This is a genomic window from Burkholderia ambifaria AMMD (assembly GCF_000203915.1).
In the GTDB taxonomy this organism is placed as follows: domain Bacteria; phylum Pseudomonadota; class Gammaproteobacteria; order Burkholderiales; family Burkholderiaceae; genus Burkholderia; species Burkholderia ambifaria.
This window is the reverse complement of the sequence record NC_008390.1, coordinates 57,672-115,342: the sequence shown is the minus strand read 5'-3', so window position 1 is coordinate 115,342 and position 57,671 is coordinate 57,672. Positions and strand designations below refer to the sequence as shown.

Annotated in this window: 50 protein-coding genes (2 of these 50 cut by a window edge); 11 read left to right on the top strand and 39 right to left on the bottom strand. The window is 65.7% G+C overall.

Annotated features, from left to right (window positions below; translation table 11 throughout):
• Together BAMB_RS00510 and hemE are read right to left on the bottom strand one after the other, a co-directional pair.
• Nucleotides 1–1,133 carry the 5' portion of a primosomal protein N' gene (locus tag BAMB_RS00510; RefSeq protein WP_011655624.1) on the bottom strand. It extends 1,129 nt beyond the left edge of the window, so the window shows 1,133 of its 2,262 coding nt (coding positions 1–1,133); the start codon lies at nt 1,131–1,133; the stop codon falls past the left edge of the window.
• A 448-nt stretch (nt 1,134–1,581) separates the two neighbouring features.
• Nucleotides 1,582–2,676 (bottom strand): uroporphyrinogen decarboxylase, encoded by a 1,095-nt coding sequence (gene hemE / locus BAMB_RS00505; RefSeq protein WP_041491061.1) that lies wholly within the window; start codon nt 2,674–2,676, stop codon nt 1,582–1,584.
• 149 nt (nt 2,677–2,825) lie between these two features.
• Between hemE and BAMB_RS00500 the strand changes: the two genes are divergently transcribed.
• Complete coding sequence (locus tag BAMB_RS00500; protein ID WP_011655622.1) at nt 2,826–3,638, top strand: transporter substrate-binding domain-containing protein; 813 nt, start codon at nt 2,826–2,828, stop codon at nt 3,636–3,638.
• A gap of 714 nt (nt 3,639–4,352) precedes the next feature.
• On the opposite strand, the gene BAMB_RS00495 is transcribed toward BAMB_RS00500, so the two are convergent.
• The 25 genes from BAMB_RS00495 to BAMB_RS00365 all read right to left on the bottom strand — a co-directional run bounded on the left by BAMB_RS00495 (nt 4,353) and on the right by BAMB_RS00365 (nt 33,567).
• Nucleotides 4,353–6,080 (bottom strand): AMP-binding protein, encoded by a 1,728-nt coding sequence (locus BAMB_RS00495; RefSeq protein WP_011655621.1) that lies wholly within the window; start codon nt 6,078–6,080, stop codon nt 4,353–4,355.
• 257 nt (nt 6,081–6,337) lie between these two features.
• Nucleotides 6,338–6,763 carry a F0F1 ATP synthase subunit epsilon gene (locus BAMB_RS00490; protein ID WP_006477288.1) on the bottom strand — a complete coding sequence of 142 codons (426 nt, stop codon included), beginning with the start codon at nt 6,761–6,763 and terminating at the stop codon, nt 6,338–6,340.
• Between the two features lie 244 nt (nt 6,764–7,007).
• The gene (gene atpD / locus BAMB_RS00485) at nt 7,008–8,402 is read right to left on the bottom strand and encodes a F0F1 ATP synthase subunit beta (protein ID WP_011655620.1); all 1,395 of its coding nucleotides are present in this window, start codon (nt 8,400–8,402) and stop codon (nt 7,008–7,010) included.
• A gap of 66 nt (nt 8,403–8,468) precedes the next feature.
• Complete coding sequence (atpG, locus tag BAMB_RS00480; RefSeq protein ID WP_006751770.1) at nt 8,469–9,344, bottom strand: F0F1 ATP synthase subunit gamma; 876 nt, start codon at nt 9,342–9,344, stop codon at nt 8,469–8,471.
• Between the two features lie 69 nt (nt 9,345–9,413).
• Nucleotides 9,414–10,955 (bottom strand): F0F1 ATP synthase subunit alpha, encoded by a 1,542-nt coding sequence (gene atpA / locus BAMB_RS00475; protein ID WP_011655619.1) that lies wholly within the window; start codon nt 10,953–10,955, stop codon nt 9,414–9,416.
• Nucleotides 10,956–10,999: 44 nt separating this feature from the next.
• Nucleotides 11,000–11,539, bottom strand: coding sequence for a F0F1 ATP synthase subunit delta (locus BAMB_RS00470; RefSeq protein WP_006756468.1), 540 nt, complete (start codon nt 11,537–11,539; stop codon nt 11,000–11,002).
• A gap of 2 nt (nt 11,540–11,541) precedes the next feature.
• Complete coding sequence (locus BAMB_RS00465; protein WP_006751767.1) at nt 11,542–12,012, bottom strand: F0F1 ATP synthase subunit B; 471 nt, start codon at nt 12,010–12,012, stop codon at nt 11,542–11,544.
• A 128-nt stretch (nt 12,013–12,140) separates the two neighbouring features.
• Nucleotides 12,141–12,410, bottom strand: coding sequence for a F0F1 ATP synthase subunit C (gene atpE / locus BAMB_RS00460; RefSeq protein WP_006482730.1), 270 nt, complete (start codon nt 12,408–12,410; stop codon nt 12,141–12,143).
• A 75-nt stretch (nt 12,411–12,485) separates the two neighbouring features.
• Nucleotides 12,486–13,334, bottom strand: a complete 849-nt coding sequence (gene atpB / locus BAMB_RS00455; protein WP_011655618.1) for a F0F1 ATP synthase subunit A — start codon at nt 13,332–13,334, stop codon at nt 12,486–12,488.
• A gap of 110 nt (nt 13,335–13,444) precedes the next feature.
• Nucleotides 13,445–13,972, bottom strand: a complete 528-nt coding sequence (locus tag BAMB_RS00450; protein WP_041491060.1) for an ATP synthase subunit I — start codon at nt 13,970–13,972, stop codon at nt 13,445–13,447.
• A gap of 572 nt (nt 13,973–14,544) precedes the next feature.
• Nucleotides 14,545–15,675, bottom strand: a complete 1,131-nt coding sequence (locus BAMB_RS00445; protein WP_175783438.1) for an SLC13 family permease — start codon at nt 15,673–15,675, stop codon at nt 14,545–14,547.
• Between the two features lie 13 nt (nt 15,676–15,688).
• A complete protein-coding gene (locus BAMB_RS00440; protein WP_006756473.1) occupies nt 15,689–16,582 on the bottom strand; it encodes a ParB/RepB/Spo0J family partition protein in 894 nt (297 codons plus the stop codon).
• A 31-nt stretch (nt 16,583–16,613) separates the two neighbouring features.
• Entirely contained in the window at nt 16,614–17,393 is a 780-nt protein-coding gene (locus BAMB_RS00435; protein ID WP_011655613.1) for a ParA family protein, read from the bottom strand.
• A 51-nt stretch (nt 17,394–17,444) separates the two neighbouring features.
• Complete coding sequence (rsmG, locus tag BAMB_RS00430; protein WP_011655612.1) at nt 17,445–18,131, bottom strand: 16S rRNA (guanine(527)-N(7))-methyltransferase RsmG; 687 nt, start codon at nt 18,129–18,131, stop codon at nt 17,445–17,447.
• Nucleotides 18,128–20,098 (bottom strand): tRNA uridine-5-carboxymethylaminomethyl(34) synthesis enzyme MnmG, encoded by a 1,971-nt coding sequence (mnmG, locus tag BAMB_RS00425; RefSeq protein ID WP_011655611.1) that lies wholly within the window; start codon nt 20,096–20,098, stop codon nt 18,128–18,130. Before mnmG ends, rsmG begins: the two co-directional genes overlap by 4 nt.
• A 505-nt stretch (nt 20,099–20,603) precedes the next feature.
• On the bottom strand, nt 20,604–21,362 hold the full coding sequence (locus BAMB_RS00420) for an ABC transporter ATP-binding protein (RefSeq protein WP_011655610.1): 759 nt from the start codon (nt 21,360–21,362) through the stop codon (nt 20,604–20,606).
• Nucleotides 21,362–23,146 carry a branched-chain amino acid ABC transporter ATP-binding protein/permease gene (locus tag BAMB_RS00415; RefSeq protein ID WP_011655609.1) on the bottom strand — a complete coding sequence of 595 codons (1,785 nt, stop codon included), beginning with the start codon at nt 23,144–23,146 and terminating at the stop codon, nt 21,362–21,364. Before BAMB_RS00415 ends, BAMB_RS00420 begins: the two co-directional genes overlap by 1 nt.
• 4 nt (nt 23,147–23,150) lie before the next feature.
• Entirely contained in the window at nt 23,151–24,206 is a 1,056-nt protein-coding gene (locus tag BAMB_RS00410; RefSeq protein ID WP_011655608.1) for a branched-chain amino acid ABC transporter permease, read from the bottom strand.
• A 201-nt stretch (nt 24,207–24,407) separates the two neighbouring features.
• Nucleotides 24,408–25,565: an ABC transporter substrate-binding protein gene (locus BAMB_RS00400; RefSeq protein ID WP_011655607.1), complete on the bottom strand. Its 1,158-nt coding sequence runs from the start codon at nt 25,563–25,565 to the stop codon at nt 24,408–24,410.
• A gap of 1,107 nt (nt 25,566–26,672) precedes the next feature.
• Nucleotides 26,673–27,647 carry a branched-chain amino acid ABC transporter permease gene (locus BAMB_RS00390; protein ID WP_011655605.1) on the bottom strand — a complete coding sequence of 325 codons (975 nt, stop codon included), beginning with the start codon at nt 27,645–27,647 and terminating at the stop codon, nt 26,673–26,675.
• Nucleotides 27,647–28,531 carry a branched-chain amino acid ABC transporter permease gene (locus BAMB_RS00385; protein ID WP_011655604.1) on the bottom strand — a complete coding sequence of 295 codons (885 nt, stop codon included), beginning with the start codon at nt 28,529–28,531 and terminating at the stop codon, nt 27,647–27,649. The genes BAMB_RS00390 and BAMB_RS00385 overlap by 1 nt, the downstream gene beginning before the upstream one ends.
• Nucleotides 28,532–28,650: 119 nt before the next feature.
• Nucleotides 28,651–29,850, bottom strand: a complete 1,200-nt coding sequence (locus BAMB_RS00380) for an ABC transporter substrate-binding protein (protein WP_011655603.1) — start codon at nt 29,848–29,850, stop codon at nt 28,651–28,653.
• Nucleotides 29,851–29,927: 77 nt separating this feature from the next.
• Entirely contained in the window at nt 29,928–30,683 is a 756-nt protein-coding gene (locus tag BAMB_RS00375) for an ABC transporter ATP-binding protein (RefSeq protein ID WP_011655602.1), read from the bottom strand.
• Nucleotides 30,680–31,459 (bottom strand): ABC transporter ATP-binding protein, encoded by a 780-nt coding sequence (locus BAMB_RS00370; protein ID WP_011655601.1) that lies wholly within the window; start codon nt 31,457–31,459, stop codon nt 30,680–30,682. The genes BAMB_RS00375 and BAMB_RS00370 overlap by 4 nt, the downstream gene beginning before the upstream one ends.
• 422 nt (nt 31,460–31,881) lie before the next feature.
• Nucleotides 31,882–33,567, bottom strand: coding sequence for a GMC family oxidoreductase (locus tag BAMB_RS00365; RefSeq protein ID WP_011655600.1), 1,686 nt, complete (start codon nt 33,565–33,567; stop codon nt 31,882–31,884).
• Nucleotides 33,568–33,741: 174 nt separating this feature from the next.
• Between BAMB_RS00365 and BAMB_RS00360 the strand changes: the two genes are divergently transcribed.
• Complete coding sequence (locus tag BAMB_RS00360) at nt 33,742–34,641, top strand: LysR family transcriptional regulator (protein WP_041491057.1); 900 nt, start codon at nt 33,742–33,744, stop codon at nt 34,639–34,641.
• A 195-nt stretch (nt 34,642–34,836) separates the two neighbouring features.
• Nucleotides 34,837–35,370 carry a class IV adenylate cyclase gene (locus tag BAMB_RS00355; protein WP_006751335.1) on the top strand — a complete coding sequence of 178 codons (534 nt, stop codon included), beginning with the start codon at nt 34,837–34,839 and terminating at the stop codon, nt 35,368–35,370.
• A 54-nt stretch (nt 35,371–35,424) separates the two neighbouring features.
• Here the strand turns inward: BAMB_RS00355 and BAMB_RS00350 are convergent, their stop codons facing one another.
• Nucleotides 35,425–35,910, bottom strand: coding sequence for an Lrp/AsnC family transcriptional regulator (locus BAMB_RS00350; RefSeq protein WP_006408082.1), 486 nt, complete (start codon nt 35,908–35,910; stop codon nt 35,425–35,427).
• A gap of 106 nt (nt 35,911–36,016) precedes the next feature.
• Between BAMB_RS00350 and phhA the strand changes: the two genes are divergently transcribed.
• Both phhA and BAMB_RS00340 read left to right on the top strand, forming a co-directional pair.
• Nucleotides 36,017–36,943 (top strand): phenylalanine 4-monooxygenase, encoded by a 927-nt coding sequence (phhA, locus tag BAMB_RS00345; RefSeq protein ID WP_011655598.1) that lies wholly within the window; start codon nt 36,017–36,019, stop codon nt 36,941–36,943.
• Nucleotides 36,944–37,121: 178 nt separating this feature from the next.
• On the top strand, nt 37,122–37,430 hold the full coding sequence (locus BAMB_RS00340) for a 4a-hydroxytetrahydrobiopterin dehydratase (protein WP_011655597.1): 309 nt from the start codon (nt 37,122–37,124) through the stop codon (nt 37,428–37,430).
• A 90-nt stretch (nt 37,431–37,520) separates the two neighbouring features.
• On the opposite strand, the gene BAMB_RS00335 is transcribed toward BAMB_RS00340, so the two are convergent.
• The gene (locus BAMB_RS00335) at nt 37,521–37,751 is read right to left on the bottom strand and encodes a DUF3717 domain-containing protein (protein ID WP_041491056.1); all 231 of its coding nucleotides are present in this window, start codon (nt 37,749–37,751) and stop codon (nt 37,521–37,523) included.
• A 122-nt stretch (nt 37,752–37,873) separates the two neighbouring features.
• Between BAMB_RS00335 and BAMB_RS00330 the strand changes: the two genes are divergently transcribed.
• The gene (locus tag BAMB_RS00330) at nt 37,874–38,566 is read left to right on the top strand and encodes a response regulator (RefSeq protein ID WP_006401494.1); all 693 of its coding nucleotides are present in this window, start codon (nt 37,874–37,876) and stop codon (nt 38,564–38,566) included.
• 116 nt (nt 38,567–38,682) lie between these two features.
• Complete coding sequence (locus BAMB_RS00325; protein WP_011655595.1) at nt 38,683–40,167, top strand: sensor histidine kinase; 1,485 nt, start codon at nt 38,683–38,685, stop codon at nt 40,165–40,167.
• 90 nt (nt 40,168–40,257) lie between these two features.
• Here BAMB_RS00325 and BAMB_RS00320 read toward each other — a convergent pair whose 3' ends face one another.
• The 7 genes from BAMB_RS00320 to mnmC form a co-directional block, all read right to left on the bottom strand.
• Nucleotides 40,258–40,794: an SET domain-containing protein gene (locus BAMB_RS00320; RefSeq protein ID WP_011655594.1), complete on the bottom strand. Its 537-nt coding sequence runs from the start codon at nt 40,792–40,794 to the stop codon at nt 40,258–40,260.
• A gap of 180 nt (nt 40,795–40,974) precedes the next feature.
• Nucleotides 40,975–42,087 (bottom strand): NADH:flavin oxidoreductase/NADH oxidase, encoded by a 1,113-nt coding sequence (locus BAMB_RS00315; protein ID WP_011655593.1) that lies wholly within the window; start codon nt 42,085–42,087, stop codon nt 40,975–40,977.
• Between the two features lie 213 nt (nt 42,088–42,300).
• Nucleotides 42,301–43,011, bottom strand: a complete 711-nt coding sequence (locus BAMB_RS00310; protein WP_011655592.1) for a glutamine amidotransferase — start codon at nt 43,009–43,011, stop codon at nt 42,301–42,303.
• 28 nt (nt 43,012–43,039) lie between these two features.
• Nucleotides 43,040–43,678 (bottom strand): MarR family winged helix-turn-helix transcriptional regulator, encoded by a 639-nt coding sequence (locus tag BAMB_RS00305; RefSeq protein WP_011655591.1) that lies wholly within the window; start codon nt 43,676–43,678, stop codon nt 43,040–43,042.
• Between the two features lie 505 nt (nt 43,679–44,183).
• Nucleotides 44,184–45,299, bottom strand: a complete 1,116-nt coding sequence (locus BAMB_RS00300) for a YbdK family carboxylate-amine ligase (protein ID WP_006751345.1) — start codon at nt 45,297–45,299, stop codon at nt 44,184–44,186.
• Nucleotides 45,300–45,313: 14 nt separating this feature from the next.
• Complete coding sequence (locus BAMB_RS00295; RefSeq protein WP_011655590.1) at nt 45,314–46,528, bottom strand: cation:proton antiporter; 1,215 nt, start codon at nt 46,526–46,528, stop codon at nt 45,314–45,316.
• 675 nt (nt 46,529–47,203) lie between these two features.
• A complete protein-coding gene (gene mnmC / locus BAMB_RS00290; RefSeq protein WP_011655589.1) occupies nt 47,204–49,162 on the bottom strand; it encodes a bifunctional tRNA (5-methylaminomethyl-2-thiouridine)(34)-methyltransferase MnmC2/FAD-dependent 5-carboxymethylaminomethyl-2-thiouridine(34) oxidoreductase MnmC1 in 1,959 nt (652 codons plus the stop codon).
• 390 nt (nt 49,163–49,552) lie between these two features.
• On the opposite strand from mnmC, the gene BAMB_RS00285 reads away from it, so the two are divergent.
• Complete coding sequence (locus tag BAMB_RS00285) at nt 49,553–49,831, top strand: HU family DNA-binding protein (RefSeq protein WP_006401505.1); 279 nt, start codon at nt 49,553–49,555, stop codon at nt 49,829–49,831.
• Between the two features lie 135 nt (nt 49,832–49,966).
• On the opposite strand, the gene BAMB_RS00280 is transcribed toward BAMB_RS00285, so the two are convergent.
• Nucleotides 49,967–51,277, bottom strand: coding sequence for a GTP-binding protein (locus BAMB_RS00280; RefSeq protein WP_011655588.1), 1,311 nt, complete (start codon nt 51,275–51,277; stop codon nt 49,967–49,969).
• A 199-nt stretch (nt 51,278–51,476) separates the two neighbouring features.
• Complete coding sequence (locus BAMB_RS00275; RefSeq protein ID WP_041491055.1) at nt 51,477–51,926, bottom strand: lytic transglycosylase domain-containing protein; 450 nt, start codon at nt 51,924–51,926, stop codon at nt 51,477–51,479.
• A 369-nt stretch (nt 51,927–52,295) separates the two neighbouring features.
• Between BAMB_RS00275 and gspD the strand changes: the two genes are divergently transcribed.
• From gspD to gspF, 3 genes are read left to right on the top strand one after another with little or no spacing between them, the layout of a single operon-like run.
• Nucleotides 52,296–54,629, top strand: a complete 2,334-nt coding sequence (gene gspD / locus BAMB_RS00270) for a type II secretion system secretin GspD (protein WP_011655586.1) — start codon at nt 52,296–52,298, stop codon at nt 54,627–54,629.
• Nucleotides 54,626–56,125 (top strand): type II secretion system ATPase GspE, encoded by a 1,500-nt coding sequence (gene gspE / locus BAMB_RS00265; RefSeq protein WP_011655585.1) that lies wholly within the window; start codon nt 54,626–54,628, stop codon nt 56,123–56,125. The genes gspD and gspE overlap by 4 nt, the downstream gene beginning before the upstream one ends.
• A 4-nt stretch (nt 56,126–56,129) precedes the next feature.
• Nucleotides 56,130–57,347, top strand: a complete 1,218-nt coding sequence (gene gspF, locus BAMB_RS00260) for a type II secretion system inner membrane protein GspF (RefSeq protein ID WP_011655584.1) — start codon at nt 56,130–56,132, stop codon at nt 57,345–57,347.
• Nucleotides 57,348–57,377: 30 nt separating this feature from the next.
• Here the strand turns inward: gspF and BAMB_RS00255 are convergent, their stop codons facing one another.
• Nucleotides 57,378–57,671: the 3' portion of a hypothetical protein gene (locus BAMB_RS00255; protein WP_006759195.1), read on the bottom strand. It continues 117 nt past the right edge of the window; only the last 294 of its 411 coding nucleotides appear in the window; its start codon lies beyond the right edge, outside the window; it ends in the stop codon at nt 57,378–57,380.

Sequence of the window (57,671 nt, the reverse complement as noted above, 5' to 3'; positions counted from 1 at the left end):
GACGGCGTCGCCGAGCCGAGCACGACCGGAATGCCGAGATGCTTCGCGCGCCACACCGCGAGATCGCGCGCCGAATAGCGCAACCCTTCCTGCTGCTTGTACGCGGGCTCGTGCTCCTCGTCGACGACGATCAGCGCGAGCGTCGGCAGCGACGCGAGCACCGCGAGCCGCGTGCCGAGCACGATCCGCGCGCGGCCCGTGTGCGCGGCGAGCCAGTTGCGCGCACGTTCGCCCTCGGCGAGCCCGCTGTGCAGCGTGACGATCGCGTCGTCCGCGAGCGTGCCCGCGAAGCGCGCGCGAAACGCGGCCTCGAACTGTGGCGTCAGGTTGATTTCGGGCACGAGCACGAGCGCCTGCGCGTCGGGCCGCGCGTCGAGCAGCGCGGCAAGCGCATGCAGATAGACCTCGGTCTTGCCGCTGCCCGTCACGCCGTGCAGCAGGAACGGCGCGAAACCCTGCGCGGCGCGGATCGCGTCGAGCGCCTCGGCCTGCTGGTCGGTGAGCGCCGGCGGCACAGCTCGTCCACTGGTTGTCGACAGGTTATCCACAGCTTTGGGCACAGGCGCATCGGCCCAGCCGATCTCCTCGATCGCGACCCAGCCGCGCGCCGCCCAGTCGTCGAGCGTGGCGGCCGCCTTCGGGTGCAACGCGCGCACGTCGGGCAACGTCAGCGAATCGGTGTCGGCGAGCGCCTGTGCGAGCCGTCGCAGCGCGGCCCCGCGCGCGGGCAGTGCGTCGGGAAGCGCGGCGCGGCCGGCTTCGCTCAGCCGGTAGCGCACCTCCGGCGCCAGCAGCCGCCCCCAGCGCTGCGCATCGCGCAACGCCTGCGGCAACGCCGGCAGCGCGACTTCGCCGCGGCCGCGCTGGTAGTAGTCGGCCGCGAACGATACGAGCGCGAGCCAGTCGGGCGCCAGCGGCGGCAGTTCGGTACAGATGGCGTCGATCCCGCGCAACCGCGACGGCGGCACGTCGGTGTGAGTCGTCACTTCGCAGACGAGCCCGACGACCTGCCGCTTGCCGAACGGCACCTGGACGAGCGTGCCGGGCTCGGGCGCCGGCTGGACGTCGCAGCGGTAGTCGAACAGGGTGGCAAGCGGGTGGTCGAGCGCGACGCGCAGGTAGGTATCGGCCATCAGCGCGCTCCGGCGGCGGTTCGCGGCGCACGAACGGCCGGCGCCCACGTTCGCGTCAAGGTGGCGAACTTAAAGTAAAACTTCAGATTCGGCGCTAAGTTTTGGATTCGCATTAGGAATCGCCGTATACCCTGAACTGCCTGTGGATAACTTTGTTGAGAACTCGCCGTTCAACAGCCGCAAAGCGCGCGGGGCCGTGCTTTCCGCCGATTTGGCCCGCTCGCTGCCGCATCCCGCGAAGCCTTATTCCATAAGGCTGCTATTCAAATTCCCAAACCATAGCGAGACAATTCGACCGATACAGGGCTCTACCGCGCTGCAACGTGGAAAATGTGCATAAGTCAAGTCTTGACAAGCGATGAATCGGCAACCGGTGCGGGCTTGCGCCCTGTTTAGTGCCGACCGCGAAACGCCGTCACGCCGCGGTGCAGCATGACGGCGCTTGCGCTCAGACCGCCGCTCCGCTAAGGATCTTGCGGCTGTGGCTATGCACTTCGTCGACGAGTTCGGCGACGTGATCCGGCGACGTGAACTGCGAAATGCCGTGGCCGAGGTTGAATACGTGGCCCGGATGATTGCCGTAGCTGTCGAGTACCGCGCGCGCCTGCTCGCGCACCGCGGCCGGCGGTGCAAACAGGATCGTCGGGTCGAGGTTGCCCTGCAGCGCGACGCGCCCCGCGACGCGCTCGCGCGCGGCGCCGAGGTTCACCGTCCAGTCGAGCCCGACCGCGTCGACGCCGGTCGCCGCGATTTCCTCGAGCCACAGCCCGCCGCCCTTCGTGAACGTGATCACCGGCACGCGCTCGCCGTCGTGCTCGCGCTTGAGCTGGCCGACCACGCGGCGGATGTAGTCGAGCGAGAAGCGCTGGTACGCGCCGTCCGCCAGCGCGCCGCCCCACGTATCGAAGATCATCACGGCCTGCGCGCCGGCTTCGATCTGCGCGTTCAGGTACGCGGCCACGGCCTGCGCGTTCACGTCGAGGATCCGGTGCATCAGGTCGGGGCGCGAATACGCCATCGACTTCACCGTGCGGAAATCGTCCGACCCGCCGCCTTCGACCATGTAGCACGCGAGCGTCCACGGGCTGCCCGAGAAGCCGATCAGCGGCACGCGCTGGCGGCCCTGGCCGTCGGTCAGCGCGCGGCGGATCTCGCGCACGGCGCCCGTCACGTAGCCGAGCGTCGCTTCGATGTCCGGCACCGCGAGCTTCGCGACGTCGGCCTCGGTGCGCACCGGATGCGCGAACTTCGGCCCTTCGCCGACCTGGAAGTCGAGGCCGAGACCCATTGCGTCGGGAATCGTCAGGATGTCCGAGAACAGGATCGCGGCGTCGAGCGGGAAGCGCTCGAGCGGCTGCAGCGTCACCTCGGTCGCGTAGTCGGGATTCTTCGCGAGGCCGAGGAAGCTGCCGGCGCGTGCGCGCGTCGCGTTGTATTCGGGCAGGTAGCGGCCGGCCTGGCGCATCAGCCAGATCGGCGTGTAGTCGGTCGGCTCGCGCAGAAGCGCACGCAGGAAGGTGTCGTTGAGCAGGTTATGGGCCACGGTAGGAGCGACGATGCGAAGGCAAAGCGGCATTTTACCGGAGCGGGGCCGTGCCGCCGCGTATGCCGATGCGATGGCGGCCATATGACGCGCGCGAGGGCTCCGTTATGATCGGACGCTGATATCAACCCGAACGAAGGAGGAGACCGATGAAGACATTCGCCCCGCTGGCCGCGCTTGCCGCCGCCACCCTGCTTTGCTGCGCCGCCGCGCACGCTCAGACCGCCGCAGCCGCGTCCCCGGTCGCCGGCGCCAACGCCGGCTCGCGACTCGACGACGTGCTCGCCCGCGGCACGCTGCGCGTGTGCACGACAGGCGACTACAAGCCGTATTCGTACTACCGCACGGACGGCCGCTTCGAGGGCATCGACATCGACATGGCCGAATCGCTCGCGAAATCGCTCGGCGTGAAGGCCCAGTTCGTGAAGACGAGCTGGTCGAACCTCACCAACGACTTCGTCGCGAAGTGCGATATCGCGGTGGGCGGCGTATCGACCACGCTCGAGCGCCAGAAGCGCGTGTTCTTCACGCAGCCATACGTGGTCGACGGCAAGACGGCGATCGCGCGCTGCGCGGATGCAGACAAGTACCAGACCGTCGCGCAGATCGACCGGCCCGAGACCCGCGTGATCGTGAACCCGGGCGGCACCAACGAGCGCTTCGCGAAGCAGTTCTTCACGCACGCGAACCTCACCGTCTATCCGGACAACGTGACGATCTTCAAGCAGATCCTCGCGGGTAAGGCGGACGTGATGGTGACGGACGCGTCCGAGACGATGCTGCAGCAAAAGCTGAATCCGGGCCTCTGCTCGGTGCATCCGGACAAGCCGTTCCAGTTCGGCGAAAAGGCGTACATGGTGCCCCGCGGCGACGTCGCGTTCCAGCAGTACGTCGACCAGTGGCTGCACCTCGCGCTGTCGAGCGGCGAGTACCAGTCGATCTCCGACAAGTGGCTGAAATAAGCGCGATCGCGCACGGCAACGGCCGCCGATAACGCGCACCGACCCCGCGTCCCTCTCATCGAATGCGAAGCGCCGTTACATCTCGGCGCGGGACGCGGCGGTCGCAAAATCGTGAAACTGGCCGAATGGCCGACTATCGCGGCCGCCGATCACGTTTCAAAATCTTTCCGACGAATGAATCGTCATACACGGTAGCTGTCATGCGATGCACGTTCGGTCGTGTAAATCGGCAATTCGCTGATGCCGATACGCATGAAAAACGCATTGCGCGCACACGATGAAAACTCTGCGGAAAGGATAAGTAAATATGACCATTTTCAGGATCCCGAAAACAGCAAAAAATCCCGGAAAGCCTTATCTGGCGGGCGTTACAACCTGAAACACTTTGTTACCGCGAGGGGTCATTAATTCGCCCACAATGGGCCTCAACGGTTTCAACACGGATGCGGTCTCGTGTGCCAAGTGTGAGCGGACGCGAAGCGCTGCGAGCCAGTCGGTCACGTACCGAAGCCCTTCCGAGGGGCATCCCTGTTGGAGTCGTTTCCGGCCCCCGCCGGACACGGTTTCATCTTTGGTCTCCTCGCGCTAACCCCGTAGCGTGTGGTTTTTAGCGGGCTAATAAGCCCGCTTTTTTTCGTCCATCGAAAACGCAGCGGCCCGCATCGGGCGGCCCGAAGGCCGCCGCGCTTTTCCGCCTCCGGGCCGCCCGTCGTTTCAAGCGGTCTTCTGCACGTCGAGCTTGAGTTCCTCGATCATCCGTTCGCGCATCACGAACTTCTGCACCTTGCCCGTCACCGTCATCGGCAGCTCGTCGACGAAGCGGATGTAGCGCGGAATCTTGTAGTGCGCGATCTGGCCATTGCAGAACGCGCGCACGTCGTCCTCCGACATCTGCTCGTCCGCACGCAGCACGATCCACGCGCACAGCTCCTCGCCGTACTTCGCATCGGGCACGCCGAACACCTGCGCGCTCTGAATCTTCGGATGCCTGAACAGGAATTCCTCGATCTCGCGCGGGTACACGTTCTCGCCGCCGCGGATCACCATGTCCTTCAGCCGGCCCACGATGTTGCAATAGCCGTCCGCATCGAGCGTCGCGAGATCGCCCGTGTGCATCCAGCCGTCGACCAGCACCTCGCGCGTCTTCGCGTCGTCGTCCCAGTAGCCGAGCATCACCGAATAGCCCTTCGTGCACAGCTCGCCCGTCGCGCCGACCGGCACGATGCGCCCTTCCGGATCGACGATCTTCACTTCCAGATGCGGCTGAATGCGGCCGACCGTCGTCGTGCGCTTCTCGAGCGGATCGTCGGTCGAGCTCTGGAACGACACGGGGCTCGTCTCCGTCATCCCGTACGCGATCGTGATCTCGGACAGATGCATCTGCGACACGACGCGCTTCATCGTCTCGATCGGGCACGGCGAGCCGGCCATGATCCCGGTGCGCAGCGTCGACAGGTCGAATTTCGCGAATTCCGGATGATCGAGTTCCGCGATGAACATCGTCGGCACGCCATGCAGCGCGGTGCAGCGTTCGTCGGCGACGGCCGCGAGCGTCGCGACCGGGTCGAACGCCTCGCCGGGGAATACCATCGCCGCGCCCGTCGATACGCACGCGAGCACGGCCAGCACCATCCCGAAGCAGTGATACAGCGGCACCGGGATGCACAGCGCGTCCTGCTCGCTGAACCGCATCGCCATCGCGATGAAGCGCGCGTTGTTGACGACGTTGCGGTGCGCGAGCGTCGCGCCCTTCGGGCTGCCGGTCGTGCCGCTCGTGAACTGGATGTTGATCGGATCGGTGGCCGCGAGCGTCGCGCCGATCGCATCGAGCCGCGCGACGTCGAGCGTGTCGCGGCCGCGCGCCATCACGTCGGCGAAGCGGAACATGCCGGCCGGCGCGACGTCGCCCATCGACACGACCGTGCGCAGGCTCGGCACGCGCGCCGCCCGCAGGTCGCCCGGCGTCGCGCTCGCGAGCTCCGGCGCGATGGTCTGCAGCATCTCGACGTAGGCCGACGTCTTGAAGCGCTCGGCCGCGATCACGGCCTTGCAGCCGACCTTGTTCAGCGCGTATTCGAGTTCCGCGAGCCGGTAGGCCGGATTGATGTTGACGAGGACCGCGCCGATGCGCGCGGTCGCGAATTGCGTAAGCAGCCATTCGCTGCGGTTCGGCGACCAGATGCCGACGCAATCGCCCTTCACGATCCCGAGCGCGGCCAGGCCGGCCGCGAGCACGTCGACCTCCTGCACGAACTCGCGCCAGGTCCAGCGCACCTGTTGTTCGCGGAACACGACGGCCGGACGATCGGGAAAACGGCCGGCGGTGTCGAGCAGGAACCGGCTGATCGTCGCTTCGGATAGCGGCACGTCGGTCGCGCCGCGCACGTACGACAGTCCGTTTTCGGGCGCGATCAGCGCCCCCACGTCAAGGTCTGCTGCCATCGATGTCTCCGTCCGTTTTTGTCCGATCGGCCCGGCACGCGGCTCACGCGCGCCTGCTCCGCCGCGATCGCGGCGGACCGCCTCTGCACGCATGATGCCGCGCGCCGCTGACGACACTCTGACATCAAATCGCGGCCGACGGATGAAATAGCACGACCGGACGATACGATCCGGCCCGAAAAAAAACAGACGAAAACGACGGACGAAAAAAAAGCAGCCCGAAGGCTGCTTCCTTTCGCGGGATACGCGCGCGCGGCTTAGTGCCGGCTGCGAATCTTCGCGAGGCGCTGGATCGCCTCAAGCTGCGCCATCGCGGTCGCGAGCTCGGATTGCGCCTTTGCGAGGTCGAGGTCCGACTTCGCGTTCTGCAGCGTTTCCTCGGCACGCTTGCGCGCTTCCTCGGCTTTCGCCGCATCGAGGTCCTTGCCGCGGATCGCGGTGTCGGCGAGCACCGTCACGGCGCCCGGCTGCACTTCGAGAATGCCGCCCGCGACGAACACGAATTCGTCGTTGCCGCCCTCGACTTCGATGCGCACCGCACCCGGACGAATCCGCGTGATCAGCGGCGTGTGACCCGGCAGAATGCCCAGCTCACCCGTTTCGCCCGGCAGCGCGACGAATTTCGCCTCACCCGAGAAGATCTGCTCTTCCGCGCTGACGACGTCTACTTTGATGGTTGCCATATCGACTCCTGCCGACGGGAGTTGGCGCTTTAGCGCTTACTCCCGTCCCATGCCGCGCTTGGAAAGAGTTGGCGCTTCAGCGCTTACTCTTTCCTCGCGGCGGTCGATCGGAGCGGACACTTGCGCGCTGACTCCGATCCCATGCACGGCGAGTTGAGCGTGTCGCGTGGGCTCCGATCCGCGAAAAGATACCATCATGGTATCCATCGCGGACGCACGGCGCCCGCCGCGTTACGCCCGCCCCTTACGAGATCTTCTTGGCCTTTTCGAAGGCTTCGTCGATCGTGCCGACCATGTAGAACGCCTGTTCCGGCAGGTGGTCGCACTCGCCGTCGACGATCATCTTGAAGCCACGGATCGTTTCCTTCAGCGGCACGTACTTGCCCGGCGAACCCGTGAACACTTCAGCGACGTGGAACGGCTGCGACAGGAAACGCTGGATCTTACGCGCACGTGCGACCGACAGCTTGTCTTCCGGCGACAGTTCGTCCATGCCCAGAATCGCGATGATGTCGCGCAGTTCCTTGTAGCGCTGCAGCGTCTGCTGAACGCGACGCGTGATCGAGTAGTGCTCTTCACCGATCACGTTCGGGTCGATCTGGCGCGACGTCGAGTCGAGCGGGTCGACCGCCGGGTAGATACCCAGCGAAGCGATGTCACGCGACAGAACGACGGTCGCGTCCAGGTGGCCGAAGGTCGTGGCCGGCGACGGGTCGGTCAAGTCATCCGCAGGGACGTACACGGCCTGAACCGACGTAATCGAGCCCTTCTTGGTCGACGTGATGCGTTCCTGCAGCTTGCCCATTTCTTCAGCCAGCGTCGGCTGATAGCCCACTGCCGACGGCATACGGCCGAGCAGTGCCGACACTTCGGTACCGGCCAGCGTGAAACGGTAGATGTTGTCGACGAAGAACAGCACGTCGAGGCCTTCGTCACGGAAGTGCTCGGCCATCGTCAGGCCGGTCAGCGCGACGCGCAGACGGTTGCCCGGCGGCTCGTTCATCTGGCCGTACACCAGCGCGACCTTGTCGAGAACGTTCGAGTCCTTCATTTCGTGGTAGAAGTCGTTCCCTTCACGGGTACGCTCGCCCACGCCCGCGAACACGGAGTAACCGCCGTGTTCCTTCGCGATGTTGTTGATGAGCTCCATCATGTTGACGGTCTTGCCCACGCCAGCACCGCCGAACAGGCCAACCTTGCCGCCCTTCGCGAACGGGCAGATCAGGTCGATGACCTTGATACCCGTTTCGAGCAGTTCGGTCGACGGCGACAGTTCGTCGAACGCCGGAGCCTTCTGGTGGATCGAACGCGTCACTTCGCTTTCGATCGGGCCAGCTTCGTCGATCGGACGGCCGAGCACGTCCATGATTCGGCCGAGGGTCGGCTTGCCGACCGGCACCGAAATCGGTTTTGCCGTGTTCTTCACGGTCAGGCCGCGGCGCAGGCCGTCGGATGCACCCAGACAAATGGTACGGACCACGCCGTCACCCAGCTGCTGCTGGACTTCGAGCGTCAGTTCCGAGCCATCGAGAATGAGCGCGTCGTAGATCTTCGGCATGCTTTCGCGCGGGAATTCCACGTCGATAACGGCGCCGATGCACTGTACGATCTTGCCTTCTACCAAAGCAGCAGTACTCATCGCTTTTCCTTTAAATACCTGATTCTTTACTCGCGCAAAGGCGCAGTTGTCGTCCCGGGCGCGCGCTTAAACAGCGGCTGCGCCGCCGACGATCTCCGACAGTTCTTTCGTAATCGCGGCCTGGCGGCTCTTGTTGTATACGAGCTGCAGTTCGCTGATCACCGTCTTCGCGTTGTCGGACGCGGCCTTCATCGCGACCATCCGCGCCGATTGCTCGGACGCCATGTTCTCCGCGACAGCCTGGTAAACCAGCGCCTCGACGTAACGCACGAGCAGTTCGTCGACGACTGCCTGCGCGTCCGGCTCGTAGATGTAATCCCACGACGTGGCCGGCGTACCGTCATCGGCCTCGAAGTGCTCCGACGACAGCGGCAGCAACTGCTCGATCACGGCTTCCTGCTTCATCGTGTTGACGAAGCGCGTGTAAGCGATATAAACCGCCGACAGCTTGCCTTCCGAGTACAGGTCGAGCTGCGTCTTCACGGCGCCGATCAGCTTGTCCAGATGCGGGGTGTCGCCGAGGTGCACGACCTGCGACATCACCTTCGCGCCGAAGCGGTTCAGGAACCCGAGGCCCTTGCTACCGATCGCAGTGGCTTCGACCTTCTGGCCCTTCTCTTCCAGCTCCTTGAACTTCTGCACCGTCGCACGCAGCACGTTGGTGTTCAGACCACCGCACAGACCCTTGTCCGTCGTGACAAGGATGATGCCGGCCGTCGTCGCGCCGTCGTTCGCCACCATGAACGGGTGGCGGTACTCCGGGTTCGCACGGCTCATGTGCGCGGCGATGGCTCGGACCTTGTCCGCGTACGGACGAGCGGCGCGCATGCGTTCCTGCGCGCGGCGCATCTTCGATGCGGCCACCATCTCCATCGCCTTCGTGATCTTGCGCGTGTTTTGCACGCTCTTGATCTTGCCGCGAATTTCCTTCATTCCAGCCATAGCTTGCTCCTTGACCGAAGCGGCGCGGGCGCATCAGCACCCGCGCGGCCTCAGTGTGTCACTCGCGGATCAATAGGCACCCGACTTCTTGAAGGACTCGATCGCCGCGCGCAGCGCGCCTTCGTCGTCCTTCGAGAGATCCTTGGTGTCTTCGATGCGCTTGATGAGGTCAGCGTGGCTGGTCTTCAGGTTGTCGCGCAGGCCCTTCTCGAACGGGAGCACTTGCTTCACGTCGAGATCGTCGAGGTAGCCGTTGTTCGCGGCGTACAGCGACACGGCCAGTTCCCACACCTGCAGCGGCTGGTACTGCGGCTGCTTCAGCAGTTCCGTCACGCGGCGGCCGCGCTCGAGCTGCTTGCGGGTCGCTTCGTCGAGGTCCGATGCGAACTGCGCGAATGCGGCCAGTTCACGGTACTGCGCGAGGTCGGTACGGATACCGCCCGACAGCTTCTTCACGACCTTCGTCTGAGCGGCGCCACCGACTCGCGACACCGACACGCCGGCGTTGATTGCCGGGCGGATGCCTGCGTTGAACAGGTCGGTTTCCAGGAAGATCTGGCCGTCGGTGATCGAGATCACGTTCGTCGGAACGAACGCGGTCACGTCGCCAGCCTGCGTTTCGATGACCGGCAGTGCCGTCAGCGAGCCGCTCTTGCCCTTCACTTCGCCGTTCGTGAACTTCTCGACGTACTCTTCCGACACGCGAGCAGCACGCTCGAGCAGACGCGAGTGCAGATAGAACACGTCACCCGGGTAGGCTTCACGGCCCGGCGGGCGGCGCAGCAGCAGCGAGATCTGACGGTATGCCCAGGCTTGCTTGGTCAAGTCGTCATAGATGATCAGCGCGTCTTGACCGCGGTCGCGGAAGTATTCGCCCATCGTGCAGCCGGCGTACGGTGCGAGGTATTGCATCGCGGCCGAATCCGAAGCCGAAGCGGCGACGACGATCGTGTATTCCATCGCGCCCGTTTCTTCGAGCTTGCGCACCACGTTCATGATCGACGAAGCCTTCTGGCCGATCGCGACGTAGATACAGACCAGGTCCTTGCCCTTCTGGTTGATGATCGCGTCGATCGCCACCGCGGTCTTGCCGCACTGACGGTCGCCGATGATCAGCTCACGCTGGCCACGGCCGATCGGCACCATCGCGTCGATCGACTTGATGCCCGTCTGCACCGGCTGCGACACCGACTTACGCCAGATCACGCCCGGAGCGATCTTTTCGATCGCGTCGGTCAGCTTCGCGTTGACCGGGCCCTTGCCGTCGATCGGGTTGCCGAGCGCGTCGACCACGCGGCCGACGAGTTCCGGACCCACCGGAACTTCGAGAATGCGGCCCGTCGTCTTGACGACGTCGCCTTCCGAGATGTGTTCGTATTCGCCGAGAATCACAGCGCCGACCGAGTCGCGCTCGAGGTTCAGCGCGAGGCCGAACGTGTTGCCCGGAAACTCGAGCATTTCGCCCTGCATCACGTCCGACAGGCCGTGGATGCGCACGATACCGTCGGTCACGGAGATCACGGTGCCCTGGTTGCGAACGTCTGCGCTCGCTTCAAGGCCCTGGATCCGGCTCTTGATCAGCTCGCTGATCTCAGAGGGATTGAGTTGCATTATTCGCTCCTGATAGTCAATTCTGTTGCGTGCCGGCGTGGCGCTCAGGCGGTCAAGGCAGCCTGCATCGATGCGAGGCGCGCGCGAACCGAGGTGTCGAGCACTTCGTCGCCGACCGTCACGCGCACGCCGCCGATCAGCGACGAATCGACTTCGACCGTCGGCTTCAGCTTGCGCTTGAACTTGCGTTCGAGGCCAGAGACGAGACTTTCGAGATCCGCGCCGTTCAGCGGGAACGCGCTCACGATCTCGGCGTCGGCTGCACCTTCACGTTCGTTCTTGAGCGCCTCGAACTGCTCGGCAATTTCCGGCAGCAGCGCGATACGATGATTGTCGACCAGCATCTGCACGAAGTTCTTCGCTTCCGCGCCGGCCGCGACCGGCGACTTCACCGCAGCAAGCAGCAGCTCGACCACTTGCGTGCGCGTCACCTTCGGGCTCGACGCGACCGACAGCACTTCCGGCAGACGCGCAACCTGGGCCAGCTCTTGCACGAGCGTGGACCAGGCGGCGATGTCACCTCCCTCGGCCACGCGGAACAGCGCTTCTGCGTAAGGGCGGGCGATGGTTGCAAGTTCGGCCATGATCAGAGCTCGGCTTTCAGTTGATTCAGCAGTTGGGCGTGGGCCGTTTGATCGACTTCGCGCTTCAGGATCTGCTCGGCGCCCTTCACGGCCAGCGAGGCGACTTCGCCACGCAGCGCTTCGCGCGCCTTCACGATTTGCTGTTCTGCTTCCGCTTTCGCCTGGGCGACGATGCGGGCGGCTTCAGCCTGGGCGTTGGCCTTGATTTCCTCGGCGACCGCCTGGGCACGCTTTTCAGCGTCGGCGATGCGCTGCTGGCCGTCGTTGCGGGCCTGCGCGAGTTCCTGGTCCACGCGCTTGTGCGCTGCGTCGAGTTCCGCCTTGCCCTTCTCCGCGGCGGCGAGGCCGTCGGCGATCTTCTTCGAACGTTCGTCGAGGGCGTTGATCAACGGCGGCCACACGAATTTCATCGTGAACCACGCGAGGACCAGGAACACGACCATTTGCGCAAACAGAGTTGCGTTGAGATTCACGGTGTTTCCTTATCTGCTATCCGGAAAAATGAAACGGTAAGGCGCTCATCGAGTTGCATTCGATCAGCGCCCCAAGTCTCCGTTCCGCCCTGCGCCGGCTTACGCCGGGCGCATATTTCCGAGGAACCTTAGCCTGCGAGCTTCGACAGGAGCGGGTTCGCGAACGCGAACAGCATTGCGACACCAACACCGATCAGGAATGCAGCGTCGATCAGGCCGGCCAGCAGGAACATCTTCGTTTGCAGCGGGTTGATGAGTTCCGGCTGACGTGCGCACGCTTCGATGTACTTGCCACCCATCAGCGCGATACCGATACAGGCGCCGATTGCACCCAGGCCGATGATGATGCCGATACCGATGGCGGTCAGACCCTGGATGTTGGCGATGTAAGCTTGCATGATCACTCCTTTGTGAAAAGACTTGGAACTGAGATTTAAAAAACTAAAACGAAGACTCTTTGTTGCACGCCGCGCTTAGTGCTTGTCGTGCGCCTGGCCGAGATACACCAGCGTCAGCATCATGAAAATGAATGCCTGCAACAGAACAATCAGGATGTGGAAGATTGCCCAGACGCTGCCCGCGATCACGTGACCAATGAAGCCGAGGAACGTTGCGTCGCCACCGAAGCTCCACATGCTGCCGAGCAGGGCGATCAACAGGAACAACAGCTCACCCGCGTACATGTTGCCGAACAGCCGCATGCCGAGCGAAACGGTCTTTGCGACGTATTCGACGATGTTGAGCGCGAGGTTGGGGATCCACAGCAGCGGGTGGCCGCCGAACGGGGCCGACAGCAGCTCATGCACAAAGCCGCCCGCGCCCTTGATCTTGATGCTGTAGTAGATCATCAGGACGAACACGCCGAGCGCGATGCCGAGCGTGCCGTTCAGGTCGGCCGTCGGGACGATGCGATGGTGGGAAATCACGTCCGACAGACCGAGCAGGCCGATCACGCGGCCCGGCAGGTCGACCGGGAGGAAGTCGAGCGAGTTCATCAGCGTGACCCACACGAACACCGTGAGGGCGAGCGGCGCGATGAACGTACGATTGCCGTGGACGATGGCCTTCGACTGGTCTTCGACCATTTCGACGAGCATCTCGATCGCGCACTGGAAACGGCCCGGCACGCCCGACGTCGCCTTGCGGGCGGCCAGACGCAGCACGAGGATCGTCACGATGCCGCACACGATCGACCAGAACAGCGTATCGAGATTCCAGACGTGGATATCGAAAATCGACGTCTGATGCGAGGTGGAGAAATTCTGCAAGTGGTGCGCAATGTACTCGGACGGATCCGGACGCGTGCCTTCGCTAGCTGCCATATCGTTAATGCCACCCAAATTGTCGAAAATCGTTTTGCCCCGTTCCGCAATACGCTATTGCGGGAACGGGCCGGTGCGGTTCGTTGTCGAAACCGCACGCTGCTTGTTTCTTACCGCCAGGCCAGTGCGATCCAGTACGTCTTCAGCACGACGAGGTACGTGACCAGGAACGGCACCCAGTGCACGCCGGCCCAGCCGAACGCCACTGCTGCGAACATCCCGATCGTCAGGCCGAGTTTCAGGGCTTCGCCCATCACCCAGCTCATGACGGTGGCCGTGCCACCTGCCTTCAGTCGTGCCACGAACAACGCGCTTGGCACCCAGCCGATCGCCCCGCCCAGAAACGCGGACTGCGCAGCGGCGCCCGGCGACTTTGAAAACAGCCACCACGCCAGCGTTGCAACCAGGGACAAGACCACCTGCGCGGCCACCACCTTGGAGGGGGTCACGCGCGACGGCTTGCTCACGTTCGGACCGAACAGCCTCTCGGCTTCCGTCCGCGTGAGCGGAACGATGTTGTTATCTTGCTGCTCGGCATCCCAGTCGTCGGCATCGGACTCGCGCCGTTCGCCGGCCGCTGAAGCGCTGCGTTGCGCTCGGTGATCATCGTGCCTGTCGTTCGGCGCCTGACCCGCCATCGCAATTTTCCGCAAAATCCTTGAACCCGGCCCCAGACTTTCCGAAAGCTTTCAGGGGTGCCTAGCTAACAAATCCGGGCGATTGTAAGCGATAGTTGCAAGTGATTCAAGGCTTTAGACGCGACAAAAACCTGTGCAAAACGACGCCTCATCATATGAAAAACGCGCGAATCGACGACGTACGATGACAGTTGTAAGGTCGCCTTCCCGCACCGGTATTTCTTGCCCGAAAAAGTACGGCGACGAGGAAATGAAGCGGCATCGATGCCTGGCACGGGCGTCATCGACGCGACGCGATCGCAGCAGGAATGCTGCTGTGACGCGACCGTGGAAAACGACCGGGCGCAACGATGTGGAACAAAGGAACTAGTGTGATCACCGCGGTGGGCGCGACACGCGAAATGCGCTCGGCCGCGAGCGGGCCGAGGCTCGCAATCAGTTGTTGTGCCGCCACAGAATATCGACTGTGAATCGCCGCACTTATCAACAGCCCGGGTTCGCCACGGCCGGGAACGCCGTGCGCCCTCTCCGTCACGCTTGCAGCACGTCTGCACCGCAGGCGGCCGCGCCGCTCAACCGTGAACGAGCAACCACGCGCCCAGTGCCGCGCTCACGATCGCGAACGGAATCGACACCAGGTGAAACGGCAGCCACATGCGCGGCTCCTTCGCGAGACGCACCGCGATCAGGTTCGCGAGCGAACTGATCGCGAAGCCGAAGCCGCCGACCGATACGCCGAACGCGAGCGCGCGCCAGTCGTGCGTGAATTCCGACAGCAGGATGGCCGCCGGCACGTTGCTGATTCCCTGTGACAGCACCACACCTGCCCCGAACACACGCAGTGGCGAATCGAGATGGGTCCGCGCGATCGCGTCGTGCACGACGGGCAGCGCAGCCGCGCTGCGCAGCACGACGAACATCAGCACGAAGATCAGCAGCAGCAGCCAGTCGATCTTCAGGACTGCGTCACGTTTTGCGACCAGCAGCGCGATCACGACGGCGAGCAGCGCCGGCACCGGATGATGCGCGTCGGCCAGCAGCACGAACGCACCGAACAGCACCGCCGCGAGCAGCGCGTGCATGCGCTGCACCGGAACGGCCTCGACGTCCCCCGACAGGTCGAGCGGTTTCGCGCGAAACGCGCACGCCGTCAGCACGAGCAGCAGCGCCATCAGCACCAGCGCGAGCGGCCCGAGCGTGACGACGAAACGGCCGAACGACATGCCGCTCAATTGCCACAGGAACAAGTTCTGGGGATTGCCGAGCGGCGTCGCGACCGACCCCGCGTTGACGGCCAGCGCGACCACGATCACGAGCCGCCGGAACGGCAGCGGCGTCAGCGCGCGCAGCGACACCATCAACGGCACGACGACGAACAGCGCGACGTCGTTGGTGAGCCACATCGCGAGTGCCGCCGCGAACACGACAAGCAGTATCGCGAGCCCGCGCTCCGAATGCACGTGATGGACGATGCGATGCGCGAGCCACATCAGGCATCCGGACAACTCGAGCGCCTTGGTCAGCATCAGCAGGCCCGCGAGCGTCGCGACGGTCTGCCAGTCGACGCGCCCGGCCAGCGTGGCGATTGGTTGCGGATGCAACCATTGCAGAATGATCAGTGCAAGCGCCAGTACCGACAGCACCGGCTCCTTCAACAGCCAGGCAAGCCAACGGCGTGGCGCCGCCGCGCCCGTGTTCTCTATCAATCGCGCCTCGTTATTCTTCGGTCGCGACGTTGCCGCGCAAGCGCACGAGGATGCCCTCGAGCGCATCGAGGTTGCCGAAATCGATCATCACCTGCCCTCGCCCGCGGCGGCCGAGCTTGATCTTCACCGTCGACGCGAGCAGGTCGGACAACTCCTCTTCGAGACGGCGCGTGTCGCGGCCGCCGTCATCCTTCGCGCGCGCCTTCACCGCAGGCGCTTCCTTCGTCGTGTGCGCGACCAGCTTCTCGGTCTCGCGCACCGACATGCGCTTGTTGACGACCTGGTGCGCGAGCGTGATCTGCGTCGCCGCGTCGACCGCGAGCAGCGCACGCGCGTGGCCCATGTCGAGATCGCCGGCCAGCAGCATCGTCTGCACCGGCGCAGCGAGGTTCAGCAGGCGCAGCAGGTTCGACACCGCGCTGCGCGAACGGCCGACCGATTCGGCCGCCTGTTCGTGCGTGAACCCGAACTCGTCGAGCAGGCGCTGGATACCGTGCGCCTCTTCCAGCGGGTTCAGGTCCTCGCGCTGGATGTTCTCGATCAGCGCCATCGCGGCAGCCGCCTGATCGGACACGTCCTTCACGAGCACCGGCACTTCGTCGAGACCGGCCAGGCGTGCCGCGCGGAAACGTCGCTCGCCGGCGATGATCTCGTATTTGTCAGACGAAATGGGCCGCACCAGGATCGGCTGCATCACGCCTTGCGCGCGGATGCTCGCCGCCAGTTCCTGCAGGCTGCCTTCGTCCATCCGGGTCCGCGGCTGGTACTTGCCCGCCTGCAGCTTGCCGAGCGCGAGCGTGTTCGGCGCCCCTTCGATCTTCACCGCTTCGGTGATGTCCGCACTGCCGCCGAGCAGCGCTTCGAGGCCACGTCCCAAGCCCTTCTTCTTTGGTACCGCGTTCATGTCTTTCTTCCTCGCTTCGCTCATGTCCGGATCACGACACCTCGAACGCGCGCACGCGGTCGATCATCTCGGCACCGAATTGGATATACGCCTGCGCACCGCGCGAGTTGCGGTCGAACACGACGCCCGGCAACCCGTAACTCGGCGCTTCCGCCAGGCGCACGTTGCGCGGGATCACCGCGTCGAACACCTTGTCGCCGAAGTGCGCTTTCAGTTGATCGGAGACTTGCTGCTGCAGCGTGATGCGCGGATCGAACATCACGCGCAGCAAGCCGATGATCTTCAGGTCGCGATTCATGTTCGCGTGAACCTGCTTGATCGTGTTGACGAGATCCGACAGCCCTTCCAGCGCGAAATACTCGCACTGCATCGGGATCACGACGCCATGTGCCGCGCACAGTCCGTTCAGCGTCAGCAGCGACAGCGTCGGCGGGCAATCGATCAGCACGAAGTCGTAGTCGTCGGCCACGTGCTCGAGCGCGGCCTTCAGCCGACGCTCGCGGTTGTCGATGCCGATCAGCTCGATCTCGGCACCCGACAGCTCGCGGTTGGCCGGCAGCACGTCGTACGTGACGCCCTCCGGACGCACGCGTGCGTCCATCACCGATACGCCGTCGATCAGCACTTCGTACACGGTCGACTCGCAGGCGGCCTTGTCGATCCCGCTGCCCATCGTCGCGTTGCCCTGCGGGTCGAGATCGATCAGCAGGACTCGTTGCTCCTGCGCTGCAAGGCTTGCGGCGAGATTGACCGATGTCGTCGTCTTGCCGACGCCCCCCTTCTGGTTCGCAACGCAGAAGATCTTTGCCATCGTTGGTGTGTTCCCTTTACCTTCAAACAAACGGCGCGCTAACGCGCGCCTTCAATTCGCCTCGTCGACGATCACCTCGATCAGGTGCCGTTCGGCATCGAGCATCGGTACTGCAAGCCGCATCGTCTGCTTTACGCGGCTGCCTTCCGGCAGTCGTGCAATTTCGTCGTCCGGGTGAACACCCTTCATTGCCCAGATCGATCCGCCGGGTGCGACGAGATGACGAGCAAGTTTAACGAAGTCGGATAGATCCGCGAAGGCGCGGGACACGATCATGTCGAATTTTTCCGGCACGTCGACACCCGGCTGCAGCAATTCGACCCGCCCCGTGACGACCGACAGGTTCGCGAGCTTCAGCTCCGCGCGCATTTGCGTCTGGAATGCAGACTTTTTCTGCACGATATCGTTCAACGTCACCTGCCAGTCCGGCCGGACGATCGCCAGCACGATGCCGGGCAGGCCGCCGCCCGAACCCACGTCGAGCACGCGCGCCGATGCACGGTCGCGCAGATGCGGAACGATGGAGAGCGAATCGAGAATGTGCTGGATCAGCATCTGCTTCGGGTCGCGGATCGCAGTCAGGTTGTAGACCGCGTTCCACTTGCCGAGCAGCGCGACATAGTCGAGCAGCTGGTTGCGTTGTGCATCCGTCAATGCGATGTCGAGCGCGGCCGTGCCGTCGACGAGCATCTGTTCAAGTACGTCCCGATTAACCGCCGGCGCGCGACGCGCCGTCATTGTTGCGTCGGGACGGTGCCATCCCCCTGCTCCGTCGCCTCTGCGGCGGTGCCGTTACGACGGCCAAGGCCACGGCGTTTCAGATGCACCATCAGCAATGAGATCGCAGCCGGCGTGACGCCCGAGATCCGCGAGGCCTGGCCGATCGTTTCCGGCCGGAACTCGTTGAGCTTCTGGCTCACTTCGAACGACAGGCCGCGAACCTCGCGGTAGTCGATGCCATCCGGCAAGCGCGTGTTCTCGTTCGCATCGTTGCGCTCGATCTCGCTCGCCTGCCGCTCGATATAGCCCTGATACTTGATGCCAATCTCGACCTGCTCCTTGATCTGCTCGAGCAGCACCGGATCGTCGGCCAGCGGTTCGGTAGGCGCGCATTCGCCACCCTTCAGGCTGCACACGCCGTCGTAGCTGATGCCCGGGCGGCGCAGCAGCTCGGCGAGGCTATATTCGTGATCGATCGCCTTCCCGAGCAAAGCCGTCGCCTCTTCCGGCGGCAGCGTCTTCGGCGTGACCCACGTCGACTTCAGGCGTTCGGTTTCACGTGAAACAGCGTCGCGCTTCCGGCTGAATGCATCCCAGCGTGCGTCGTCGACGAGCCCCAGTTCGCGGCCGATCTCGGTCAAACGCATGTCCGCGTTGTCTTCACGCAGGCTCAAGCGGTATTCCGCACGGCTCGTGAACATCCGGTACGGCTCGGCCACGCCGCGCGTAACGAGGTCGTCGACCAGCACGCCCAGGTACGCCTGATCGCGACGCGGGCACCATGCGTCCTTCTCCTGCACGTAGCGGCCTGCGTTCAAGCCGGCCAGCAGGCCTTGTGCGGCCGCTTCTTCGTAGCCGGTCGTGCCGTTGATCTGGCCCGCAAAGAACAGCCCGTTGATCGCCTTCGTTTCGAGCGACGCCTTCAGCGCGCGCGGGTCGAAGTAGTCGTACTCGATCGCGTAGCCGGGCCGCAGGATGTGCGCGTTCTCGAGGCCGCGCATCGAGTGCACGAGCTCGAGCTGCACATCGAACGGCAGGCTCGTCGAAATTCCGTTCGGGTAGAACTCGTTGGTCGTCAGCCCTTCCGGCTCCAGGAAGATCTGGTGCGATTCCTTCGACGCGAACCGGTGAATCTTGTCCTCGATCGACGGGCAGTAGCGCGGGCCGACGCCTTCGATCACGCCTGTATACATAGGCGAACGGTCGAGGCCGCCGCGAATGATGTCGTGCGTGCGCTCGTTCGTATGCGTGACCCAGCACGGCAGCTGCTGCGGATGCTGTTCCGCGCGGCCCAGGAACGAGAACACGGGAATCGGATCAAGGTCGCCCGGCTGCTCGTCCAGCTTCGAAAAGTCGATCGAGCGGCCATCGATACGCGGCGGCGTACCGGTCTTCAGGCGGCCCTGCGGCAGCTTCAGCTCCTTCAGGCGCGCCGACAACGACACGGCCGCCGGATCGCCCGCGCGACCGCCCGTATAGTTGTTCAGACCGACGTGGATCTTGCCGTCGAGGAACGTACCTGCTGTCAGCACTACCGCCCGCGCGCGGAAGCGGATGCCGATCTGCGTGACGGCGCCGACCACGCGGTCGCCTTCCACCATCAGATCGTCCACGGCCTGCTGGAACAGCCACAGGTTCGGCTGATTCTCGAGCCGATGGCGGATCGCAGCCTTGTACAGGATACGGTCGGCCTGTGCGCGCGTCGCCCGCACGGCCGGGCCCTTCGACGAATTGAGGATCCGAAACTGAATACCGCTCTCGTCCGTCGCGGCAGCCATCGCGCCGCCGAGCGCATCGACTTCCTTGACCAGATGGCCCTTGCCAATGCCGCCGATCGACGGATTGCAGCTCATCTGCCCGAGCGTTTCGATGTTATGGGTCAGCAGCAGCGTCTTCGCGCCCATACGGGCCGAGGCCAACGCGGCTTCCGTGCCGGCGTGCCCGCCACCGACAACGATGACGTCAAATTCTGTGGGAAAAAGCATGGTGGATTCCGCACACAGGACTGTGCACGAACCTATCTGAGAAATGTATGGGGCGAATTATAGCGGGTTCGCTTTTCACCCGAAGGCCATCCGAATGGTAGGGCCGGTTCATTTCGGCGTTTTTTTGGCCGATCGGCCGAGCTGTGCCGGCCCAGCCTGCTACGGCAATGTGCGCCCGCGGCCTCGACGCACATCGCCAAGCTGTGCAAAACAGGCGTCGACATCCCTCCGAGGTCACAGTATTTCCGATCGATCGCCCGGTACTTATCCCCTGTGCCGTTCGTCTCGCGGCAATAGCGGGCTGTCGTGCACACAAGCACACAATGCTCGTTATCCTGTGCAGCCCGGCACGATAGGCACCCCGCCCCCATCACAGCGCTTCGGCTGGATGCTCCGGCACTTATCCCCAAACCCGATTCGTCGGAGCATGGCCCTGCTCCCAAAAACAAAAACGGCGTGTTTCACGTGAAACACGCCGCCCGTTTCCCGCCACCCGCCCTAACCATCAAGCCATCTTCTTCGCCAGCCCGAGGTACGTTTCGATCACGCGCGGATTCTGTGCCAGTTCGGCCGCCGGCCCCTCCAGCGCCAGCTCCCCCGTCTCCAGTACATAACCGTAGTCCGAGATCTGCAGCGCCGCCCGCGCGTTCTGCTCGATCAGCAGCGTCGCGACACCTGTGCCGCGCAACGCGCTGATGATATGAAAAATCTCCTTCACGATCAGCGGCGCCAGCCCGAGGCTCGGCTCATCGAGCATCAGCAGGTCGGGTTTGCCCATCAGCGCGCGGCCCACCGCAAGCATCTGCCGCTCACCGCCCGACAGCGTACCGGCCGCCTGCTTGCGCCGCTCCTTGAGCCGCGGAAACAGCGCAAACACATGATCGAGCTGGTCGAGGAAGTTCGACTCGCCCGCGAGCTTGCGGCGATACGCGCCCAGCACGAGGTTGTCCTCGACCGTCATCGTACTGAACAGCTCGCGCTTTTCCGGCACGAGGCACATCCCGCGCGCGACGCGCTGCTCGACCGGCAGCGCGCCCACGTCGTGGCCGCGGTACATGACCGCGCCCGACGCATGCCCGGTCACGGGCAACGCGCCCATGATCGCGTTCAGCATCGTCGACTTGCCGGCACCGTTCGGGCCGATCACGCTGACGATCTGCCCGGCGCCCACCTTGATCGCCGCACCGTGCAGCGCCTCGACTTTCCCGTACCGGACCGCCAGTCCGCGCACCTCGAGAATCGGCATCGTCGTGTCCGCCGTCATCACTCCACCCCGCCCAGATACGCTTCGAGCACCGCCGGATCCTGCTGCACGTCCTGCGGCAGCCCTTCCGCGATCCGCGTGCCGAATTCCATCACCACCAGCCGGTCGGTGAGATTCATCACGAAATCCATGTCATGTTCCACGAGCAACACGCTCATCCCTTCGGCCTTCAGCCGCCGCAACAGATCGGCGAGTTGCTGCTTCTCCTGGTAGCGCAGCCCGGCGGCCGGCTCGTCGAGCAGCAGCAGCATCGGGTCGCAGCACAGCGCGCGGGCGATTTCGAGAATCCGCTGCTGGCCGAGCGCGAGGCTGCCGGCTTCGTCGTACATGTGCTTTTCGAGGCCGACGCGGCGGATCTGCCGTGCCGCTTCAGCCAGCAGTTGCGCCTCCTCGTGCGCGTTGAGCCGCGCGATGCTGCGCCATACGCCCGTATGGCCGCGCAGATGCGCGCCGATCGCGACATTCTCGAGCACCGTCATCGTCGGCAGCAGCTTCACGTGCTGGAACGTACGGCCGATTCCGCGCCGGACGATCTGCCGCGACGTGAGCCCGTCGATCCGCTCACCACGGAACGTGATCGTGCCGCCGGTCGGCTGCAGCACGCCGGTCACGAGGTTGAACGTGGTCGACTTGCCGGCACCATTCGGGCCGATCAGGCCGATGATCTGCCCCGCCTTCACGTCGAAACTCACGTCGTTGACGGCCACCAGCCCGCCGAACTGCTTGCGCGCGTTGTCGACGACGAGCAGCGGCTCGCCGGCCACAGGTTTCGCGCGCTGCGGCAGCGGATCGGCCTGGTCGGGCACATGGGCGCGCGGCCCGCGCGGAAACAGCTTCGCGACGAACGGCCACACGCCCTGGCGCGCGTACTGCAGCAGCAGCACCATCAGCACGCCGAACACGATGATCTCGAAGTTGCCTTCCGAGCCGAGCAGCTTCGGCAGCAGCGTCTGCAGGTAGTCCTGCAGCACGGTGAGGATCGCCGCACCGAGCACCGCGCCCCACACGTGCGACACGCCGCCGACCACGGCCATGAACAGGAATTCGATCCCGTGGTTCAGCCCGAACGGGGTCGGGTTCACCGCGCGCTGCAGGTGCGCGTACAGGAAGCCCGATACCGCGGCGAGCACGGCCGCGTAGACGAAGATCACGACGCGCATCCATGCGGTGTTCACGCCCATCGCCTCGGCCATCACACCGCCGCCGCGCAGCGCGCGGATCGCGCGGCCGGGGCGGCTGTTGAGCAGGTTCTGCACCGACACGATCGCCGCCAGCACGACGGCCCAGATCAGGAAGTACAGGCTGCGGCCGCTGCCGAGCTCGATGCCGAACAGGTTCAGCGCCGGAATCCCGTTGATCCCGTCGTACTTGCCGAGCAGCTCGAGGTTGCCGAACAGATAGAAGAGCGCGAGGCCCCATGCGATCGTGCCGAGCGGCAGAAAGTGCCCGGACAGCCGCATCGTGACCGCACCCAGCACCAGCGCGACGAGCGCCGTCAGCACGACGCCGACGATCAGCGCGAGCCACGGCGACACGCCGTATCGCGTCGTCAGGAACGCCGTCGCATACGCGCCGATGCCGACGAACGCGGCCTGCCCGAAACTCGTCATCCCGCCGACACCCGTCAGCAGCACGAGCCCGATCGCGACGATCGCGTAGAGGCCGATGTAGTTCAGCAGCGTGATCCAGTATTCGGGCACCTGCAGCGCGCCGGGCAGCACCGGCAGCGCGAACAGCACCACGAGAAACACCCAGAAGGTCTTGTTGCGTACCATCGTCTTCATCGCGTCACTCCTCTTCCTCTTCCGCATGCGGCGTCGCGAAACTGCGCCACAGCAGCACCGGGATGATCAGCGTGAACACGATCACTTCCTTGTACGCGCTCGCCCAGAACGACGAATACGATTCGAGCACGCCGACGAGCAGCGAGCCGGCGGCCGCGAGCGGATAGCTGACCAGCCCGCCGATGATCGCGCCGACGAAGCCCTTCAGGCCGATCAGGAAGCCGGAGTCGTAATAGATAGTGGTCAGCGGGCCGACGAGGATGCCGGACAGCACGCCAAGGCCCGCGGCCAGCGTGAACGCCAGCCGCCCTGCTTCGGTCGTGCCGATGCCCACGAGCCGCGCGCCGAGCCGGTTCACCGACGTCGCGCGCAGTGCCTTGCCGGCGATCGTGCGACCGAAGTACACGTAGAGCGCACCGATCAGCACCAGCGCGGTCACGACCACGAGAATGCTCTGCACCGACACCGTCATGCTGCCGACCGCCAGCGACGCGTCCGCGAATCCGTTGGTACGCGAACCTTCCGCGCCGAACATCACGAGCCCGAGGCCGACCATCGCGAAATGGACGGCGACCGACACGATCAGCAGCAGCAGCGTCGTGCCTTCGGCGATCGGCTGATAGACGAGCCGGTAGACGAACGGCCCCATCGGCACGACGATCGCGAGCGTCAGTGCGATCTGCGCGAGCATCGGCAGCGGCTGCGCGGCAAAGCTGCGCGTGAGCGCGAACACCGCAAGCGGCAGCAGCACGTAGCGGCTCGCCAGCGTCGCGAGCGCGCGGCCGAGCTGATGGCGGCGTTCGCGATGGCGCACCAAGCCGCCGACTTCCAGCATGAAGCACGCGATGCCCATCACGAACAACAGCCAGCAGGTCGCGGGAAATTTCTGCGCCTGCAACGCCGCAAGCGTGAGCGCGCCGTAGGCGACGAATTCGCCCTGGGGAATGAAGATCACCCGCGTGACGGAAAACACCAGCACGAGCGCCAGCGACAGCAATGCATAAATGGCGCCGGTCGTGATGCCGTCTTGCGCGAGGATCGCCGCAATCGAGAAATCCATACGTTTCGTGTATCGAGAATGCTGCGGAGAAACGGCGACGGGAGCGGCCCGCGCACGCCGACGGCACGACCGGAAGGTCAAGCGTCGTGCGGCGGCTTCCCGGACACTCCATGCGGCGCGAGCGCGGGCCGCCAGGCCCGCCGCGCTGCCGACGGCGCGCACGGCGCCGTTCGCGCCGCGCCCGCCGGTTTCACGTGATGCTTACTCGGCCTGCAGCTTCCACTTGCCGTCGACGATCTGCACCATCACGCGCGCACGCGTGTCCAAGCCGTTGTGGTCGGTCGACGTCATGTTGATCACGCCGTGCGACACGGGCAGGTCCTTCACGCTCTCGAGCGACGCGCGCAGCGCCTCGCGGAACGCCTCGGTGCCCGGCTGGCCCTTCTTCAGCGCGTCGGGAATCGCGCGCTGCAGCAGCAGCCCCGCATCCCACGCATGCCCGCCGAAGGTCGACAGCGAGCCCGCGCCGTATGCCTTCTCGTACGCAGCCTTGTAGCCGAGTGCCGGCTTCTTCACCGGATTCGAATCGGGCAGCTGGTCGGTCACGAGCACCGGGCCGGCCGGCAGGATCTCGCCTTCGCAATCCTTGCCGCACACGCGCAGGAAGTCGTTGTTCGCGACGCCGTGCGTCTGGTACACCTTGCCCTTGTAGCCGCGCTCCTTGAGCGTCTTGGCCGGCAGCGCGGCCGGCGTGCCGGAACCGGCGATCAGCACCGCGTCGGGATTCGAGCCCAGCAGCTTCAGCACCTGCCCCATCACCGACGCGTCGGTGCGGTTGTAGCGCTCGTTCGACACGACCTTCAACCCGTTCTTCGCCGCGGCCGCGTTGAACGTGTTGTACCAGCTGTCGCCGTACGCGTCGGCGAAGCCGATGAAGCCGATCGTCTTCACGCCGTGCTTCGCCATGTAGCCGGCGATCGCATCGGCCATCAGCTGGTCGTTCTGCGGCACCTTGAACATCCACGCGCGCTTCGCGTCCATCGGCGCGATGATCTGCGCGCTCGCCGCGAGCGAGATCGTCGGTGTCTTGCCCTGCGACACCGGATCGAGCATCGCGAGCGAATTCGGCGTGACGGACGAACCGATGATCGCGTCGACGTGATCCTCGTCGATCAGCTTGCGCACGTTCTGCACCGCGCGGCTCGTGTCGGACGCATCGTCGAGGACGATGTACTGGACGCTCTTGCCCGCGATTTCCTTCGGCAGCAGCGCGATCGTGTTCTTTTCCGGAATCCCGAGCGATGCGGCCGGCCCGGTGGCCGACAGCGTCACGCCGATCTTCACCTGTGCCGACGCCGTGGCCGCCGCACACACGAGGCCCGCGGCAAGCAGAGCCTCCATCCATCGATTCATCTTCATTTATGTCGTCTCCAAACGCTGCTCGAAAAATCCACGGGTCGCTCGGGCGGCTCCCGGTCCTCAAAACAAGTTAATAATTTAACTATCTCGCCATGCCGCGCCTACGCTCGTTTTCCCGTGAAACGCGCGCGCGCCCGCCGCGCATTCCGAAGCGGTCGTTCGACCGTCACGATGCGCGGCAGCAATGTCGTCAGGATGAAGCAAGCGCGGAAAGGCGGCTTGGCGGGAAAGGCGATCGATGCGCACGCAACGATCGTCGGCAGATCGACCGGCCAAAGCGGATTCGGCCACGCGCGCGGGCGGCGCAAGATCGGAAGCGCGGCAGTTCATGTGGATGCGAACGCAACGACCGGAGAAAGAACCGTGCCGGCCAATCGCGCCGGAGCGCGCATACCGGCCGCAGAACGGCTCGCGAAAGCACGGGCATACCCATGCGCTACCCACCCCGTACGAGCGGCGCCAGCCGCCCGCCGTGCCCCGATCCATCGTCCTGCGCTTCTCATCCAACCGTACTCCCTCTTCTGCATTTTGCTTGTAGGAGAACTGCCGACCGATTTTCCCGACCGCGCGGTCGGCGAAAGCTGAGTGTAACGGACGCTTTTTGCGCACGCCAACCGGGTAAGCCCGGACGGCATGCACGCGGCTGCGCGCCAGTGGCGATCGACCGGCAGGCACGACGAAAACGGGAGGACGGGGTGAAACTGAAACGCGGGCAGTGCGAAGCCGAATACGGGCGCGCGGAACGCGGCGCCGCTTCCCTGCACCATCGAGGGAAATTCGCGCACACAAATGAAAAAGCGCTGTTGGATTCCGTCCAACAGCGCTTTGGGGTCCGGGCACTTTGTGCCTCGATTGTCTCCTCGTTCTCCACCTGCAAATTCGTTTCGCGGTGCATCAGAACTGAACGAAGATTAAAGGACCTTTCATGCCGGGACAACTTAGCATTTACCCCTATGGTGCATCGCCGCACGAAAATGGGGCACCAGCGCTGCCGCGCGGGGCCGGCCGGCGGCCGCCGAAACGCCCTTCCCGGCCGTGCCGGATGGTGCTTCGCATCAACCTCGCCCCTCCGCGCTGCACCACCCCCGCCGCACCGGCGCGATGCATTCAGGACGGCCTGAGCGTCTTGACCCGCGCGACCATCTCGCCGACGATCCCGCGCCGGAATGCCAGCACGCACGCGATGAAGATCAGCCCCGTGACGATCGTCGTCGACTCGCCGAGCGAGTGGAACCAGCCGATCCCGGTGACCGAGGCGAGCCATTCGCCGATGTCGCCGAGCCGGTCCTCCAGCGCGACGATCAGCGCCGCGCCGAGCAACGGCCCGAACAGCGTGCCCATCCCGCCGACGAGCGTCATCAGCACGACGAGGCCCGACATCGTCCAGTGCGCGTCGGACAGCGTCTCGAAGCCGAGCACCAGCACCTTCAGCGAACCGGCCAGCCCCGCGAGCCCGGCCGACAGGATGAACGCGAGCAGCTTGAAGCGATCGGTGTCGTAGCCGAGCGAGATCGCACGCGCCTCGTTCTCCTTGATCGCGACGAGCACCTGGCCGAACGGCGAGTGCACGATTCGCACGATGAACGCGCACGCGGCCACGATCACCGCGAGCACGACGTAGTAGAGCGCGACGTCGTTCGACAGGTCGACGAGCCCGAACAGGTGGCCGCGCGGCACGCCCTGCAGGCCGTCCTCGCCGCGCGTGAACGGCGCCTGCAGGTAGATGAAGTAGACCATCTGCGCGAACGCGAGCGTGATCATCGCGAAGTAGATGCCCTGTCGCCGGATCGCGAACAGCCCGACGACGAGCCCGAGCAGCGTCGCGGCGAACGTGCCGACGAGCACGCCGAGCTCCGGCGTGAAGCCGAGCGTCTGGATCGTATAACCGGTGCCGTAGCCGGCGGTCGCGAGGAACATCGCATGGCCGAACGACAGCAGCCCCGTATAGCCGATCAGCAGGTTGAACGCGGCCGCGAACAGCGCGAACGTGAGCACCTTCATCACGAAGACCGGATACGCGCCGATGAACGGCGCGGCGAGCAGTGCGGCGAGCAGCACGCCGTAGAGCACTTTTCTCTGCATCATTTTTCCTTGCCGAACAGGCCCGCCGGGCGGATCAGCAGCACGATCGCCATGATCACGAACACGACCGTGGCCGACGCTTCCGGATAGAACACGCGCGTGAAGCCCTCGATCACGCCGAGCATCAGCCCCGTGATGATCGAGCCGAGAATCGAGCCCATCCCGCCGATCACGACCACCGCGAACACGGTGATGATCATCGGCTGGCCCATCAGCGGCGACACCTGGATCACCGGCGCGGCAAGCACGCCGGCAAACGCCGCGAGCGCGACGCCGAAGCCGTAGGTGAGCGTGATCATCATCGGCACGTTCACGCCGAACGCCTCGACGAGCTTCGGGTTCTCGGTACCGGCACGCAGATAGGCGCCCAGGCGCGTCTTCTCGATCACGAACCAGGTCGCGAGACACACCGCAAGCGACGCGACGACCACCCACGCGCGGTAGTTCGGCAGGAACATGAAGCCGAGATTGGTCGCGCCGGACAGCTGCGACGGCACGTCGTACGGCTGGCCGGACGAGCCGTAGACCGAGCGGAACACGCCTTCGACGACGAGCGTGAGGCCGAACGTGAGCAACAGCCCGTACAGGTGATCGAGCTTGTACAGCCATCGCAGCATCGAACGCTCGACCAGGATCCCGAACGCGCCGACGAGCAGCGGCGCGAGCGCGAGCATCGCCCAGTACGGCAACCCGAGGTACGACAGCCCCATCCATGCGAGCATCGCGCCCAGCATGAACAGCGCGCCGTGCGCGAAGTTGATCACGTTGAGCAGCCCGAAGATCACCGCGAGCCCGAGGCTCAGGATCGCGTAGAACGAGCCGTTGACGAGCCCGAGCAGCAACTGGCTCAGCATCGCCGGCAACGGAATGCCAAAGATTTCCATCGACTTAGCCGTCAGTATGAGTTTCGTTGCGTGCGCAACCTTCAAGCGGCGGCGCACGCGGGCGGCGCAGCGAGCACATCGCCGCGGCCCCCGCGCGCCGCTACACCGCTACGTCGCGCTTACTTCCACAGCGCGCAGCGCGATTCCTTCTTGGTGCCGAACGCCTGGTCGCCCGGAATCGTCGCGAGCACCTTGTAGTAGTCCCACGGCTCCTTCGACTCCGACGGCTTCTTCACTTCCATCAGGTACATGTCGTGAATCATGCTGCCGTCCTGACGGATCGTGCCCTTCGCGTAGAAGTCGCTGATCTTCATCTTCTTCAGCTCGGCCATCACCTTGTCGGAGTCGGTCGTGCCGGCGGCCTGCACGGCCTTCAGGTAGGTCGTCACCGACGAGTAGTCGGCCGCCTGCAGGCTCGACGGCATCTTCTTCATCTTGCCGAAGTAGCGCTGCGCCCACTGGCGCGATGCCGCATCGCGGTTCCAGTACCAGCTGTCGGTCAGCACGAGGCCCTGCGTCGTTTCGAGGCCGAGGCTGTGCACGTCGTTGATGAACATCAGCAGCCCGGCGAGCTTCATCGTCTTCGTGATGCCGAATTCCTTCGCGGCCTTGATCGAGTTGATCGTGTCGCCGCCCGCGTTCGCGAGGCCCAGGATCTGCGCCTTCGACGATTGCGCCTGCAGCAGGAACGACGAGAAATCCGACGCCGACAGCGGGTGGCGCACCGTGCCGAGCACCTGGCCGCCATTCGCCTTCACGACGTCGGACGTGTTCTTCTCGAGCGCCTTGCCGAACGCGTAGTCGGCGGTCAGGAAGAACCACGTCTTGCCGCCCTGCTTCACCACCGCCGAGCCGGTGCCTTTCGCGAGCGCCATCGTGTCGTACGCATAGTGCACCGTGTACGGCGTGCACTCCTCGTTCGTCAGCGTGTCCGCGCCCGCACCGATGTTGATGTAGACCTTCTTCTTCTCCGCGGCGAGCTTGGCCATCGCCAGCGCCGTTCCCGAATTCGTGCCGCCGACGAGCAGGTCGAGCCCGCCGCGGTCGATCCATTCGCGCGCCTTCGACGCGGCAATGTCGGCCTTGTTCTGGTGATCCGCGTACACGACCTCGATCGGCTTGCCGAGCACCTTGCCGCCGAAGTCGGCGACCGCCATGCGGATCGCCTCGAGGCCGCCCTGACCGTCAATGTCCGCATACAGCCCCGACATGTCGGTGACGAAACCGATCTTCACGGTATCCGCGGCATGCGCGGCGCCGGCGGTGAACGCGGCGGTCGCGAGCGCGAGACAGGCCTGCGCGAGGGTCTTCATTTTCATTGACGTCTCCTGTTGTTCTGATGCGTTGTGGTTATTCGAGGGCCGCCACGGCTAGCGGCAAGGGAAACGGGGCGGCGTCACACCCCGAGCAGGTCGTGAAGGATCGGCATCTTGCCTTCCAGTTCGGATGCACGGAAATGCTCGACGATGCGGCCATGCTCCATCACGTAGAAGCGATCGGCGAGCGGCGCGGCAAAACGGAAATTCTGTTCGACCATCACGACCGTGTAGCCGCGCGCCTTCAGCGCGATGATCATGCGCGCGAGCGCCTGCACGATCACCGGCGCGAGGCCTTCGGAGATTTCGTCGAGCAGCAGCAGGTTCGCGCCGGTGCGCAGGATCCGCGCCACCGCGAGCATCTGCTGCTCGCCGCCGGACAGCCGCGTGCCCTGGCTCTGCCGGCGCGACGCGAGATTCGGGAACATCGCGTAGATCTCGTCGAGCGGCATCGCATGCTCGCGCGGCCCGATCAGCGGCGGCAGCATCAGGTTCTCCTCGCATGACAGGCTCGAGAAGATCCCGCGCTCCTCCGGGCAATAGCCGACGCCGAAATGCGCGATGCGGTGCGTCGCGAGGCCGATCGTCTCGTTGCCCGCGACCTTGATCGAGCCGCTGCGGCGGCCGGTGAGGCCCATGATCGCGCGCAGCGTCGTGGTGCGGCCCGCGCCGTTGCGGCCGAGCAGCGTCACGACCTCGCCGCGATGAACGCTCAGGTCGACGCCGTGCAATATGTGGGATTCCCCGTACCAGGCCTCGAGGCCCGTGATCTCCAGCGCGGGCGTGCCGCTCTCGACGCCGCTCAATTCGCGTTCCTCCCGTTCGCTGCGCTTCATGCGTGCGCCCCCGCGAGCGCCGCGTCGGCGCTGCCCATGTAGGCTTCGATCACGAGCGGATTCTTCGACACCTCCGCATACGAGCCTTCGGCCAGCACCTCGCCGCGCTGCAGGACGGTGATCGTGTCGGAGATGCCGGCGATCACGTTCATGTTGTGCTCGACCATCAGGATCGTGCGGCCGCTCGCCACCTTCTTGATCAGCGCGGTCACGCGGTCCACATCTTCGTGGCCCATCCCTTGCGTGGGCTCGTCGAGCAGCATCAGTTCGGGTTCCATCGCGAGCGTCGTCGCGATCTCGAGCGCGCGCTTGCGGCCGTATGCGAGCTCGACGGTCGGCACATGCGCGAAATCGGTGAGGCCGACCTGCGTGAGCAGGTCCATCGCGCGATCGTCGAGCCGCTTCAGCGTGCGCTCGCTGCGCCAGAAATGGAATTCGGTGCCGAGCGAGCGCTGCAGGCCGATGCGCACGTTCTGCAGCGCGCTCAGGTGCGGGAATACCGCCGAGATCTGGAATGAACGGATGATGCCGCGGCGCGCGACCTGTGCCGGGCGCTCGTCGGTGATGTCGATGCCGTTGAAGACGATCTGACCGGCCGTCGGTGTCAGGAACTTGGTCAGCAGGTTGAAGCAGGTGGTCTTGCCTGCGCCGTTCGGTCCGATCAACGCATGGATCGCACCGCGGCGCACACGCAGGTTGACACCGTTCACGGCGGTGAAGCCCCTGAATTCCTTCGTCAGTCCGCGTGTTTCGAGAATCGTGTCGCCGAGAATCATGTTCCCTTCCGTACGAAGTCAGGCGAACCACCGGGAAGATTCGCGCAAGCGACCGCGAACAGGTCTGCGGATGAGCGGGCTGTCCCCGGACGCCGTATTACGCATCGAGGGTGGTCTCCCGCGCCGACGCGTCTGCACATTGCGCCACATTGTCGCCCCGTTGGTGCAGTGCAATCATCGGGATTTGCACTTATAGGGCTGGCAGCCATATCCGATGCGGCGCTTCGCGAATTTGCGACGTGTTTTTTGACACGCGCATCAATCGGTACGCGCATGCGCATCGCGCGTGCCTGCGCGAACGCACGCACACTGTGCACGTTTATCTCACCAATCCGGTGCGATCCGCTCGCTTCGGCTTGCTTCGTATAGCGAATCAGCGGGCGAGCAGATGACGGCCCGCTGTCGTGGATGTCAGCGTGGTGTCACGCAGCCGTCACCACCGCTTCCGTTCGCACGTGCGTCGCTTCATGCGCCGCGCGTCGATCGGCTCGGATCATGTCGCTCGCGCGCTCGGCGATCATCAGCGTCGGCGAATTCGTGTTGCCGGACGTGATGAACGGCATCACCGATGCATCGACGATCCGCAGCCCCGCGACGCCCCGCACGCGCAGCCGGCTGTCGACGACGGCCCGTTCGTCGTCCGCGCGCCCCATCCGGCACGTGCCGACCGGATGGAAGATCGTGGTGCCGATCGCGCCCGCCGCATCGATCAGTTCGGCTTCGGTCCGATACTGCGTGCCCGGCAGGATCTCCTCCGGACGATAGCGCGCGAGCGCCGGCGCGGATGCGATCCGGCGCGTGAGGCGCAGTGCGTTCGCGGCGACATGACGATCGTGGTCGGTCGACAGGTAGTTAGGCGCGATCGACGGCGCGACGCCCGCATCGGGGCTCGCGATGTGCACGCTGCCGCGCGAGCTCGGCCGCAGATGGCAGACGGACGCCGTAAACGCGTTGAACGCGTGCAGCGGCTCGCCGAAGCGTTCGAGCGACAGCGGCTGCACGTGATATTCGAGATCGGGGCGCGTGAGCGCGGGATCGTCCGGATCGGACTTCGCGAACGCGCCGAGCTGCGACGGCGCCATCGACATCGGCCCGCGCTGCAGCAGCGCATATTCGGCGCCGATCATCAGCTTGCCCCACCAGTGCGCGGACAGCGTGTTGAGCGTGCGCACGCCATCGACGCGAAACGCCATCCGCAATTGCAGATGATCTTGCAGGTTCTCGCCAACACCAGGCAGATCCTGCACGACGTCGATGCCGAGCGCCTGCAGCCGTGCGCCCGCGCCGATGCCGGACAGTTCGAGCAGCTGCGGCGAATTCACCGCGCCGGAAGTCAGCAGCACTTCGGCGCGCGCGTGCGCGACGTAGTCGGTGCCGCCGCCGCGATACTCGACGCCGACTGCGCGCCGCCCGTCGAAGATCACGCGCTGCGCGTGCGCGCCGGTGATGACGGTCAGGTTCGGGCGCGTCATCGCGGGCCGCAGGAACGCCTTCGACGTATTCCAGCGCACGCCGCGCTTCTGGTTCACTTCGAAATAGCCGACCCCGGTGTTGTCGCCGCGGTTGAAATCGTCGGTCGCGGGGATGCCCGTCTGCTGCGCGGCCTGCGCGAACGATTCGAGGATCTCCCAGCGCAGCCGCTGCTTCTCGACGCGCCAGTAGCCGCCCGCGCCGTGCGCATCGCTCGCGCCCGCGTGGTGGTCTTCGCTGCGCTTGAAGATCGGCAGCACGCTGTCCCACGACCAGCCGGCGTCGCCGGTTTCCTGCGCCCAGCTGTCGTAATCCTCGCGCTGGCCGCGCATGTAGATCATCCCGTTGATCGACGAGCAGCCGCCGAGCACGCGGCCGCGCGGATACGACAGCGCGCGGCCGTTGAGCGCCGCCTCGGGCTGCGTCTTGTACAGCCAGTCGGTGCGCGGATTGCCGATGCAGTACAGATAGCCGACCGGGATGTGGATCCAGTGATAGTCGTCCTTGCCGCCCGCCTCGAGCAGCAGCACGCGGATCTCGGGATCCTCGGTCAGGCGGTTCGCGAGCACGCAGCCCGCGGTGCCCGCGCCGACGATCACGTAATCGAATTCGCCCTCGAGCGTACGTTGAGTACTCACGACATGTCTCCTTGCGTCTTCTTCCTTGTTGTACGCCGTGCAGCACACTCGCGCACGTCGTTTTCAGCATGGTGCGCCGCGGGCGACGCGATCGATGAAGCGTACTCCGCCGCCCGGCCGTCGATCCAATGAGTTATGCTGAACTGCGTTATAAGCTGCGCTCATATCACGACGATGGATCTCACCCTGCTTCGCGCGTTCGCGACGGTCGCCCGCGAAGGCAACCTCACGCGCGCGGCCGCGCAACTGCACCTGACGCAGCCGGCCGTCAGCCTGCAGATCAAGCATCTGCAGGAAGCGCTCGGCATCACGCTGTTTACGCGCACGTCTCGCGGGCTCGCGCTCACGCGCGACGGCCAGACGCTGCTGCCGCACGCGGAGCGCGCGCTGGCCGCGGCCGCCGACGTGCAGCGCGCCGCGGCGGCGCTGCGCCATGAGGTGCGCGGCCGGCTGCGGATCGGCACGATCCTCGATCCGGGCTTCCTGCGGCTCGGCGGCTTTCTGCGCGCGCTGGTCGAAACCCATCCGCAGATCGAGACGGCGCTGCGGCACGGGATGTCGGGCTGGGTACTCGAGCAGGTGCGTGCGCAGGCGCTCGACGTCGGCTACTACATCGGCCGGCCGGGCGAGGACGATCCGCGCGACGAGATGCTGTTCCATACGGTCACGCTCACGCATTTCCAGTATCGCGTGCTGGCGCCGGCCGGCTGGAAGGAGCGTGTGCAGCGCGCGCACGACTGGCGCGCGCTCGCCGCGCTGCCGTGGATCTGGACGCCGCCCGCGTCCGCCCATCACCGGCTGCTGTCGCGGCGCTTCGCGGCGGCCGGCGCGCAGCCGGTCAAGGTTGCCGAGGTCGATCAGGAGCAGTCGATGCTCGACCTCGTCAAGTCCGGGATCGGCTTGACGCTCGCACGCGACTCGACCGCGCTGGCCGAAGCGCATGCGCATGCGCTGACGATCGTCGAACGCGTGACGGTGCCGACCGAACTGACGTTCGTGACGCTGGCCGAGCGGCGCGACGAACCGGCGATCGCGGCCGCGCTGCGGCTGATCGAAGCGCAGTGGGCGATATGAGGGCGGCTGATGTCGATGCGGCCGATCGTGCACCGGGCTTCCGAGCCTGATTCGCCGCCCGATTGCCGCCGCGCCCCATTCAACCCGCCCCGCGTCGTGTCGCCGCGTCCGGGGGGCTCGTCACGCCACCATCGCGGGCTTTTTGCTAGATTGTGCGTTCGCAAACCGCGAGATCCATGATTGAAGGAGACCCGCATGGCCCGCAACATCGAGATCAAAGCCCGCGCCCGTGAATTCGACCGGCTGCGCGAACAGGCGGCTACGCTCGCGACCGAAGCACCGCTTTTCTACCGGCAGCAGGATTTCTTCTACGACGTCCCGCGCGGCCGGCTGAAGCTGCGCCGCTTCGAGGACGGCACGCCGGCCGAACTGATCTTCTATCAGCGCGACGACCGCGACGGCCCGAAGGCGTCGTACTACACGCGCAGCCCGGTAACGAACCCGGACGCGATGCATTCGCTGCTCGCGACCGCGCTGACCACGCGCGGGATCGTGACGAAGGAACGGCACGTGTACCTGGTCGGCCGCACGCGGATTCACCTCGACCGCGTCGACGGCCTCGGCGATTTCATCGAACTGGAAGTGGTGCTCGGCCCCGACGACGACGAAGCCGGCGGCGAAGCCGAAGCGCATGACGTGTTCGCCAAGCTGGGCGTGGCGCAGGACGATCTCGTCGCGGTCGCGTACGTCGACCTGCTGAACGCCGACGCGCAATCCGAAGCGGCCTGATTGGGCCCTATCCGCGGCGGGATCCGGCACCCCGCCGGCGGCCTGGCCACCGCCTCACGCGGCGCCGGGCGCCAGATGCGCGAGCGGCAGCGCGCCGTTGCGCTTGAAGGTCGTCAGCACGATGTTCGAGCGCACGCTGTCGACGCCCGGCACGCGCATCAGCTTCTTCATGACGAACTGCGACAGCGCGTTGAGATCCGGCGCGACGATCCGCAGCAGATAGTCGGCATCGCCCACCACCGCATGGCATTCGAGCACCTCGGGCAGCACGTCGATCTGCTGCTGGAACTGCTCGATGATCGAATCGCCGTGGTGCTTGAGCTTCAGGCTCGTGAACGCGGTGACGCCGAGCCCGAGCTTTTCGGGGCGCAGCATCACGCGATAGCCTTCGATCACGCCGGCCGCCTCGAGCCGCTGCAGCCGCCGGCCGATCTGCGACGGCGACAGCGGCACCTCCTCGCCGAGCTGCTGGTGCGTCGCGCGGCCGAAGCGCTGCAGCACATCGAGAAGCGCGAGATCGAAGTGATCGAGTTCCAGCATGAGCATACTCCGCATTGATTCGTGTTTCGATGCGTGATTATCGCATCACCGAGCGAATTCACGCCATCATTGCGCCCATTCCGCATGTCGCCCGCTCTACACTTGCATGGTTCCCAACTACAGCGTGCAGAGCCTGATCATGTCCACCGTCGTCACCGCGAAACTGCAGGAGCAGTTCGACGCGGGCCTCGAAACCCGCGCCGATTTCACCATCGACCAGCCGCTCGAACGCTACGGCCAGGTCGACCACGCGGTGTGGCAGCAGCTCTATGCGCGCCAGTCGGCGCTGCTGCGCGGACGCGCATGCGATGCGTTCGTCACCGGCCTCGGGAAGATCGACTTGCCGGCCGACCGCGTGCCGTCGTTCGCCGACGTGAACCGCCAGTTGAAGCGGGCAACCGGCTGGGAGATCGTCGCGGTGCCGGGCCTCGTGCCCGATCGCGTATTCTTCGAGCACCTTGCGAACCGGCGGTTTCCGGTCACCTGGTGGATGCGCCGCCCGGACCAGCTCGACTACCTGCAGGAACCCGACTGTTTCCACGACCTGTTCGGCCACGTGCCGCTGCTGATCGAGCCGGTGTTCGCCGACTACATGCAGGCCTACGGCCGCACGGCGCTCGCGGTCGCCGACGACGAAGCGGCGCTCGCGCGGCTGGCGCGCCTCTACTGGTATACGGTGGAATTCGGGCTGATTCGCGACCCGAACGGCACGAACGGGCTGTCGATCTACGGCGCCGGGATCGTGTCGAGCAAGGGCGAGAGCCTGTACAGCCTCGAAAGCGCGGCGCCGAACCGGCTCGGCTTCGACCTGGAGCGCGTGATGCGCACGCAGTACCGGATCGACACGTTCCAGACGACCTACTTCGTGATCGACGATTTCGCGCAGCTGTTCGCGCTCGCCGACGTCGACGGCCGTGCGCTGGCCGACCGGCTGGCCGGGCTGCCGGAATTCCCGGCCGGCGCGGTGCTCGAGCATGATCTCGTGCTGCATCGCGGCACGGGCGAAGGCTGGCCGGACGGCGCGCGTGCGTAACGCGGCAGGCCACGCCGGCATGATTCGGGCTCCGGCGCCCGCCTCTCACCGGACGGCCGTCCCCCAATGCCCGCCTCCAGATGCCCGTCGCACAACTATGAAACAATGACCGGTACCGGCTTTGCCGCGTGGCCTTTGCCCGCGCGCGGGCGCCGCTGGTTACCGAACGAGGTGCAACATGATCCACAAGCTCACATCAGAAGAACGCAAGACCCGGCTCGAAGGCCTGCCGCACTGGACGGCCGTGCCGGGCCGCGACGCGATCCAGCGCAGCCTGCGCTTCGCCGATTTCAACGAGGCCTTCGGCTTCATGACGCGTATCGCGATCAAGGCGCAGGAAATGAATCACCATCCGGAATGGTTCAACGTGTACAACCGTGTCGACATCACGCTGTCGACCCACGACGCGCACGGCCTGACCGAGCGCGACATCTTGCTCGCGCAGTTCATCGACCACGTGTGTGCGCACACCCAGCCGGCCGCCTGAGACTTCCCTGCCGCCGCGCATCCTGCGACGCGCGGCGCGTCAACTTTTCATTTTGCTGAACGTTTTCTAGGATGTACTGAGCGAAAGCCTTCAGCTTTCCAAGCCATCCTTAAGGCGCACGTAAGTCTCGTACGCTTTCCGCGCCTTGGGGTCCAAACCTTCCAGTTGCAGCGCGGCTTCGCGCTGTACAATCAGCAGCGCATACGGCTTGGAGAGCGCGCTGGCCTCTTCGCAGAGTTTGAGTTCGTCGCCGCTCGACGGCGAGCGGGCGCGCCAGAAATTGATCGCGGCTTCGAGGTCGTGGATCGAGATATCGGACATGATTGGATGTAATCGTTCGCTGGCCGCCATGCTTGATGTCAGGCGATGCGGCGCCCCTGTGGAAACGGTGTCGTGCTGTCCGCGTGCCTGAACCGCCAACCCATTGTACTTGAGCGAACTTCATGCGACTCCTTCTGATCGAAGACGACCGCCCCATCGCACGCGGTATCCAGAGCAGCCTCGAGCAGGCTGGCTTCACCGTCGACATGGTGCATGACGGCATCTTTGCCGAACAGGCGCTGGCACAAAACCGCCACGAACTCGTGATCCTCGACCTCGGCCTGCCGGGCATCGACGGCATGACGCTGCTCACGCGTTTCCGCCAGACCAACCGCCACACGCCCGTCATCGTGCTGACCGCGCGCGACGAACTGAACGACCGGATCCAGGGCCTGAACTCCGGCGCCGACGACTACATGCTCAAGCCGTTCGAGCCGGCCGAGCTCGAAGCGCGCATCCGCGCGGTGATGCGTCGCAGCGGCCCGCACAGCGACATGCCGCGTCCGGAAGTGTCGCTCGGCGGCGTCCGCCTGTCGGGCGTCGATCGCCGCATCTTCAACGACGACAAGCCGCTCGAACTGTCGCCGCGCGAGTTCGCGGTGCTCGAAATGCTGCTGCTGCGCCACGGCCGCGTCGTCAGCAAGGCCCAGCTGCAGGATCACCTCACGCATTTCGGCGGCGATCTGGGCGACACCGCGATCGAAGTCTACGTGCACCGCGTGCGCAAGAAACTCGAGCAGTGCCGTGTCGAGATCGTCACGGTGCGCGGCTTCGGCTACCTGCTGCAGGAAATCCGCCAGACCGCGAGCGTCTGAGCGGCGCCGCATGCCGGCCGGCCAGGTGCCGCCGGCGCGCCGCCCTGCCCGCGTCGCCGTCCGGCGCACGACCGCGCCGCTCCCCGTGAGCGGCGCTTATCCATTTGCCCGTCGAAATGTCTTCTGATCCGGCTGTCACCACCAGCCTGCGCCGCTCGCTGCTCAGACGCCTCGCCGCGCCGCTGTCGATGCTCGCGCTGATGAGCGGCCTGATTGCCTACTGGCTCGCGTGGCAATACACGCAACACGTGATCGACCGCTCGCTCGCCGATCTCGCCACCGCCATCTCCAAACAGATCCAGATCGCCGGCCCCGACGCGCCGTTCACGGTGCCGCCGCTCGCGCAGGCGATGTTCTCCGATCCGGCCGAAGCGCTGATCTACCGGATCAGCGACGGCGAGGAGGAGCTCGCCGGCGATCCGAAGCTGCCGCTGCGCGGCATCAACGTGCGCCGCATGCATCACGCGTACGTATTCGAGGCCGAGTACGACAACCGCGCGGTGCGGGTCGCGCAGGTGCGCGTCGAGGAAGTCGACGGCGGCCGGCCGATGGTGGTCGAGGTCGCGCAGCCGGTGCGGCACCGCTACCGGATCGCCGCCGAATTCCTCGTCGCGATCATGATGCCGCTGCTGCTGTTGCTGCTGGCGGGCTGGGGCATCGTGTGGCGCGTCGTGAACCAGCAGCTCGGCCCGCTCACGCATCTCGCCGATTCGCTGAACCGGCAGACCCACACGTCGCTGGAGCCGGTCGACGAAACCGACGTGCCGCTCGAAATCCGGCCGCTGACGAGCGCGATGAACGCGCTGCTCGGCCGCCTGAAGACCGCGCTCGACGCGCAGCGCAAGTTCATCGCCGATGCCGCGCACCAGTTGCGCACGCCGCTCACCGCCGTGAAGCTGCATGCCGAGCAGGCCGCCGTCGCGCGCGACCCGCAGCAGACCTACGCCGCGGTGCGCGAGCTGCGCGCGGCCGCCGACCGCGCGGTGCGGCTGTCGAACCAGTTGCTGTCGCTCGCGCGCGCGGAGCCGGGCGAGCAGGCCGCACGTTTCGTCGACGTCGACCTGGCCGCGATGGCATTCGAGACGGGTGCCGAGTGGGTGCCGCGCGCGCTCGCGTCGCATGTCGATCTCGGCTTCCAGCGCAGCGACGATCCCGGCGAAGACGAAACGCTGAACGTGCGCGGCAACCCCGTGCTGCTGCGCGAGGTGATCGCGAACCTGCTCGACAATGCGCTGAAATACGTGCCGCTCGCACGGCCTAACGGCGCGCGGATCACGGTGAACGTCGCGCGCGGCGCGCTCGAGAGTGGCCAGCCGGCCGCCGAGATCGTCGTCGAGGACAACGGCCCGGGCGTGCCGGCCAGTCAGCAGGCCGACCTGTTCAAGCGCTTTTTCCGCGGCGATGCGCAAAGCGGCAACGGCGTCGAGACGGGCGCGGGGCTCGGGCTCGCGATCGTCCACGACATCATCGCGATGCACGGCGGCACGGTGTCGTACGAGGATGCATCGGAAGGCGGTTCACGCTTCGTGGTGCGCGTGCCGCTCGCCAAGCGTACCGAGAAGCCGGCGAGCGAAACGCCGGCCGCCGCGCCGACGCACTGAGTCGCGCGGTGCGCGCATCGGGTAGTGAGAAGAACGGCCACGCGGCGGCCGTCCGATGAAGCCGCCGCGCGCGATGCGCGGCCGCCCCGGTCACTTCTTCTTTTTCTTGTCCTTCGCGGCGGACTCGGACTTGCCGTCCTTGTCCTTCTTGTCTTTCTTCTTCCTCTTCTTGCCGTCGTCGTCCGGTGTGGCGAGCAGCGTGCCGCGGCATGCGTCCGCGCCGCAATGGCACGCGTACTCGCGCTTGAGCTTCTTCGTCAGCTTCTCGTCGATCACGAGGCCATAGTCGTAGAACAGCTCTTCTTCCGGCTCGATGTCGCGCAGCGCGTGGATGAACACGCGACCCTTCGTCTCCTCGGCCTCGCAGTTCGGCGCGCACGAATGGTTGATCCAGCGCGCGCTGTTGCCGTCGATCTTGCCGTCGATCACTCCGCCTTCTTCCAGTGCGAAGTAGAACGTATGGTTGGGCTCGCTCGGGTCGTGCGGATGCCGACGCAGCGCTTCCTTCCATGAAATCCGCTCGCCCTTGTATTCCACTACGCGCTCGCCGGCCTTGATCGGCGCCACCGCGAACACGCCCTTGCCGTGTACTCCCGAGCGGCGCACCGCGATCCTGCGTGAACTCATCGAACGAATCCTTGTGAAGACGAATTGAATGGAAGACGGCCGCGCTCACGGCCCAGCGTCGCGCAAAACGAAAACGCGGCACCGGTGGGTGCCGCGTCGGGCCATGCGGCGAATCATCCGCATCCTACACGTTCAAGATTGCTTCGTTCAACATCGTGCGCAATATCACGCGCATGACGCTCAACGCTGGCCGAATGCGATGTCGCCGAACAACGCCTTGTGCTCGCGCGGCTGCGAACGCCAGTACTGCGGCGGCGCCGACACCTGCGCGCCGAGCTCGGCGGCCGCATGCCACGGCCAGCGCGGGTCGTACAGCATCGCACGCGCCATCGCGACCAGATCGGCGTCGCCCGCCTCGATCAGCCGGTTCGCATGCGCGGGATCGTTGATGAGGCCGACCGCGATCGTCGGCATCCCGACCGCGCGCTTCACGGCCTGCGCGAACGGCACCTGGTAGCCGGGAGACAGCGGAATCTTCTGCAGCGGCGACACGCCGCCGGACGACACGTCGATCCAGTCGCAGCCGCGCTGCTTCAGTTCGTGCGCGAACGCGATCGTGTCGTCGAGTTCCCAGCCGCCCTCGACCCAGTCGGTCGCCGACACGCGCACGCCGACCGGCCGGTCCTCCGGAAACGCCGCGCGCACGATCTCGAAGATCTCGAGCGGAAAGCGCATCCGGTTCTCGCGCGAGCCGCCGTATTCGTCGGTACGCTGGTTCGAGATCGGCGACAGGAACTGGTGCAGCAGGTAGCCGTGCGCGGCATGCACTTCGATCGCGTCGATGCCGAGGCGCGCGGCACGCTTCGCGGCGGCCGCGAACGCGTCGCGGATCCGGTTCAGGCCGGCCGCGTCGAGTGCGAGCGGCGGCGTCTCGCCGTCCTTGTGCGGCAGCGCCGACGGCGCGTGCGGCAACCAGCCGCCATCGGCGACGGACACGAGCTGACCACCGTTCCACGGCACGTCGCTCGACGCCTTGCGTCCTGCATGCGACAACTGCATCGCGACGCGGACCGACGAATGCTTGCGGATCGACGCCAGCACGGGCTTGAGCGCCGCTTCGGTCACGTCGTCCCACAGCCCGAGGTCGCCGGCCGTGATGCGCCCGTCGGGTTCGACGGCGGTCGCTTCGATGCAAAGCAGGCCCGCGCCGGACAGCGCGAGATGGCCGAGATGGATCATGTGCCAGTCGGTCGCCTCGCCGCGCTCGGCGGAGTACTGGCACATCGGGGAGATCACGATCCGGTTCGGAAGGGTCACGCCGCGCAGCGTGAACGGAGAAAACAGCGCAGTCATGGGTGCCGCTCGCCAGGAAAGAGAAAGAGCTGACGAGCGTAGCACGCAGGCTGGAAGCCTGCTGGCGGCCGGTTCGGCAGTAAGCCGATGGTCAGGGACAGCCGGCGTGAAGCTGGCGGCAATGGCGACGGTGAGGCAATGCGCGCGCGATGCCGCGGTGCGCCGGCCGGTTTTGCCGGCGGGCCGCTCACGCGCGGTGCCGCACGCTCGGCTTCAAAGCCCGACGCTGTCGAGCCACTCCGCGAACATGCGTCGCGCGGCCGCCTCCAGCGCGGGACCGTGCTGCACGGTGTCGGCGCGCAGCTGCCGCGCGTCGATGCCCGGCGTCGACGCGATTTCGCCGGCGTTACCGATCAGCCAGGGTTCGAAGCGGTCGGCGCGGACTTCAGGATGGCATTGCAGCGCCAGCACGTGCTGCCCCCACGCGAAGGCCTGGTGGCGGCATGCCGGTGTGGACGCGAGATGGATCGCGCCGCCCGGCAGGTCGAACGTATCGCCGTGCCAGTGCAGCATCGACGTTGCCGCGCCGTCGAGATGGCGCATCGGCGACGCACGACCCGCGTCGGTGAGCGTCAGCGGCGCCCAGCCGAGTTCCTTCTGCGCCGCCGGATAGACGCGCGCACCGAGCGCACGGGCGATGAACTGCGCACCGAGGCAGATGCCGAGGATCGGCAGTCCCGCGTCGATGCGCTGGCGCACCAGCGCGGCGAGCGGCGGGATCGACGGATACTGCGCATCGTCGTACACGCTGAGCGGGCCGCCGAGCATCACGAGCAGCGACGGCTGCAGCGCGTCGAGCACCTCGACGCGCGACGATCCGACGTCGACATAGCGCACGCGCCGCCCGCGCTCGCCGAGCACCTGCTCGAAGCTGCCGAGGTCCTCGAAATGCACGTGGCGAATCGCCACCACTTCAGCGTTCATCATCGGCCTCCCGGTCGATCGACGGACGTCAGCCGGCGAATACCTTCCAGGTCTTCTTTTGCGTGGCCGCGTCGGCTTCTTCGTGCACCGAACAGTCGAGACGCAGATCGCTGTCGGTCATCGACAGGTCGAGCGCCGCGCAGTGATGCACGGTCTTCTTCGACGGCTTGCCCGGCTGCAAATGCGTGCACGTCAGGCACATGCGCTGCGGCGGCGTCGCGCCGGCCACCTGCAGTTCGCGCAGCGTCTTCAGCAGCGCGCGGTACAGCGCGCCCTGCTCGTCCGCGCCGAGCTTGCCGACTGCTTTCGTCAGGAATTCCGGCCATTGCAGCGCCTTCTTGGCCGCGGTACGGCCGCGGGCCGACAGGCGCACGGCGAGCGCGCGGCCATCGTCCAGTGCGCGACGCTTCTCGACGAGCCCCTTCGTTTCGAGCGTGCTGACCGCATCGCTGGTGGTCGCCGCGGTGAGCTGCGTCTCGCGTGCGATCTCGCCGAGCCGCATGGGGCCCTTGCGTTGCAGCAGCAGCACGAGGATCTCGCCCTGCGTCGGCGTGAGACCCGCGCCTTCCGCCCAATCCCATGCCTGGCTTCGCATGGCCGTACTCAATCGCAGCAAGCTGTGGGTCACACGTCCCGAAGCCTGATTCCCGTAAACGCCTTCGCTCATAGTCTTTTCGCTTTGCCGCCGCCCGGATTGCCGAGCAGCCGTAGTGTGGAGATCGAATGTCTATCTCAAAACAGACGCTCATCGAGGAGCGTCGACACGGCCGTCGCGAGGCACACGCGGCGGTCGCGTTCGCGGCGACCGGTGAGACACACGTCGTTCCGGTGTCCGCAAAGCCGACATTCTAAGCGAGAGCGGAAAATCGCACAGCTAAGTTATCCCCTTCATTCTGTGGAAAATCACTGGATAACCGGACTTTTTCGTTGTGCCGGCAATCTCTGCCGGCCCTACGGCGCCACGCGCAAACATTTTCCTGTTCGGATCGGCCACCATGCCGAGGGCACCGATCCACCGGGTTATCCATCCCGCAGAGCGTTGACTTTGAAGCGGAATATTGAGTTATCCACAGATTTTCAGGACGACTGGCGACGTGCCGCGCGCGAATCGGCACCGAACGGCGTTCAGTGAATCGCCGCGCGGTCGAGCCCGTAATCTGCAAAACATTTTTTCATTCGCGCCAGCGCAGGCACTGCTGGCGAACCGTCTCGTTCAGCGATTTTTCCTGCTTGAAAACGGTTCTCAACCACGATGCGTCATTCACGCGCGCCTTCGCGAGCGCGCCGATCTCGTCGAGCGCCGCGCGCGAGCCGAGCGCGGCCGCATGCGGCGCGATCCGGTCAAGCGTGTCGAGGATGTCTTCCGCGATCGTGCGGCGCTCACCTGTCTGAGGATTGACGCAGGTGCCCTCGAGCCCGAAGCGGCACGCTTCGAAACGGTTGAACGTGTAGACGAGATAGTCGTCCTCCGAGAGCTTCAGCGGCCGGTCGGTCAGCAGGTAGCGCGCGAGCGTCTGGATGTAGCACGCGATCGCGGCCGCGCGATCGACCGACAGCGGCGTGTCCATCACGCGCACCTCGATCGTCCCGTAGCCGGGCTTCGGCCGGATGTCCCAGTAGAAGTCCTTCATCGAGTTGACGACGCCCGTGTTGACCATCTTCGTGAAGTACTCCTCGAAGCTGTCCCAGGTCAGCACGAACGGCGCGCGGCCCGACAGCGGGAACGCGAACACCGAATTCAGGCGTGCCGAATGGAAGCCGGTGTCGACGTTCTGCACGAACGGCGACGACGCGGACAGCGCGATGAAGTGCGGAATGAAGCGCGACATCGAGTGCAGCAGGAACAGCGCGCTGTCCGGATCGGGACAGCCGATGTGCACGTGCTGGCCGAACACGGTGAACTGCTTCGCGAGATAGCCGTACAGCTCGGAGATGTACTGGAAACGCGGCGCGTCGTAGATCTGCCGGTCGCTCCACTGCTGGAACGCGTGCGTGCCGCCGCCGCACAGCCCGACGTTGAGCTGGTCGGCCGCCTTTACGAGCACGTCGCGGATCGCATGGAGCTCGGACACTGCCTGCTCGTGCGAGTGGCAGATGCCGGTCGACAGCTCGATCATGCTCTCGGTGATTTCCGGCGTGATGTTGCCGGGGAAGGTCTCGCCCTGGATCAGGCGCATCAGGTCGGATGCAGCCTTGGTCAGGTCGTAGTTGTGCGTGTTGACGACCTGGATCTCCAGTTCGACGCCGAACGTGAACGGTTCGGAATTGACGAAGGTTTCGAGTGCCATGGCAGGTTCCGGAATCAGTTTCTGTCGCTGCGTTCGCTGACCGCCGACAGGCAGCGGTAGACGACGAACGGGCTGACGAGCTGCAGGACCACGATCGTGCACATCACGATCGCGCGCAGATGCGGGTCAAAATTAGGATAGAGCTGGTAGGTGTCGTCGACGAGCAGGTACGACAGCGCGGACATCGGTGTCAGCGCGATGCCGAGCGCGACGCCCTGCTTCATCCCGAGCCCGCTCGGCTTCGCGAACACGACGACGCCGGCCAGCTTGGCGACCAGCCGCGTGACGATCAGCACGATCGCGAGCAGCCCGCCGATCGCGATGTCGCCCCACGTGAACGACGTGAGCGTCAGCACGAACAGGATCACCGTCAGCAGCCAGCCGGCCGTGCCGAAATGCTCGGGCCACAGCTGCGGACGCGCTTCGAGGTTCTTCACGATGATGCCCGCGAGCAGCAGCGTGAGCAGCGTCGACAGCTTCAACGCCTGCGCGACCGCGATCGCGAGCATCACGAGGCCGAACAGCGCGACGAACGAATGCTCGTCGCGCATCGTCGAGGTCATGTGGCGGAACAGGTAATTGCATGCGCGCGCAACCAGATACGCGACGATGAACGAACCGGCGATCAGGTAGACGGGTTGCAGCACCGTCGCGAAAACGTTCCCGTACGCTTCCTGGTGCAGCCAGCTCGTCACGAGCTTGGTCAGCACGATCGCGTAGACGCTGTTCAGCGCGGTCAGCGTGATGAGGCGCTGCGACACCTGCCCTTCCGCGCGCAGTTCGGTCTTCAGCTGGATCACCATCGACGGCGACGTCGCGATCGCAATCGCCGACAGCACGAGCGCGACCATGCCCGACACGCCGAGCGCGAGCATCACGAACAGCACGAGCACGAACGTCAGTGTCGCCTCCGCGAGGCTCGATGCGATGAGCCACGGATTGCGGCGGATCCATTTCAGGTCGAGACGGCTGCCGAGCTCGAACAGCAGCAGCCCGAGCGCGACGTTGATCAGCAGCCGCGAGGTTTCGTCGGTGCTCGCGTCGATCACGCCGAATCCGAACGATCCGGCGATGAGACCGATCACCGCATAACCGGTGATGCGCGGCAGCCGCCATGCGCGATAGCACAGCTCGCCGCACAGGCCGGCCGCAAACAGCGCAAGCCCGGCCCAGAACACGGCATCCGGCGCGAGTGGCCAGTTGGGCAGGAATGAGAACGCCGACTTCATCGTGGTGACTTCTCCTTTGGAAGCAACCGCCAGCGACGCGGGGTCAAGCGTCGGAAATGAGATGCGCGCCGGCTGGGTGTCGCCCCGAATGTGATTGTTGTGGTCGACGACGGCAGGACATGGGATCCGCCTCTTCCGCCATCAGGCGGAACTGTCGTTCAGGCTGCCGATCTGGATTGTCGGCCTGGTGTGTGAACGGACTGCGCGGTCTCGAAGACTCAGATTCGAAATCGTGCCGACCGTTCCGTTGAAGCATGTCCGGCGCCAGGGCCGAACGAACGCGAAGGAAACCGATTGTGCCACAGCTTTTTCGCTCCGGAACCGATCGAATCGACTCGCGGCGCTGTGAGGCACCGCAGGTCTTTGGTTTCAAAGGTTTACTTGTATGTATACATAGTAGAAGTTAACAAGGCGCCCACAGTTCTGTGGATAACTTCGGTTTACGCAACAAGATCAAGGAGTTGGCGCCGCCACAACCCGTTGCACAGGCTGTTCGCTCACAGACGTTTGAGTGGGGCAACTTTCGGGCCGTTTCACAGCTGTGCCGAGTTGCCCAGTTTACGTCCACTGTGATTACACACGAACTGCGCGCGGATTCCTCGCAGTTATCCACAGCATCGCGTGGATAACTTTGCGCAGGAAAATCGAAGCACTGTGAGGATCCGGCTGACGAGATCAGCCGATCTGGCGGCCGCGCAGCGCGCGGATCAGGAATCGGGCCGGGTCGACGGCGTCGACGAGTTCGCGCTCGAGCGGCAGCGGCTCGCCTTCGAGTTGCGACGCGATCAGCTCGGCGCCGAGCGCCGCCCAGACGAGCCCGCGGGAGCCGTAGCCGAAGGCGCCGTAGAGGCCCGCGGTGCGCGGCAGGTCGCGCGCTTTCGCGCCGCTCAGCGCGCGGGCGTTCGCGACGGCCTGCGCTTCGTCGGCGAGCGGGCCGATCACCGGTACGCGGTCGGCGACGACCCAGCGAAACGCGACGCGCCCGCGCAGCGTATCGACGTCCGGCAGCTCGCCGATCAGGCCGGGCAGCAGATGCCGGACGCGCGCGAGGTTTTCGATATGTCCGACGGTGCGCATCGTCCGATCGACGTCGTCGGGTTCGAACGTCGCGCCAATCAGCAGCGTGCCGTCGTCGAGCGGCACCGCATAGCCGTCGCCGATCGTGGGGCACGGCAGCGGCGCCGTGCTGCCGGGCGGCAGCAGCGTGAGCTGGCCGCGCACCGGTTGCAGCGCAACGTGCCGCAGGCCCGCGAGACGCACCGCGTCGCCCGCGTTCGCGAGCACGACGACCGGCGCTTCGGCGAGCGTCGCGCCTGCCGCATCGACGGCGCGCCATATGTCGCGATCGCGCTCGAGCCGGGCGACTTCGGTGCCGGCCAGCAGTGTTACGCGTTCGCCGGCCGCCGCGATTTGTGCCGCGCACACCCCGGCCGGCCAGACGGCGCCGCCGTGCGGAAACAGCAGGCCGCCGTGTGCGACCGGCAGGTTCAGATGCGCGCGGGCGGCGTCCGTATCGAGCAGCGACACATAGTCGGAAGGTGCGCCGAGCGCATCGAACGCATCGCGCATCCGCGCGAAATCGTCGGCCGATTCCGCGAGATGGATCATCCCGCGCGTGCTGCGCGCGAACGCATGGCCCGCATCCTCGAGCGCGCGCCAGCGTGCGAGCGCATGCAGGAAGCCGCTGCGCGTGAGGCGGCTCGCGACGTTGTCGTCGCGCGTCATCAGCGGATGGAATACACCGGCCGGATTGCCCGATGCCTCGCTCGCGATTCGTTCGTGCCGCTCGATCAGCGTGATGTTCCAGCCGCGCGCGGCGAGCCGTTCGACGACCGCGCAGCCTGCCAGGCCCGCACCGATCACGATCGCTTCGCGCGCGGCAACCGGCAATGCGCGCGGCGGTTCGTGTCGACGCATCCGCCAGCGCGGTGCGTATTCGCCGACGCGCAACGCGGGCTCGCCTGCGCAATCCTCGACGTCGCGACTCGTGAAACCCGTTTGCTCGAGCGCATGTTTCACGGTGTCGTCGTGCGAATGCGTCGCATAGGTCGCACCGTCGGCGGCGATGCGTGCGAGCGCGCGGATCACGTCGGCCGACAGCACATCGCCGTGCGCGGCCGACGCGACATTGCCGAGATAGAACGCATCGGCGCGCGCGACGAGCCGTTGCAGCATGTCACGCGCATCGCCGAATGCGAGCGTGAGCACCACGCGCCCCGCGTCGAATTCGAGCCGGTGCAGGCCGGGCACATGCATCGGCCACGCGTCGATCAAAGCGTCGGCGTTTTCCGAGATGGTTGTGTCCGCAACCAGATGAGAAACGGCGCGGCGCAGGTCCTCGCGCGTGAACGGATGCGCTTCGATCGCGACGAAATGCAGCCGCTCGCAGCGTGCGGGGTCGTCGCGCCATGCGGCCCACGTCGCGAGAAAACGGCCGCCCGTGCCGAATCCGGTCTCGACGATCGTGAACGTGCGGCGGCCCTGCCAGCGGGCCAGCAGGCCGGTGCCGGCGAGCATCCGGTTCGCGTGCGCGCGAGCGCGCGACGCGTCGCGAGGGAGCTCGCCGTATTCGGGCGAGACGAGAATGCCGTCGTCGCGGCGGGCGAGCGTGGCGGGAACGAGTCGGTCGGGCATGCGAAACAAAAAACGTGGCAGCCAAGCCTGGCAAGGGTTTGCGCGGAAGCGTCCGGCGCGCCGTTGGCAAAATCCAACGGCGTTGCGTGCGGGCGGACGCGGCTGCGTATCCTGTCCGGTTGGCGCAGGTCAAAAAACGGGCAATCGACGATTCATTCGGCGAAATACCGATGAAAATCTTTGAAACCCTTGTCGTTATTGGGTTTGCGCTGCGCTATCATAGCAACGCCGTACCGCGGGGTGGCCGCCGGCCAAGCCGGACGGCACGTCGCGCGGGCCAGGATTCGGCGCTGTGTCGTCGGAGTCTGACTCTCGATGGCACGGTTCGCGCACGTATAATCGGCGCGTTCGCGCTGTTCGTGTCAAACCTAACCTGAAAAAGGAACCTTAATGAACAAACAGGAACTGATCGACGCCGTCGCCGCCCAAACGGGCGCCAGCAAGGCTCAAACCGGCGAAACGCTGGACACGCTGCTCGAAGTCATCAAGAAGGCCGTGTCGAAGGGTGATGCGGTTCAGCTGATCGGCTTCGGCAGCTTCGGTTCGGGCAAGCGCGCAGCACGTACGGGCCGCAACCCGAAGACGGGCGAAACCATCAAGATCCCGGCAGCCAAGACGGTCAAGTTCACGGCTGGCAAGGCGTTCAAGGACGCCGTCAACAAGCGTTGATTCAGCGCCTGTGCCTGGAAAAAAACCCGCCTTTTGGCGGGTTTTTTGTTGGGCGCGCGCGGCATTTTCGCCACAGTCCGCACACCTCTTGCAAGATTTAACGGTTAGCTTTCGCGCGCCGTTTTTTACCGCGTGTTACGCGTGCACGATCTGCGCGTCGGGATCCTCGTCGTCGTGCGCGTCGACATCCCACGCCGGGAACGGATCGTCGAACGTCGTCCATTGCGCGGCACCGAGCGCGAATTCCGCATCGGTGAGCAGGCATGCATCGAGCTTCGCGCGCCATGCGTCGGCATCGAGCCCGATGCCGATCAGCACGAGTTCCTGACGGCGATCGCCCACCGAGCGATCGTCGAGGTCGCCCTGCCACTCCGTGCGAATTTCAGCGAGCAGTTCGTCGTCATCCGGCCATTCCGCGCGATCCTGCGCGGCCCACCACAGGCCTGCCGGGCCATGCCGGCACACGCCGCCCGCCTGCGACAGCGAACCCGCGATGTCGTTGCGCGTCGCGAGCCAGAAGAAGCCCTTGCTGCGCAGCACGCCCGGCCACTCCTGATGCAGCAGCGCCCAGAGTCGCGCCGGATGAAACGGCCGGCGCGCGCGGTAAACAAAATTGCCGATGCCGAATTCGTCGGCTTCGCCGTGCACGTGCGCATGATGCGGATCATGGCACTCGGGATCGTCGCACTGCGTGTGATCGTCATCCAGCGACGCGAGCCAGCCCGGCGCGTTCGCGGCTTCGTCGAAATCGAAGCGGCCGGTGTTCAGCACTTCGTCGAGCGGCACGTTGCCGAACGTCGACACGACCTGGTGCGCACGCGGGTTGAGCCGCGCAAGGATGTGCCGCAGGCGCGCGAGTTCGTCGGCGCCGACGAGGTCGGCCTTGTTGATCACCAGCACGTCGCAGAATTCGATCTGCTCGATCAGCAATTCGACGAGCGTGCGATCGTCTTCGTCCGATGCAGCGATGCCGCGTGTCGCGAGCGCGTCGTCGGAACCGTAGTCGCGCAGGAAATTGTAGGCGTCGACTACGGTGACGAGCGTGTCGAGCCGTGCGACGTTCGACAGCGACGCGCCGTCGTCGTCGACGAACGTGAAGGTTTCGGCGATCGGCATCGGCTCCGCGATGCCGGTCGATTCGATCACGATCGCGTCGAAGCGGCCGTCGGCCGCGAGATTGCGAATCTCGACGAGCAGGTCGTCGCGCAGCGTGCAGCAGATGCAGCCGTTCGACATCTCGACGAGGCGTTCCTCGACGTGCGACAGCGCCTGCGCATCGCGCACGAGCGACGCGTCGATGTTGACCGCCGCGAGATCGTTGACGATCACGGCGACTTTCAGGCCCGCGCGGTTCGCGAGAATGTGATTGAGCAGCGTGGTCTTGCCGGCGCCGAGGAAACCGGACAGCACGGTGACGGGCAACGGCTGGTTCATTGCCGGATTCATAACGATTTGCACCAACGGAAAAGATGAAAAAGCGGCCGTGGGGCCCTGGCGGGGCGCGATCGGCCGGGGGCCAGTCGCCCGATGCCGGTCGCCCGGAGCCATCGCCCGAAGCCGCTCGAAACCGCAGCGTGAGCCCGCATTGTGCATCAAACGCGCACCGGCCGAGCGGCCCGGCGTCAGCCCGCGGCGCGGCGCGACGTCACTGCTCGGGCGGCAGCAGCTTCCACTGCGCCAGGATTGCGGCGATCTGCCGCGCATACTTGTCGCGCAGCGACGGCGTTTCCGAATGATAGGCGCCGACGGCCTGCCATGTATTGCCGTAGCGATTCATTTTCTGACGCAGATGCCACGCGGCGATATAGACGTTCTTGCACGGCTCCATCAGCGTGTCGCGGCCGATGCCGTAGCGCGACAGCGTCGGCAGGTGGATCGAATTGATCTGCATCAGGCCGTAGTCGACCGAGCCGTTCGTATTCTTGTTCAGCGCGGCGGGCCGGTTGCGCGATTCCTGCCACGCGATCGCGCGCAGAATCAGCGGATTGACCTTCTGGTACCGGGCGGCCTCGTCGAAACAATCCGCGCGAGCGTTTCCGCAGGCGAACCACACGCCGGCGGCGATCAACGCGATCGAAGCGAACCGTCTGTTCATGGTGCGGAAAACGAAAAGGGAATGACGCAAAGATCGGGAAAACCCGTGCCAGTTATTCGTACGGATGGAAACGCGCCGCCCGTATCATACCGGCAGTCCGTCACGAATTGACGAGCGAAAGACAGCAGCCCGTTTATACCGCATTTCAGTGTCGGTTCATCCCAAAACGGCGGCGATGGCCGGAATGCCTGGCGGAGGCCGAAATCTTACATATTGCATACGGTATGCCGAAACCATGTCGTATGTGAGACAGTCCTCAGCTCAATGTGATATTTCGGACATGAAAAACTGCTAATGTCGCCTCTTTAGGACTTGGATCCCAGCACTACCGCCGGAAGTGGCCCTGAGCCGGCATCGACCCATTCATCCATGACAAGAAATCGCTTCGTTATGCGGCGCGTCGCCACGACCCTGATCGTCGCCGGCATCATCGTCTCGCAAGCCGCCTACGCTCAGGTCACGCTCAATTTCGTGAATGCGGATATCGACCAGGTCGCGAAGGCGATCGGCGCCGCAACCGGCAAGACCATCATCGTCGACCCCCGCGTGAAGGGGCAGCTCAACCTCGTATCCGAACGGTCCGTGCCGGAAGACCAGGCACTGAAGACGCTGCAGTCGGCGCTGCGCATGCAGGGCTTCGCGCTCGTGCAGGATCACGGCGTGCTGAAGGTCGTGCCCGAGGCCGACGCGAAGCTGCAGGGCGTGCCGACCTATATCGGCAATGCGCCGCGCGCACGCGGCGACCAGGTCATCACGCAGGTGTTCGAGCTGCACAACGAATCGGCGAACAACCTGCTGCCGGTGCTGCGGCCGCTGATCTCGCCGAACAACACGGTCACCGCCTACCCGGCGAACAACACGATCGTCGTCACCGATTACGCGGACAACGTGCGCCGCATCGCGCAGATCATCGCAGGCGTCGACAGCGCCGCGGGGGCGCAGGTGCAGGTCATACCGCTGCGTAACGCGAACGCGATCGACCTCGCCGCGCAGCTGCAGAAGATGCTCGACCCCGGCGCGATCGGCAATAGCGACGCGACGCTGAAGGTATCGGTCACGGCCGACCCGCGCACCAATTCGCTGATGCTGCGCGCATCGAGCGCATCGCGCCTCGCGGCGGCGAAGCGCATCGTGCAGCAGCTCGACGCGCCGAGCGGCGTGCCCGGCAACATGCACGTCGTGCCGTTGCGCAACGCCGATGCGGTCAAGCTCGCGAAGACGCTGCGCGGGATGCTCGGCAAGGGCGGCAACGACAGCGGCTCGTCGGCATCGTCCAACGATGCGAACAGCTTCAACCAGAGCGGCGGCTCGTCGGCGAGCGGCAACTTCTCGACCGGCACGTCCGGCACCCCGCCGCTGCCGTCCGGCGGCCTCGGCGGCGGTTCGTCTTCGTCGTCGGCCTACGGCAGCGGGTCGTCGGGCAGCGGTGGCGTCGGCAGCGGCGGCCTGCTCGGCGGCGACAAGGACAAGAGCGACGACAACCAGCCGGGCGGGATGATCCAGGCCGATGCGGCCACCAATTCGCTGATCATCACCGCGTCCGATCCGGTCTACCGGAACCTCCGCTCGGTGATCGACCAGCTCGACGCGCGGCGTGCGCAGGTCTATATCGAGGCGCTGATCGTCGAGCTGAACTCGACGACGCAAGGCAACCTCGGCATCCAGTGGCAGGTGGCGAGCGGCCAGTTCCTCGGCGGCACGAACCTGGCACCCACGGCCGGAACCGGCCTGGGCAACAGCATCGTCAACCTGACCAGCGGCGGCACGGCCGCCACCACCGGGCTGGCCGCCAATCTCGCGGGCCTGAGCCAGGGGCTCAACATCGGCTGGCTGCACAACATGTTCGGCGTGCAGGGGCTCGGCGCGCTGCTGCAGTATTTCGCGGGCGTGAGCGATGCGAACGTGCTGTCGACGCCGAACCTGATCACGCTCGACAACGAGGAAGCGAAGATCGTCGTCGGCCAGAACGTGCCGATCGCGACCGGCTCGTATTCGAACCTGACGAGCGGCACGACGAGCAACGCATTCAATACCTACGACCGCCGCGACGTCGGCCTGACGCTGCACGTGAAGCCGCAGATCACCGACGGCGGGATCCTGAAGCTGCAGCTCTATACCGAGGATTCGGCGGTCGTCAGCGGTACCACGAACGCGCAGACCGGCCCGACCTTCACGAAGCGCTCGATCCAGTCGACGATCCTCGCGGACAACGGCGAGATCATCGTGCTCGGCGGCTTGATGCAGGACAACTACCAGGTGTCGAACAGCAAGGTGCCGCTGCTCGGCGACATCCCGTGGATCGGCCAGCTGTTCCGTTCGGAATCGAAGCAGCGCCAGAAGACCAACCTGATGGTGTTCCTGCGCCCGGTGATCATCTCCGATCGCAGCACCGCGCAGGAAGTCACGGCCAACCGCTACGACTACATCCAGGGCGTGACCGGCGCGTACAAGTCGGACAACAACGTGATCCGCGACAAGGACGATCCGGTCGTCCCGCCGATGCCGCTGGGTCCGAGCCAGGGCGGTACGCCCGCCGGGAACCTGTTCGACCTCGACAAGATGCGTCGCCAGCAGTTGCAGCGTCAGGTCGCGCCGGTGCCGGCCCAGCCGCTGCCCGAGGCGACGCCCGCGCAGCCGCAAGGCGTGCCGCAGCAGTCGGTGCCGCAACAGCCGCTGACCGCCACGCCGGGAGCCTCGCAGTGAGCAACGTGCTCGCGTCCTCGACCCAGGACGGCGCGCCGGGCGAACGGCAGCCGCCGTCACCGCTCGCCGCGCGCCTGTTGCCGTACGGCTTCGCGAAGAGCGGCCAGGTACTGATCGCGCATCAGCTCGACGACACGCTCGAGGTGTGGATCAGCGAGCGCACGAACGATGCGGCGCTCGCCGAAATCGCGCGCAACTTCGGCTCGATTTCCGTGCACCGCGTGCCGGCCGACGAGCTCGCGCAGGCGATCAACCAGGCGTACGCGCGCCAGGACGGCAGCGCCGCGCAGGTCGTCGGCGAGGTCGAAGGCGAAGTCGACCTGTCGCGACTGATGCAGGACATCCCCGAAGTCGAAGATCTGCTCGAATCGGAAGACGACGCGCCGATCATCCGGATGATCAACGCGCTGCTCACGCAAGCGGCGCGCGAACAGGCATCGGACATTCACATCGAGCCGTTCGAGAACGCGTCGGTCGTGCGGTTTCGCGTCGACGGCACGCTGCGCGACGTCGTGCGGCCGAAGAAGGCGCTGCACGGCGCGCTGATCTCGCGGATCAAGATCATGGCGCAGCTCGACATCGCCGAGAAACGCCTGCCGCAGGACGGCCGCATCACGCTGCGCGTCGGCGGCCGGCCGGTCGACGTGCGGGTGTCGACGCTGCCGACCGGGCACGGCGAGCGCGCGGTGCTCCGTCTGCTGGAAAAGGATGCGCAGCGCCTGAACCTCGAAGCGCTCGGGATGGGCCGCGACACGCTCGTCCAGTTCGACAAGCTGATCGGCCGCCCGCACGGGATCGTGCTGGTGACGGGCCCGACCGGCTCGGGCAAGACGACCACGCTCTATGCGTCGATGTCGCGGCTCGAAACGGCGACGACCAACATCATGACCGTCGAGGATCCGATCGAATACGACCTGTCCGGCATCGGCCAGACGCAGGTGAACGAGCGGATCGGGATGACCTTTGCCCGTGCGCTGCGTTCGATCCTGCGTCAGGATCCGGACGTGATCATGATCGGCGAAATCCGTGACCTCGAAACCGCGCAGATCGCGGTGCAGGCCTCGCTCACGGGCCACCTCGTGCTCGCGACGCTGCACACCAACGATGCGGCCTCGGCCGTCACGCGCCTGACCGACATGGGCGTCGAGCCGTACCTGCTCGCGTCGTCGCTGCTCGGCGTGCTCGCGCAGCGTCTGGTGCGCCAGCTCTGCCCAGCCTGCAAGGAAGAGCGGCACGAGGACGGCCGCACCGTGTGGCATCCGGTCGGCTGCGACCGGTGCGGACATTCGGGCTATGCGGGCCGGCGGGGGGTATACGAACTGCTGCTGATCGACGATTCGATCCGCGCGCTGATCCACCGCAACGCGGCCGATGCGGAGATTCTCGCCACGGGCCGCGCACAAGGGATGCGCACGCTGCGCGACGACGCCGAGCGCTGGCTCGCGGCCGGCGCGACGTCGCTCGAGGAAGTGCTGCGCGTGACGGGAGGCGCATAGCGCGATGCCGGCATTCCGTTTCGAAGCCATCGATTCGGCGGGGCGACCGCAGAAAGGCGTGATCGATGCCGACAGTGCGCGCGGCGCGCGCGGCCAGCTGCGCACGCAGGGGCTCACGCCGCTCGTCGTCGAGCCGGCCGCCAGTGCGACCCGCGGCGCGCGTTCGCAGCGCCTCGCGTTCGGCCGCAAGCTGTCGCAGCGCGAACAGGCGATCCTCACGCGCCAGCTCGCGAGCCTGCTGATCGCGGGGCTGCCGCTCGACGAGGCGCTCGGCGTGCTGACCGAGCAGGCCGAACGCGACTACATCCGCGAGCTGATGGCCGCGATCCGTGCAGAAGTGCTCGGCGGCCATTCGCTCGCGAATGCGCTGGGCCAGCATCCGCGCGACTTCCCGGAAATCTACCGCGCGCTCGTCGCGGCGGGCGAGCACACCGGCAAGCTCGGCATCGTGCTGTCGCGCCTCGCCGACTACATCGAACAGAGCAACGCGCTGAAGCAGAAGATCCTGCTGGCGTTCACGTATCCGGGGATCGTCACGCTGATCGCATTCGGCATCGTCACGTTCCTGCTGAGCTATGTCGTGCCGCAGGTCGTCAACGTGTTCGCGAGCACGAAGCAGCAACTGCCCATTCTCACGGTCGTGATGATGGCGCTGTCGGAGTTCGTGCGGCACTGGTGGTGGGCGATCCTGATCACGGTCGCGCTCGTCGTGTGGTTCGTGAAGGCGACACTGTCGCGCGACGGGCCGCGGCTCGCGTTCGACCGCTGGGTGCTGACCGCGCCGCTCGCGGGCAAGCTCGTGCGCGGCTACAACACGGTGCGCTTCGCAAGCACGCTCGGGATCCTGACCGCGGCCGGCGTGCCGATCCTGCGCGCGTTGCAGGCGGCCGGCGAGACGCTGTCGAACCGCGCGATGCGCGCGAACATCGACGATGCGATCGTGCGCGTGCGCGAAGGCTCCGCGCTGTCGCGCGCGCTGAACAACGTGAAGACATTCCCGCCGGTGCTCGTGCACCTAATCCGTTCCGGCGAAGCGACGGGCGACGTGACGACGATGCTCGACCGCGCGGCGGAAGGCGAGGCGCGCGAGCTCGAGCGGCGCACGATGTTCCTGACGAGCCTGCTCGAGCCGCTGCTGATCCTCGCGATGGGCGGCATCGTGCTCGTGATCGTGCTGGCCGTGATGCTGCCGATCATCGAGCTGAACAACATGGTGCAGTGACGGCCTGACCGCTGGTCAGGTCGCCACCGTTCAACGCATGTAGATCGCGGGGGACGGCGTGTTCGCGGGGAGCTGGACTTCGGCGCGGGCGCCGTTGCGGTCGATGATGATCGAGCGGCTGCGGACTTCGGCCAGCTTCGCGCCGGACGTGAGCTCCGCGCCGAGCGACACCGCACGCGGCGGCTCGCCACCGATACCGACGATCGCGGCGGCGCCACGACCGAGCGACAGAATGCCGAACAGGTGGATGTCCTGCACGGGATTCTTGTCGAGCTGTCCGCCGAAGAGCGCGGCGGCGTCCTCGGTGCGGATCGGCAACCGCGC

Coding starts and splice junctions, on each gene's coding strand:
- BAMB_RS00410 (WP_011655608.1), bottom strand. CDS start 24,206: ATGGATTTCTCGATTGCGGCGATCCTCGCGCAAGACGGCATCACGACC.
- BAMB_RS00315 (WP_011655593.1), bottom strand. CDS start 42,087: ATGACTGCGCTGTTTTCTCCGTTCACGCTGCGCGGCGTGACCCTTCCG.
- atpA (WP_011655619.1), bottom strand. CDS start 10,955: ATGCAACTCAATCCCTCTGAGATCAGCGAGCTGATCAAGAGCCGGATC.
- BAMB_RS00300 (WP_006751345.1), bottom strand. CDS start 45,299: ATGGCACTCGAAACCTTCGTCAATTCCGAACCGTTCACGTTCGGCGTC.
- BAMB_RS00305 (WP_011655591.1), bottom strand. CDS start 43,678: ATGAGCGAAGGCGTTTACGGGAATCAGGCTTCGGGACGTGTGACCCAC.
- BAMB_RS00490 (WP_006477288.1), bottom strand. CDS start 6,763: ATGGCAACCATCAAAGTAGACGTCGTCAGCGCGGAAGAGCAGATCTTC.
- BAMB_RS00400 (WP_011655607.1), bottom strand. CDS start 25,565: ATGAAGATGAATCGATGGATGGAGGCTCTGCTTGCCGCGGGCCTCGTG.
- BAMB_RS00375 (WP_011655602.1), bottom strand. CDS start 30,683: ATGAAGCGCAGCGAACGGGAGGAACGCGAATTGAGCGGCGTCGAGAGC.
- BAMB_RS00390 (WP_011655605.1), bottom strand. CDS start 27,647: ATGCAGAGAAAAGTGCTCTACGGCGTGCTGCTCGCCGCACTGCTCGCC.
- atpG (WP_006751770.1), bottom strand. CDS start 9,344: ATGGCTGGAATGAAGGAAATTCGCGGCAAGATCAAGAGCGTGCAAAAC.
- BAMB_RS00385 (WP_011655604.1), bottom strand. CDS start 28,531: ATGGAAATCTTTGGCATTCCGTTGCCGGCGATGCTGAGCCAGTTGCTG.
- BAMB_RS00320 (WP_011655594.1), bottom strand. CDS start 40,794: ATGAGTTCACGCAGGATCGCGGTGCGCCGCTCGGGAGTACACGGCAAG.
- BAMB_RS00355 (WP_006751335.1), top strand. CDS start 34,837: ATGGCCCGCAACATCGAGATCAAAGCCCGCGCCCGTGAATTCGACCGG.
- BAMB_RS00295 (WP_011655590.1), bottom strand. CDS start 46,528: ATGAAGTCGGCGTTCTCATTCCTGCCCAACTGGCCACTCGCGCCGGAT.
- mnmC (WP_011655589.1), bottom strand. CDS start 49,162: ATGCCCGACCGACTCGTTCCCGCCACGCTCGCCCGCCGCGACGACGGC.
- BAMB_RS00470 (WP_006756468.1), bottom strand. CDS start 11,539: ATGGCCGAACTTGCAACCATCGCCCGCCCTTACGCAGAAGCGCTGTTC.
- BAMB_RS00500 (WP_011655622.1), top strand. CDS start 2,826: ATGAAGACATTCGCCCCGCTGGCCGCGCTTGCCGCCGCCACCCTGCTT.
- BAMB_RS00440 (WP_006756473.1), bottom strand. CDS start 16,582: ATGAACGCGGTACCAAAGAAGAAGGGCTTGGGACGTGGCCTCGAAGCG.
- BAMB_RS00435 (WP_011655613.1), bottom strand. CDS start 17,393: ATGGCAAAGATCTTCTGCGTTGCGAACCAGAAGGGGGGCGTCGGCAAG.
- BAMB_RS00415 (WP_011655609.1), bottom strand. CDS start 23,146: ATGAAGACGATGGTACGCAACAAGACCTTCTGGGTGTTTCTCGTGGTG.
- gspF (WP_011655584.1), top strand. CDS start 56,130: ATGCCGGCATTCCGTTTCGAAGCCATCGATTCGGCGGGGCGACCGCAG.
- atpE (WP_006482730.1), bottom strand. CDS start 12,410: ATGCAAGCTTACATCGCCAACATCCAGGGTCTGACCGCCATCGGTATC.
- gspD (WP_011655586.1), top strand. CDS start 52,296: ATGACAAGAAATCGCTTCGTTATGCGGCGCGTCGCCACGACCCTGATC.
- atpB (WP_011655618.1), bottom strand. CDS start 13,334: ATGGCAGCTAGCGAAGGCACGCGTCCGGATCCGTCCGAGTACATTGCG.
- BAMB_RS00495 (WP_011655621.1), bottom strand. CDS start 6,080: ATGGCAGCAGACCTTGACGTGGGGGCGCTGATCGCGCCCGAAAACGGA.
- BAMB_RS00285 (WP_006401505.1), top strand. CDS start 49,553: ATGAACAAACAGGAACTGATCGACGCCGTCGCCGCCCAAACGGGCGCC.
- BAMB_RS00325 (WP_011655595.1), top strand. CDS start 38,683: ATGTCTTCTGATCCGGCTGTCACCACCAGCCTGCGCCGCTCGCTGCTC.
- phhA (WP_011655598.1), top strand. CDS start 36,017: ATGGTTCCCAACTACAGCGTGCAGAGCCTGATCATGTCCACCGTCGTC.
- BAMB_RS00380 (WP_011655603.1), bottom strand. CDS start 29,850: ATGAAAATGAAGACCCTCGCGCAGGCCTGTCTCGCGCTCGCGACCGCC.
- BAMB_RS00310 (WP_011655592.1), bottom strand. CDS start 43,011: ATGAACGCTGAAGTGGTGGCGATTCGCCACGTGCATTTCGAGGACCTC.
- mnmG (WP_011655611.1), bottom strand. CDS start 20,098: ATGCTTTTTCCCACAGAATTTGACGTCATCGTTGTCGGTGGCGGGCAC.
- BAMB_RS00450 (WP_041491060.1), bottom strand. CDS start 13,972: ATGGCGGGTCAGGCGCCGAACGACAGGCACGATGATCACCGAGCGCAA.
- BAMB_RS00330 (WP_006401494.1), top strand. CDS start 37,874: ATGCGACTCCTTCTGATCGAAGACGACCGCCCCATCGCACGCGGTATC.
- BAMB_RS00350 (WP_006408082.1), bottom strand. CDS start 35,910: ATGCTGGAACTCGATCACTTCGATCTCGCGCTTCTCGATGTGCTGCAG.
- BAMB_RS00370 (WP_011655601.1), bottom strand. CDS start 31,459: ATGATTCTCGGCGACACGATTCTCGAAACACGCGGACTGACGAAGGAA.
- BAMB_RS00275 (WP_041491055.1), bottom strand. CDS start 51,926: ATGAACAGACGGTTCGCTTCGATCGCGTTGATCGCCGCCGGCGTGTGG.
- atpD (WP_011655620.1), bottom strand. CDS start 8,402: ATGAGTACTGCTGCTTTGGTAGAAGGCAAGATCGTACAGTGCATCGGC.
- rsmG (WP_011655612.1), bottom strand. CDS start 18,131: ATGACGGCGCGTCGCGCGCCGGCGGTTAATCGGGACGTACTTGAACAG.
- BAMB_RS00360 (WP_041491057.1), top strand. CDS start 33,742: ATGGATCTCACCCTGCTTCGCGCGTTCGCGACGGTCGCCCGCGAAGGC.
- BAMB_RS00335 (WP_041491056.1), bottom strand. CDS start 37,751: ATGTCCGATATCTCGATCCACGACCTCGAAGCCGCGATCAATTTCTGG.
- BAMB_RS00280 (WP_011655588.1), bottom strand. CDS start 51,277: ATGAATCCGGCAATGAACCAGCCGTTGCCCGTCACCGTGCTGTCCGGT.
- BAMB_RS00420 (WP_011655610.1), bottom strand. CDS start 21,362: ATGACGGCGGACACGACGATGCCGATTCTCGAGGTGCGCGGACTGGCG.
- BAMB_RS00340 (WP_011655597.1), top strand. CDS start 37,122: ATGATCCACAAGCTCACATCAGAAGAACGCAAGACCCGGCTCGAAGGC.